58 protein-coding genes and 1 pseudogene (2 of these 59 running past the window's edge) are annotated in these 57671 nt (G+C 49.2%); 46 read left to right on the forward strand and 13 right to left on the reverse strand.

Annotation, left to right across the window (positions count from 1 at the left end):
- On the forward strand, window positions 1–120 hold the final stretch of the coding sequence (locus KJS69_RS22795) for a hypothetical protein (protein ID WP_213586096.1). Its footprint begins 561 nt before the window's first position; 120 of the gene's 681 nt are visible here — the last part of the coding sequence; the start codon falls outside the window, past its left edge; the stop codon is at window positions 118–120.
- A 355-nt stretch (window positions 121–475) separates the two neighbouring features.
- Here KJS69_RS22795 and KJS69_RS22800 read toward each other — a convergent pair whose 3' ends face one another.
- Window positions 476–1327 carry a GNAT family N-acetyltransferase gene (locus KJS69_RS22800; protein WP_213586097.1) on the reverse strand — a complete coding sequence of 284 codons (852 nt, stop codon included), beginning with the start codon at window positions 1325–1327 and terminating at the stop codon, window positions 476–478.
- A 330-nt stretch (window positions 1328–1657) separates the two neighbouring features.
- Between KJS69_RS22800 and fni the strand changes: the two genes are divergently transcribed.
- Window positions 1658–2698 carry a type 2 isopentenyl-diphosphate Delta-isomerase gene (gene fni, locus KJS69_RS22805; RefSeq protein ID WP_249730678.1) on the forward strand — a complete coding sequence of 347 codons (1041 nt, stop codon included), beginning with the start codon at window positions 1658–1660 and terminating at the stop codon, window positions 2696–2698.
- Window positions 2699–2921: 223 nt separating this feature from the next.
- Here fni and KJS69_RS22810 read toward each other — a convergent pair whose 3' ends face one another.
- The 3 genes from KJS69_RS22810 to trhA form a co-directional block, all read right to left on the reverse strand.
- The gene (locus tag KJS69_RS22810; RefSeq protein ID WP_213586176.1) at window positions 2922–3989 is read right to left on the reverse strand and encodes an undecaprenyldiphospho-muramoylpentapeptide beta-N-acetylglucosaminyltransferase; all 1068 of its coding nucleotides are present in this window, start codon (window positions 3987–3989) and stop codon (window positions 2922–2924) included.
- 81 nt (window positions 3990–4070) lie between these two features.
- Window positions 4071–4790 (reverse strand): PIG-L deacetylase family protein, encoded by a 720-nt coding sequence (locus KJS69_RS22815; RefSeq protein ID WP_213586099.1) that lies wholly within the window; start codon window positions 4788–4790, stop codon window positions 4071–4073.
- 172 nt (window positions 4791–4962) lie between these two features.
- Window positions 4963–5586, reverse strand: coding sequence for a PAQR family membrane homeostasis protein TrhA (gene trhA / locus KJS69_RS22820; protein ID WP_213586100.1), 624 nt, complete (start codon window positions 5584–5586; stop codon window positions 4963–4965).
- A 134-nt stretch (window positions 5587–5720) separates the two neighbouring features.
- Between trhA and KJS69_RS22825 the strand changes: the two genes are divergently transcribed.
- Window positions 5721–6788: an acyltransferase gene (locus KJS69_RS22825; protein WP_213586101.1), complete on the forward strand. Its 1068-nt coding sequence runs from the start codon at window positions 5721–5723 to the stop codon at window positions 6786–6788.
- A 222-nt stretch (window positions 6789–7010) separates the two neighbouring features.
- A complete protein-coding gene (gene yyaC, locus KJS69_RS22830; protein WP_249730673.1) occupies window positions 7011–7670 on the forward strand; it encodes a spore protease YyaC in 660 nt (219 codons plus the stop codon).
- On the opposite strand, the gene KJS69_RS22835 is transcribed toward yyaC, so the two are convergent.
- Entirely contained in the window at window positions 7633–8301 is a 669-nt protein-coding gene (locus tag KJS69_RS22835; protein ID WP_213586103.1) for an SOS response-associated peptidase, read from the reverse strand. The genes yyaC and KJS69_RS22835 overlap by 38 nt on opposite strands.
- Before the next feature lie 723 nt (window positions 8302–9024).
- Here KJS69_RS22835 and KJS69_RS22840 point away from each other — a divergent pair.
- Window positions 9025–9315 (forward strand): hypothetical protein, encoded by a 291-nt coding sequence (locus KJS69_RS22840; protein ID WP_213586104.1) that lies wholly within the window; start codon window positions 9025–9027, stop codon window positions 9313–9315.
- An 849-nt stretch (window positions 9316–10164) separates the two neighbouring features.
- Here KJS69_RS22840 and KJS69_RS22845 read toward each other — a convergent pair.
- Complete coding sequence (locus KJS69_RS22845; RefSeq protein WP_213586177.1) at window positions 10165–11703, reverse strand: NAD(P)H-hydrate dehydratase; 1539 nt, start codon at window positions 11701–11703, stop codon at window positions 10165–10167.
- A 631-nt stretch (window positions 11704–12334) separates the two neighbouring features.
- On the opposite strand from KJS69_RS22845, the gene fabV reads away from it, so the two are divergent.
- Window positions 12335–13531 (forward strand): enoyl-ACP reductase FabV, encoded by a 1197-nt coding sequence (fabV, locus tag KJS69_RS22850; RefSeq protein ID WP_213586178.1) that lies wholly within the window; start codon window positions 12335–12337, stop codon window positions 13529–13531.
- Window positions 13532–13798: 267 nt separating this feature from the next.
- Here fabV and KJS69_RS22855 read toward each other — a convergent pair whose 3' ends face one another.
- Window positions 13799–14476, reverse strand: coding sequence for a response regulator (locus KJS69_RS22855; protein WP_213586105.1), 678 nt, complete (start codon window positions 14474–14476; stop codon window positions 13799–13801).
- A 42-nt stretch (window positions 14477–14518) separates the two neighbouring features.
- Window positions 14519–15667, reverse strand: a complete 1149-nt coding sequence (locus tag KJS69_RS22860) for a sensor histidine kinase (RefSeq protein WP_213586106.1) — start codon at window positions 15665–15667, stop codon at window positions 14519–14521.
- A 218-nt stretch (window positions 15668–15885) separates the two neighbouring features.
- Here KJS69_RS22860 and KJS69_RS22865 point away from each other — a divergent pair, with 218 nt between their 5' ends.
- From KJS69_RS22865 to map, 5 genes are all read left to right on the forward strand, one after another.
- Window positions 15886–16824 (forward strand): ABC transporter ATP-binding protein, encoded by a 939-nt coding sequence (locus KJS69_RS22865; RefSeq protein WP_213586107.1) that lies wholly within the window; start codon window positions 15886–15888, stop codon window positions 16822–16824.
- A gap of 27 nt (window positions 16825–16851) precedes the next feature.
- The gene (locus KJS69_RS22870; RefSeq protein WP_213586108.1) at window positions 16852–18024 is read left to right on the forward strand and encodes an ABC transporter permease; all 1173 of its coding nucleotides are present in this window, start codon (window positions 16852–16854) and stop codon (window positions 18022–18024) included.
- Window positions 18017–19168 (forward strand): ABC transporter permease, encoded by a 1152-nt coding sequence (locus KJS69_RS22875; protein ID WP_213586109.1) that lies wholly within the window; start codon window positions 18017–18019, stop codon window positions 19166–19168. The genes KJS69_RS22870 and KJS69_RS22875 overlap by 8 nt, the downstream gene beginning before the upstream one ends.
- A 275-nt stretch (window positions 19169–19443) precedes the next feature.
- Window positions 19444–19761, forward strand: coding sequence for a hypothetical protein (locus KJS69_RS22880; protein ID WP_213586110.1), 318 nt, complete (start codon window positions 19444–19446; stop codon window positions 19759–19761).
- Window positions 19762–20023: 262 nt separating this feature from the next.
- Window positions 20024–20782 carry a type I methionyl aminopeptidase gene (gene map, locus KJS69_RS22885; RefSeq protein ID WP_213586111.1) on the forward strand — a complete coding sequence of 253 codons (759 nt, stop codon included), beginning with the start codon at window positions 20024–20026 and terminating at the stop codon, window positions 20780–20782.
- Between the two features lie 124 nt (window positions 20783–20906).
- Here map and KJS69_RS22890 read toward each other — a convergent pair whose 3' ends face one another.
- Together KJS69_RS22890 and KJS69_RS22895 are read right to left on the reverse strand one after the other, a co-directional pair.
- Complete coding sequence (locus KJS69_RS22890; protein WP_213586112.1) at window positions 20907–21218, reverse strand: dehydrogenase; 312 nt, start codon at window positions 21216–21218, stop codon at window positions 20907–20909.
- 78 nt (window positions 21219–21296) lie between these two features.
- On the reverse strand, window positions 21297–21746 hold the full coding sequence (locus tag KJS69_RS22895; RefSeq protein ID WP_213586113.1) for a cupredoxin domain-containing protein: 450 nt from the start codon (window positions 21744–21746) through the stop codon (window positions 21297–21299).
- Between the two features lie 253 nt (window positions 21747–21999).
- Here KJS69_RS22895 and KJS69_RS22900 point away from each other — a divergent pair, with 253 nt between their 5' ends.
- From KJS69_RS22900 to KJS69_RS22970, 15 genes and pseudogenes are all read left to right on the forward strand, one after another.
- The gene (locus KJS69_RS22900; protein WP_213586114.1) at window positions 22000–22953 is read left to right on the forward strand and encodes an aldolase catalytic domain-containing protein; all 954 of its coding nucleotides are present in this window, start codon (window positions 22000–22002) and stop codon (window positions 22951–22953) included.
- A 322-nt stretch (window positions 22954–23275) separates the two neighbouring features.
- Window positions 23276–23872 (forward strand): annotated as a pseudogene (uptA, locus tag KJS69_RS29815) (undecaprenyl phosphate transporter UptA); the annotation flags it as partial.
- A gap of 714 nt (window positions 23873–24586) precedes the next feature.
- Window positions 24587–25153 carry a thioredoxin family protein gene (locus KJS69_RS22910; RefSeq protein WP_213586116.1) on the forward strand — a complete coding sequence of 189 codons (567 nt, stop codon included), beginning with the start codon at window positions 24587–24589 and terminating at the stop codon, window positions 25151–25153.
- A gap of 32 nt (window positions 25154–25185) precedes the next feature.
- Window positions 25186–25806: an MBL fold metallo-hydrolase gene (locus tag KJS69_RS22915; protein WP_213586117.1), complete on the forward strand. Its 621-nt coding sequence runs from the start codon at window positions 25186–25188 to the stop codon at window positions 25804–25806.
- A gap of 842 nt (window positions 25807–26648) precedes the next feature.
- The gene (locus KJS69_RS22920; RefSeq protein ID WP_213586118.1) at window positions 26649–27806 is read left to right on the forward strand and encodes a YhgE/Pip domain-containing protein; all 1158 of its coding nucleotides are present in this window, start codon (window positions 26649–26651) and stop codon (window positions 27804–27806) included.
- Between the two features lie 80 nt (window positions 27807–27886).
- Window positions 27887–28504 carry a TetR/AcrR family transcriptional regulator gene (locus KJS69_RS22925; RefSeq protein ID WP_213586119.1) on the forward strand — a complete coding sequence of 206 codons (618 nt, stop codon included), beginning with the start codon at window positions 27887–27889 and terminating at the stop codon, window positions 28502–28504.
- Between the two features lie 223 nt (window positions 28505–28727).
- Window positions 28728–29429 carry an SAF domain-containing protein gene (locus KJS69_RS22930; RefSeq protein ID WP_213586120.1) on the forward strand — a complete coding sequence of 234 codons (702 nt, stop codon included), beginning with the start codon at window positions 28728–28730 and terminating at the stop codon, window positions 29427–29429.
- 32 nt (window positions 29430–29461) lie between these two features.
- Window positions 29462–30376 (forward strand): CpaE/TadZ family protein, encoded by a 915-nt coding sequence (locus tag KJS69_RS22935; protein WP_213586121.1) that lies wholly within the window; start codon window positions 29462–29464, stop codon window positions 30374–30376.
- 12 nt (window positions 30377–30388) lie between these two features.
- The gene (locus tag KJS69_RS22940) at window positions 30389–31780 is read left to right on the forward strand and encodes an ATPase, T2SS/T4P/T4SS family (protein ID WP_249730674.1); all 1392 of its coding nucleotides are present in this window, start codon (window positions 30389–30391) and stop codon (window positions 31778–31780) included.
- Window positions 31774–32709: a type II secretion system F family protein gene (locus tag KJS69_RS22945; RefSeq protein WP_213586122.1), complete on the forward strand. Its 936-nt coding sequence runs from the start codon at window positions 31774–31776 to the stop codon at window positions 32707–32709. Before KJS69_RS22940 ends, KJS69_RS22945 begins: the two co-directional genes overlap by 7 nt.
- Before the next feature lie 8 nt (window positions 32710–32717).
- Window positions 32718–33620 (forward strand): hypothetical protein, encoded by a 903-nt coding sequence (locus KJS69_RS22950; RefSeq protein WP_213586123.1) that lies wholly within the window; start codon window positions 32718–32720, stop codon window positions 33618–33620.
- Between the two features lie 85 nt (window positions 33621–33705).
- The gene (locus tag KJS69_RS22955) at window positions 33706–33858 is read left to right on the forward strand and encodes a hypothetical protein (RefSeq protein WP_213586124.1); all 153 of its coding nucleotides are present in this window, start codon (window positions 33706–33708) and stop codon (window positions 33856–33858) included.
- A gap of 38 nt (window positions 33859–33896) precedes the next feature.
- A complete protein-coding gene (locus KJS69_RS22960; protein ID WP_213586125.1) occupies window positions 33897–34043 on the forward strand; it encodes a hypothetical protein in 147 nt (48 codons plus the stop codon).
- A 40-nt stretch (window positions 34044–34083) separates the two neighbouring features.
- Window positions 34084–34509 (forward strand): hypothetical protein, encoded by a 426-nt coding sequence (locus KJS69_RS22965; RefSeq protein ID WP_213586126.1) that lies wholly within the window; start codon window positions 34084–34086, stop codon window positions 34507–34509.
- A gap of 74 nt (window positions 34510–34583) precedes the next feature.
- Window positions 34584–35066: a hypothetical protein gene (locus KJS69_RS22970; protein ID WP_213586127.1), complete on the forward strand. Its 483-nt coding sequence runs from the start codon at window positions 34584–34586 to the stop codon at window positions 35064–35066.
- Window positions 35067–35296: 230 nt separating this feature from the next.
- Here KJS69_RS22970 and KJS69_RS22975 read toward each other — a convergent pair whose 3' ends face one another.
- Both KJS69_RS22975 and KJS69_RS22980 read right to left on the reverse strand, forming a co-directional pair.
- Entirely contained in the window at window positions 35297–36598 is a 1302-nt protein-coding gene (locus KJS69_RS22975; RefSeq protein WP_213586128.1) for an FtsW/RodA/SpoVE family cell cycle protein, read from the reverse strand.
- On the reverse strand, window positions 36595–36927 hold the full coding sequence (locus KJS69_RS22980; RefSeq protein ID WP_213586129.1) for a PadR family transcriptional regulator: 333 nt from the start codon (window positions 36925–36927) through the stop codon (window positions 36595–36597). The genes KJS69_RS22975 and KJS69_RS22980 overlap by 4 nt, the downstream gene beginning before the upstream one ends.
- Window positions 36928–37201: 274 nt before the next feature.
- On the opposite strand from KJS69_RS22980, the gene KJS69_RS22985 reads away from it, so the two are divergent.
- From KJS69_RS22985 to KJS69_RS23055, 15 genes are all read left to right on the forward strand, one after another.
- Window positions 37202–38392: a M24 family metallopeptidase gene (locus KJS69_RS22985; protein WP_213586130.1), complete on the forward strand. Its 1191-nt coding sequence runs from the start codon at window positions 37202–37204 to the stop codon at window positions 38390–38392.
- A 344-nt stretch (window positions 38393–38736) separates the two neighbouring features.
- Window positions 38737–39267, forward strand: a complete 531-nt coding sequence (sigY, locus tag KJS69_RS22990; protein WP_213586131.1) for an RNA polymerase sigma factor SigY — start codon at window positions 38737–38739, stop codon at window positions 39265–39267.
- Window positions 39257–39628 (forward strand): DUF5345 family protein, encoded by a 372-nt coding sequence (locus KJS69_RS22995; protein ID WP_213586132.1) that lies wholly within the window; start codon window positions 39257–39259, stop codon window positions 39626–39628. Before sigY ends, KJS69_RS22995 begins: the two co-directional genes overlap by 11 nt.
- Complete coding sequence (locus tag KJS69_RS23000) at window positions 39625–39858, forward strand: sigmaY antisigma factor component (protein ID WP_213586133.1); 234 nt, start codon at window positions 39625–39627, stop codon at window positions 39856–39858. Before KJS69_RS22995 ends, KJS69_RS23000 begins: the two co-directional genes overlap by 4 nt.
- The gene (locus KJS69_RS23005; RefSeq protein ID WP_249730675.1) at window positions 39848–40051 is read left to right on the forward strand and encodes a PLD nuclease N-terminal domain-containing protein; all 204 of its coding nucleotides are present in this window, start codon (window positions 39848–39850) and stop codon (window positions 40049–40051) included. Before KJS69_RS23000 ends, KJS69_RS23005 begins: the two co-directional genes overlap by 11 nt.
- Window positions 40051–40956, forward strand: a complete 906-nt coding sequence (locus KJS69_RS23010) for an ABC transporter ATP-binding protein (RefSeq protein ID WP_213586134.1) — start codon at window positions 40051–40053, stop codon at window positions 40954–40956. The genes KJS69_RS23005 and KJS69_RS23010 overlap by 1 nt, the downstream gene beginning before the upstream one ends.
- Window positions 40953–41732 carry an ABC transporter permease gene (locus KJS69_RS23015; RefSeq protein ID WP_213586135.1) on the forward strand — a complete coding sequence of 260 codons (780 nt, stop codon included), beginning with the start codon at window positions 40953–40955 and terminating at the stop codon, window positions 41730–41732. Before KJS69_RS23010 ends, KJS69_RS23015 begins: the two co-directional genes overlap by 4 nt.
- A gap of 212 nt (window positions 41733–41944) precedes the next feature.
- Window positions 41945–42322 carry an ATPase gene (locus KJS69_RS23020; protein WP_213586136.1) on the forward strand — a complete coding sequence of 126 codons (378 nt, stop codon included), beginning with the start codon at window positions 41945–41947 and terminating at the stop codon, window positions 42320–42322.
- Between the two features lie 398 nt (window positions 42323–42720).
- Window positions 42721–43008 (forward strand): Asp-tRNA(Asn)/Glu-tRNA(Gln) amidotransferase subunit GatC, encoded by a 288-nt coding sequence (gene gatC / locus KJS69_RS23025; protein ID WP_213586137.1) that lies wholly within the window; start codon window positions 42721–42723, stop codon window positions 43006–43008.
- 43 nt (window positions 43009–43051) lie between these two features.
- Window positions 43052–44509: an Asp-tRNA(Asn)/Glu-tRNA(Gln) amidotransferase subunit GatA gene (gene gatA, locus KJS69_RS23030; RefSeq protein ID WP_213586138.1), complete on the forward strand. Its 1458-nt coding sequence runs from the start codon at window positions 43052–43054 to the stop codon at window positions 44507–44509.
- Window positions 44510–44524: 15 nt separating this feature from the next.
- Complete coding sequence (gene gatB / locus KJS69_RS23035) at window positions 44525–45970, forward strand: Asp-tRNA(Asn)/Glu-tRNA(Gln) amidotransferase subunit GatB (RefSeq protein ID WP_213586139.1); 1446 nt, start codon at window positions 44525–44527, stop codon at window positions 45968–45970.
- Window positions 45971–45977: 7 nt separating this feature from the next.
- The gene (locus tag KJS69_RS23040) at window positions 45978–46466 is read left to right on the forward strand and encodes a GNAT family N-acetyltransferase (RefSeq protein WP_213586140.1); all 489 of its coding nucleotides are present in this window, start codon (window positions 45978–45980) and stop codon (window positions 46464–46466) included.
- 131 nt (window positions 46467–46597) lie between these two features.
- Entirely contained in the window at window positions 46598–47311 is a 714-nt protein-coding gene (locus tag KJS69_RS23045) for an MgtC/SapB family protein (RefSeq protein WP_213586141.1), read from the forward strand.
- A 74-nt stretch (window positions 47312–47385) separates the two neighbouring features.
- A complete protein-coding gene (locus KJS69_RS23050) occupies window positions 47386–47808 on the forward strand; it encodes an NUDIX domain-containing protein (protein WP_213586142.1) in 423 nt (140 codons plus the stop codon).
- A 36-nt stretch (window positions 47809–47844) separates the two neighbouring features.
- Window positions 47845–48582, forward strand: a complete 738-nt coding sequence (locus KJS69_RS23055; protein ID WP_213586143.1) for a Cof-type HAD-IIB family hydrolase — start codon at window positions 47845–47847, stop codon at window positions 48580–48582.
- Window positions 48583–48973: 391 nt separating this feature from the next.
- Here the strand turns inward: KJS69_RS23055 and KJS69_RS23060 are convergent, their stop codons facing one another.
- Window positions 48974–50608, reverse strand: coding sequence for a ribulokinase (locus KJS69_RS23060; RefSeq protein ID WP_213586144.1), 1635 nt, complete (start codon window positions 50606–50608; stop codon window positions 48974–48976).
- A gap of 919 nt (window positions 50609–51527) precedes the next feature.
- Between KJS69_RS23060 and cas3 the strand changes: the two genes are divergently transcribed.
- The 5 genes in view from cas3 to cas4 are tightly spaced (at most 30 nt apart) and all read left to right on the forward strand, a layout consistent with a single transcriptional unit that may run on beyond the window.
- Entirely contained in the window at window positions 51528–53951 is a 2424-nt protein-coding gene (gene cas3, locus KJS69_RS23065; protein ID WP_213586145.1) for a CRISPR-associated helicase Cas3', read from the forward strand.
- A 29-nt stretch (window positions 53952–53980) separates the two neighbouring features.
- On the forward strand, window positions 53981–54676 hold the full coding sequence (gene cas5c, locus KJS69_RS23070) for a type I-C CRISPR-associated protein Cas5c (protein WP_213586146.1): 696 nt from the start codon (window positions 53981–53983) through the stop codon (window positions 54674–54676).
- Between the two features lie 30 nt (window positions 54677–54706).
- Window positions 54707–56638: a type I-C CRISPR-associated protein Cas8c/Csd1 gene (cas8c, locus tag KJS69_RS23075; protein WP_249730679.1), complete on the forward strand. Its 1932-nt coding sequence runs from the start codon at window positions 54707–54709 to the stop codon at window positions 56636–56638.
- Window positions 56613–57476, forward strand: a complete 864-nt coding sequence (cas7c, locus tag KJS69_RS23080; RefSeq protein WP_213586148.1) for a type I-C CRISPR-associated protein Cas7/Csd2 — start codon at window positions 56613–56615, stop codon at window positions 57474–57476. The genes cas8c and cas7c overlap by 26 nt, the downstream gene beginning before the upstream one ends.
- Window positions 57466–57671 carry the 5' portion of a CRISPR-associated protein Cas4 gene (cas4, locus tag KJS69_RS23085; RefSeq protein WP_213586149.1) on the forward strand. Its footprint extends 454 nt past the window's final position, so the window shows 206 of its 660 coding nt (coding positions 1–206); its start codon is at window positions 57466–57468; its stop codon lies off the right edge, out of view. The genes cas7c and cas4 overlap by 11 nt, the downstream gene beginning before the upstream one ends.

The following is a 57671-nucleotide window of genomic DNA, read 5'->3' on the forward strand; positions in this document are numbered from 1 at the left end:
GGAGATATTTTCCGCTGGCTGTCCAGTCATACCGCCTCGGAGCTGGCGTTCTGGGCCCTTCCCTTTACAGTCTGCTATATACTCCTGTCCTATCTGAATCTTCGCAGAGCTACGATTTGACTATTCGCTGTATTATTATCAGAGGAAGTATGGAGAAGCGCCGGAAGGCGCTTTTTTCCGTTTAGTCGTCAAACACAAAATGACTGAAGTGGTGGAAAAGCCGAGTAATAAGTGCTTCGCGAATGAATCAAATTCTATATATGTTGAACTAAAGAATAGCTCTCATTCCGTTCCGAAGGAAAGTGCCTCCGAAGCTTCAAACATCTTGTTTTGTATTCCTTCTATTGGGATGGGCCTTCGGATGGTAGGAATACAAAGCCAAAACTCGCCCTGGAAGCATCTTTCTTTCTCCACTTCATGAGCTATTTAATCATTAGTTCAATTTATATAGTTGGCGATTAAAATTTTTCGTTCGTTAAACAAAACGATAAACGATAGAGTCCTGGATCGGTCTGTATCCGATATTTTGATAAATTTTATTGGAGGTATTATTGGCCAAATCAGTATATAGAGTGCAGAAGCTGTATCCTTGCTCGAGCAACAGGCTGCTTAGGGAGGCGACACAGGACGTTGCATAGCCCCGTCCTCTAAATTCGGGAGGCGTGTAGACCATGCTGACGACTGAACCGTTTGCAGTCGGCCTCGTTTTCATAGCCATGGAAACCGGCCTTCCGCCGTCCTCCCAGAAAAAGAGGGTGCCCTCCTCAACGATGCTCCGGGCTTTGGTTAGAGCTTTGTCGTAGGGCAATTGCTCGCCAATTTCCTTGGCAAACAGGTGGAGCCAGCCGGCGGCCAGATCTGTATCAGCAGCGGCTATTCGTCTCATCCGTCCGGGACTTATGGAAAATTCGGTTACCCGATCCAGACGATAAATCCGTTGGCTCATGACAACCTCCGCTGTGCACCCTGTATTATGCTCCCAAGCTTTAATAAATTCGGACAGGATCGCGGGATCACCGATCACTCCAGGGACATCCACATTCATCTCCAGCAGGCTTTTAACAGCAAAAGGGCAGCAATCCTCATGCAACCTGGATGTTTCACCGACCAGAATCAGGTTGTTAGGAGGAGTCATGAGCAGGACTAAAGCGGGCTCGTCCCCTTCCTGGATGGCGGCCATGAGCGGCTCGCTTTCCGTTCTTCTCTTCCCCGCCGCAAGAGAGGTCAGAATTCCCAGGGCTAGATTGTTTTCCGCCTCGCGCTGTTTAAGAAAAGGCCCGATTTGCTCCATAAAATGCTCCGGATCCGTATAGATGTGCCACTTCATTGTTATCACATCCCGCTTCTATATTTTTACTCATCATAACGCCTCCATTGAAAAAGTCAACAAAGGATTTAATCCTTATTGGGGTCATTTTGTCCAGCTATCTATTGCCGCAGCCATTAACTTGAATTACTATTCGATATTTTCATCCGTCGGACAGGCTCCCGGAATCCTCATACGAAAAGGCTATAAATGTAGCGCAAAGAGCCTATAAGTTGGGACAATCATGAGCTTTCTTACGATAAATAGGGTAAACTAGAACTATAGACGCAAGCTGGTAGACCGATGAAGGAGAGACGGTTAAACGGCAAGGATGAGGCGGGGGGATATCAAATGAAGGATAACGGAGGCAGACAAACAGAGCAGCGGAAGGCAGAGCATATCGATATTTGTTTGAATCGGGATGTGGCAGGACAAGGGGTAAGTACAGGGCTGGACGCTTACCGGTTTCGCCACAATGCTCTTCCGGAAATAGATTTTTCCGATATTCGGCTGGACTCTTCTTTTATAGATAAAGAATTGAGGGTGCCGCTAATGATCAGCTCCATGACCGGAGGCACGAAGGAAGCGGCAGATATTAACCGGCGGATCGCGCAGGCGGCGGAACGAAGAGGCTGGGCGATGGGGCTTGGCTCCGTTCGCGCGGCGATAGAACAGCCCGGGCTGGTGGGCACCTTTCAGGTCCGTGACGTGGCGCCGACCATTCCCGTGCTGGCCAATTTAGGAGCTGTCCAGCTTAACTATGGCTATGGAGTCGATCAATGCCGTCAGGCGGTGGAGCTGAGCGGGGCCGATGGGCTGGTGCTGCATCTCAACAGCCTGCAGGAACTGTTTCAGCCGGAAGGAAACACGAACTTCAAAGGGCTGTTGAATAAAATCGAACGGATCTGCCACGCTTTGGCTGTACCCGTTGGCGTTAAAGAAGTCGGTTGGGGCATCCGCGGCGATCTTGCTCATGCTTTGCACGAGGCGGGTGCAGCCTTCATTGACGTGGCCGGAGCGGGAGGAACGTCCTGGAGCCAGGTGGAGAAGTACCGCTCCCACGATCCGATCCGCTCGATAGCGGCGGAAGCATTCGCCGGCTGGGGGCTGCCAACGGCGGAATGCATCCGGGAGGTGCGCTCCAGCCTTCCGGATGCGTTCGTTATTGGCAGCGGCGGATTGGCCAATGGGGTGGACGCTGCCAAAGCTTTGGCTCTGGGAGCCGATCTGGCCGCTTTCGGCCGCTCCGTGCTGGCCTCGGCTGTCCAGTCCGTTGAGCAATTGGAACGGTTGTTCGAGCGAATCGAATTCGAGCTGAAGGCGGTTTTATTCGCTACCGGGATGACTACGATTCAGCAATTGAAAGCCGGGGACGTATTGGGACGCTGTTGAGCTAGCGTTGCATGAGATCATGCAATCTGGGGAGATACGCAGTTATAGAGGGAATGCAATGGAATAAAGCCGACGCTCCCAGGAGGAGGCCGGCTTTATTCTTTGCAGTACAATACAGTCATCAGATAACTTAAGGAAATCCAAGGATAAGCAATTCGACTGTCCAAACTTAGCTTTAGCTTGCTGGGTAACCAAGCCCCGAGCTTTGAAAGGGGCCACCGGATTAACGTTTGGCATGCTTTTCAATTAGCTCAGTGATCCGCTCTACGCTGTTCTGTACGGCGCTTTCCTGCATAGCGGCGATGTATCGGCTGCGTCCATCGAATAGCTCGTTAACCGTCTGGACCAGAGCCTCCGGGGATAAACTTTCCTCGTACAGCACCCGGCTGAAGCCGCTTTTCTCGAACGATTGAGCGTTAATAATTTGATCTCCCCGGCTGGCTTGCCTGGACAGCGGGATAAGCAGCATCGGTTTCTTAAGTGCGAGAAACTCGAAGATCGAATTGGAGCCGGAGCGGGAGACGACGAGATCGGCCATAGCCAGAACATGAGGAAGCTCGTCTTGAATATATTCGAACTGCTTGTAGCCTTTAACCGATTTGGCCGTGTCAATCATTCCTTTACCGCATATATGTACAATTTGATAGCGGACGAGCAGGCGATCGAGCGCTGTTCGGACGTTCTCGTTAATGATTTGCGAGCCGAGGCTGCCCCCCATCACCATTAGCACCGGCTTGTCGGACGTAAATCCGCATAGCCGTCTTCCCTTGCCAGGATCTCCGTGAAGCAGTTCTTCGCGGATCGGGGGTCCGGTATGGACCGCTTTGTCGCCAGTGAAGTGCTTCAGGCTCTCCGGAAAGGTCACACACACTTTTGCGGCGAAAGGGGTGGACAGCTTATTGGCCAGGCCCGGGGTCATATCCGATTCATGAATAATGACGGGGATTCGGTTCAGCCAGCTTCCCAGTACAACAGGAACGGACACAAAGCCTCCTTTGGAAAAAACAATCCGCGGCTTCAGCTTCCTTAGCAGCCAATAAGCCTTCACGACTCCCTGCATAACATGAAAGGGGTCTTTTAAATTTTTTAAATCCACATATCTTCTCAGCTTGCCTGAAGGAATGGGGTGATAGGGAACATCGCCTAAAGCTTCAATGATTTCTTTTTCAATTCCGGTCTTGGAGCCGATATATTCAATGCTCCATCCTTTTTCTTTCAGTTGTTGAATAATGGCCAGGTTCGGGGTGACATGACCCGCTGATCCCCCGCCTGTGAACACTATTTTATTCAGCGCTATCGCCTCCGTCGGTATCCGTCCATCAGTCGGTTCTGTTGCTTTATGCTATCTATATGAGATAACGGCAGGCTATTATTAATTAGGTTCGGGAAGCAAGCCATCGGTGAAATAAGCCTCCCTTTGAGCAGGCCACTCGACTCCCCTTTCCCAGGCAAGCACAAAACCTTCATATCGCGCTTCTCTGGGAACGGAAGCAAAATCAGTCAGGTTTCCAAACACGCGGTGAATCGAGGCCAATTGGGTCTCGTGAGCTTGAAGCGCCTGCGCCTTCGTTGGCCAATCGGAGGAAGTATCCAGCACAATCGCAGGCTTTCGTCCGGCTTGCTGCAGAGCTTCGCTGGCATAGTAATAAAGCTTCTGAACTCCGGGGCATAGTCCCCCGAATACCGCTTCTTTAACCGCATAATGGACGGCTACATGATCCGGATGTCCATAGATGCCGTCTTCAGGAAAAGTCAATACAATCGAGGCCCGTTCCTTGTTCAAAAAATCAGCCGTATCCCGGATAAGCTGCGCAAGGGGAATCTCCTTCAACTTACCATCCCCGTAATCCAGTTGGCAAATCGAGGCGATCCCAAGGATATCCGCGGCATCTTTAAGCTCACGCTTGCGTCTTTCCGCGAGCTCTGGCTTCGTTAGCGGAGCGAATCGTCCCGCTTTGCCGGCATCACCGGGCGTGAAAGTTTGGAGCACGAATCGGTCTCCTCGTCTTCCCATTTCGAGAATGGCTGAGGATGCGCCGAATGTTTCGTCATCAGGATGGGCAAAGACTCCCGCTATCGTCGTTCCTGTCATGGCATAAACCTCCTGTTAATGAGCCACTCCGCCAGATTTGACGGGATGGAATCGTGTCGATATCCATTATACCTCTTCCAGACAGGATCGCACCATCCTATTTCCAGGGACAGCGAAGGATTATATATCCTTAAGGATTGCTTAATATCGTTGCTGCTTGCGGCCAAACATGCTATACATAGTAATAAATTGAAATAAAATGGGACAGGCTTCCCGCCAGGACAAACAGATGCCAGATGGCATGCTGATAGGGGACGGTCCTCAGTACATAGAAGATAGAGCCAAGCGTGTAAAAAATTCCTCCGGCGACAAGCCACAGCATTCCGTTAGCAGGCAGCCGTTCGGACAAAGGGCCGATGACGACCAGGATCGTCCAACCCATAAATAAGTAAAACTGGGTCGATATTTTAGCAAATTTAGCGGGATGGAACAATTTCAGACCAATTCCGATTAAAGCAAGAGCCCAGACGAAAATTAGCATGGCCCAGCCTATCCAGCCGTTTAAAGTGACCAGCATATACGGGGTGTTGGTGCCCGCAATAAGCAAGAAGATGGCGGCATGATCCAGCGTGAGCAATTTTTTCTTCCAGTCTTCTCTCTGGATGCCGTGCATTAAAGTGGAGGACAGATACAGCAGCACAAGGGTTCCGCCATAAATACTGAAGCTCACTAGACGTACGAATTGTTCGTTGTTGGCAGGATGTTCGATAAGCAGTAGAAAGGCGGCAATACTTAGTAACACCCCGATTCCGTGAGTGATCGTGTTCGCCGCTTCTTCTCTCCAGGCAGTATCCATAAGACAAGCCTCCTTAACCATTGCAAATACTATAGAATTACAATATGGGCATGAGCGGAAATCGGTCACTGCTAAGGAAGGAATAATACAAATGGAGAAAACAGAAAAAAGGATTAAAGAGGGGGGACGACCAAGTGGCAGCGGGCAAACCGAGAATTAAAGAATTGGAAATCGTGCGGGCATTTGCCATAATGGCCGTTCTCATGATTCACAGCACTTCTGAGGCTACGGTGGACATCCCGCTTGGAAGCCGATCCCAGGTCATTTATTTGGTCATCAACAAGTTAAGCAACTTTGCCGTCCCCGTATTCGTTATATTGAGTGCGGTCGTTTTGTTTTATCGCTATTCGGACTCATGGAACCTTCGCGAAATGTTAGCTTTTTACCGTAAAAGAATCCAATATATTGTCATTCCTTATCTGCTATGGTCTTTCTTCTATTACGTCTACAATCAGTGGCTGCCCAATAAGGATTGGTCTCAAGTAACGATCGATTGGTTGAAGTTTGCGGACGCCTTGCGATGGGCGGAAACCAGCTACCATCTGTACTTCATCATTCTAATTTTGCAGTTTTATCTGCTGTTTCCCCTATTGATGACGGTCGTCAAGTATTGGAAGTGGTTTCGAAGGAACTGGGTCTGGATTGCTTTTGTGTTCCAAACGGCTTTCTATATTTATCATTATTGGATTCATTCGTTCGATCATCCGGCCACTTTATTCGGCACTTATATGGGGCTGTTCGCCGCCGGTGGAGTCATCGGCATGAATTATGAGCGGTTCCGCAATGCCTCCAAACATATTTGGTGGGTGCTGGGAAGCGGGATTCTGTCCGGGTATACGTTCGCTTTGCTTTTCGTATTGCGCCAGAATGATATCGACTTCGGGCCTCCGGCAATGGAGTTTTTCTTCAATGTCTATGCGATGGCTATGGCGGCTAGCTTGCTATGGATCGGAGTTCGTCTGCTGGAGGATCTGCCCAGGCTGGCTTCGCTGCTGATGTCTATGGGAGCCGCTTCGTTCGGCATTTACTTCATCCATCCGGCCTTGCTGTCTTACTGGAGGTATCAATTTGTATTTCCGGGCGAATCGGCAGCCTATCAATGGTCGACACTTGGAGCAGCAGCGATGACTTTTACCGTTCCGTGGCTTATCGTAGTCATTCTTAAGAAATGGAAAGGATCGTCTATTTTATTTGGCAAATAGGGCCGGAACATCTCAATACTAATCTGGGCATGCAACTGGCAATGAAACTGACCGTGAAACTGACCATTAGAACTTGTGTGAAACTGGCGTGAAACTGACCGTGAGACTATGCGCGAACCAGCCCATGAGGGGATCTCCGGAACTCCATTGAAGCAAGCGGGCTCAAGTAGATGGAAAGGAAGTAAAGTTGGAAGAAATTTAAGGCAAGGGAGGGGAAGCGGGATGAATCATCCGTTTGAACGTAAAAATATTCGCGGAGAGCGGCTGGCGGAATTTCTGCAAGCTATCGGAGCTCAAGGCTTGGGGGAGAAAGAGCTTTTCTTTCTATGCATAGGGACGGATCGCTCCTCTGGCGACGCCTTCGGACCGCTGGTCGGAACGCTGCTGCGGGAAGCCGGATATCGGCAGGTGGCCGGAACGCTCGAGCAACCGTGTGATGCCGATACGCTGGAGCATTATCTGCAACAGATTCCCGACGACAAAATCGTGATTGCTCTTGATGCCTGTCTTGGACGGCAGTCCTCCTCCGTCGGCCTGTTTCAAGTGGCCACTGGGCCGCTCGAGCCCGGAAAATCGATGGGCTGCTCCTTGCCGAGCGTCGGTCATTTTAGTATTGCGGCCATCGTCAACCGCAATGAAGGGCAGCCTTATCGCGTCCTGCAGACGACTTCGCTGCACCTCGTACTGAGAATGGCCCATCAGCTAGTCGAGGCGGTAAAGGAAGCTTTTCCACTTGCCTCCTCTGTCGTTTCCCCTGCGAAACCAGCCCGAACCTTTCGGGAAGCGGACGAAACCTGCGGGGCTGCCGGCACCGAGAACCTCGGTGACATCGCAAGCATCGATGTCATTTCCATTCCCCGATACATTCCGGGTCGTCGTTAGCGACTTGTCCGACACGGGGATGAACGGGATAGGCCGTCATTTCCTCTGCTGGATACGGAACAAGCAGATTCGAGAGAAGGTTTGGATCACTAATGTTCCGATCCAGCCATATCGCTTCGCTCGCGGGAGTGAGAATGGCTGGCATCCGGTTATGAATCGGCTGAACCAGCTCGTTAGGAGGGGTGGTGATGATGGTGACGGTACTGATTTTGCCTCCCTCTGGAGAAATCCAGGTATCGTACAGACCCGCCATCGCGAATAAGCCTCCGTCTTTGCGAGTGATGCGCATCGGCTGTTTGCCTCTCTCGAGTTTCTTCCACTCATAGAAGCCGTCCGCGGGAATGAGGCAGCGCTTCCGCTGGAAGGAATTGCGGAAGGACGGCTTGTCCTGCAAGGTTTCCGCCTTGGCGTTGATCGTTTTGAAGCCGATTTTATCATCTTTCGCCCAGGAGGGGATCAGCCCCCAGCGAAGCGTTCCGATTCTTCGTTCGCCCCGATGCTCGATAATAGCATGAATAGCCTGCCCCGGGGCCGCATTATATTTCGGCATATATTCATAAGGCAGCGGTACTACTCCAAGCCGCCCGAAGATTTCCTCCAACAGAACTGTAAGTGTAAATCTTCCGCACATATCTATCCCTCCAATCTATCTAAATTCTATCTATTTTATAAAACCGATGAACTTCGATGAGAAATATAAATAAATGGATAGTTATTTCCCTTTCGTGATCAAGGGAGCCCCTTGCAAAGCTTAAAGACCTGCAAGAGTCAGGCTGTTGAAATAGCCTTAATGTTGCTCAGATCGTTCCCAGTACAATGAAGTAGATGTAAAAATCAGACTGTTGAAAAGGTGCTTTTTGGACAAAAAACTATCCATGAAAAAGCGCGTAGATACTGGGTTTTTGTACCGCTATTTTTGCAGAAAACGGGGTTTCTCAACAATCTGATATCTGCATCTATTTTGTCGTGAACGCCTTAGGTGTTCAGCTCCGAAGCCGAAAATAAAACACTTTCATTTTTATAGCAAGTATTTATGTCGGGGTTGTCCATTCATGTAGAATGACTGCCAGCTTGTCGTCAAGCTCAATTATCCTTAAACAAAATTAAACTATTAACGGTTATCGATGTCAATGTGCGGAGCAGGGGAACATGGAATGATGTCCAAGTGGCTCACAGGATCGAGCTATCATCTACTAGTGAGAGATTAATGGGTCTTTTTAGCGGTTGGTGGCGAATGGAGCGGGATAAAATTAAATAGAGGTTTACAAAATTCGCGTTCTTTTTTAACGATAACCGATTAAACTGGATACCAACGGTTTAAATTACAACGACAGCTAGAAAGGGAGTTGAAGTTATGCCACAAATTAACCATATTCATTATGCGACGGATAAAGGGGAAGTTTATTGTTGTTTGCGCAACCGCGTGGTCCGGTTGGACGAAGATCATCGCTCCCGGTTTTGCAGCAGCTGCAAGATGTACAACGGGGATGCCGGGGGGCGCGGGGTAGAATGTCTCTGGGACGATTTGCGAGACGTGAGCGATCCCCACTTGGTGACGGACCCCCACAAGGAGTGGGCTGCAAATCAAAAGCGTAAAGATTCCTCTTATCCTGACACGAGGATGTCTTCTTTGGCGATAACTTAATTACGAATAAAGGCAGGAAGACAGCAGGAAAGTGAACAAGGGAAGCTGAAAGAAATTTGGAAGGATTATAAATAATCGATAATAGTTAAAATATCCAAAAAACCAAAAAAACCAAAAAAAGGGTGAAGAATCAACCCTCGAATAATTTTTTCCGCATACCATATGTACACTTTAACCTGAACCTATGCACTCGATTGAAATCCATCTAGACCAGGCATAAAAAACGACGAATCCAATCGTGAGAACAAGCATAAGAACAAGCATAAGAAAAAAGGGCTTCATCTTGAAATCAGTGCTTGACGCCCAATCTCCTCCTACCTAATGGACTTTATCGGATTTTATGCAGGGACTCCAGCCATACCAGTTGGACGATAGCGCCGCTAAACCCAGTTGGGAAGTGGGAGGTAGTGCCCCTAATCCAGTCGTTGCCCAATGGGAGGTAGTCTCCCTAAATTTTGCAGCTGCCACATAGGCAGAATTGAGGTGCAAAAGTGCCTCTTAAATCCAACCATTTCCCGAAAACGGGAATTGAAGTGCAAAAGTACCCTTTAATTTAATGAAATCGCCCAATTTTAACAAAACTTAGAAAATATGGAGCATTTTTACACCTTAATCTCAAAAATGGTTAAAAAGGTAGAATTAGGGTGCATAATTGCACCTTAATTTTGCTTTCCTACCCGACTACGGCACTAGATTAAAAGCATGGCACCTTTCGCATCGTATCCTTCTTATGGAGCTAGTTGGCATCGTTTTTTCCTCACACCGCCATGTGCCGTCATAGCTGGCACACGCTGCTATGCGGCATGACGGCGGGGATCCCTCATGCCGCATAGCATACGGCGATACGCCCTATAAGAACTGCAGCAGATCCCCGGCAAGCATCGACGCCGGGGATCGCCGCTCTGCCGCTGCGCGGTCGCCCGCCGCGCCATGCAGCCACACGCCGTAGGCCGCCGCCTGCTCGGCGGTCAGGCGCTGCGCGAGCAGGCCGGCAATGACGCCGGCGAGCACGTCGCCCGTCCCGCCGGTGGCCATCCCGGGATTGCCGGTCGTGTTCACGTACACGACCCCATCCGGGGTGGCGACGACGGTGCGGGCGCCTTTGAGCACGAGCGTCACGCCGTGCTCCTCCGCGTAGCGGCGCGCGAGGCCGACGCGGTCGCGCTGCGCCTCGGCGATGCTGATTCCCGCCAGCCGGGCCATTTCGCCCGGATGGGGGGTCAGCACCGTCGCCGCTTCGCGCTTGCGCCACGAGGCGAAGTCCGGCGCGTCGGCGAGCATGTTGAGCGCGTCGGCGTCCAGCAGGAGCGGGCACTTGGCGCCCTCCCAGATGGCGCGCAGCCACTGCACGTCGTCGCCGTAGCGGCCCATGCCGGGGCCGATGGCCAGCGCGTCGCGGCTCTCCGCCAGCGACAGCACCTGCTCGGCCGACACCTCGGCCCAGTCGCCGTGGCCGGCGTCAGGCAGGCCGGCGAGCATCGCCTCGGGCAGGCGCCCCAGCAAGTGCCGGACGAGGCTGGCCGGCAGCGCCCATGTGGCCAGCCCGCATCCGGCGCGCAGCGCGGCGCTGACGCACAGGAGGCCGGCTCCGCTCATGCGCAGATTGCCCGCGGCGATGAGCACATGGCCGTACGTCCCCTTGTGCGAATCCTCCGCGCGGCCGCGGCTTGGACCGGGCGCCAACCGTTCCGCCAGCGTCCGCTCGGTCAGGAGCAGCGTTCGGACGCCGCGCTCCTCCGCCAGGCGGACGGGGATGCCGATGGAGCGTACGACGACCTTGCCGGCCATGCCGCTGCCGGGGAACTGGACGAGCCCCCGCTTCAGGAAGGCCAGTGCGACGGTCTTCGCTGCAGCGATGCACGGGTCGTGAGTCTGGCCCGTATCGGCGTCCAGCCCGCTCGGAATGTCGATAGCGACGATCGGCAGACCGCTGGCATTAGCTTCCCGGATGAGGGTGGCATAAGGCTCCCGAGGAGTCCCGCGGGTTCCTGTTCCGAGCAGGGCGTCGACGATGCCGTCATAGGCTTCCCAGCGAATCTCGCCAGGCCGGTACTCGAACATGGCAAGGCCGAGTTTGCCGGCAACCTCGTGCTGAACGGCCATATCTGCCGAGAATAACCCGGCGGGCTCGGTCAGCGCGATCTCCACATGGACACCCATATCGGTGAGATGTCTGGCGGCGACCAGCCCGTCGCCTCCGTTATTGCCTTTGCCGGCCAGAATAAGCCAGCGTTGCGCGCGTCTGGCCGGCTGCGCCTGGATCGTGGCGAACACCTCCTCGGCTATTGCCCGGCCGGCATTTTCCATGAGCGCAAGCGCTGGCAAACCGATATGTTGAATGGTATGCTCGTCTAACTGGCGCATTTCTTCAGATGTTACAATATACATCATGGAATCTCCCTTGATTGATTATGTTAATGAAATCGATAACGGTTGAACAAAAACAGTATACCGGAAAATAGCGGTCAGCACTATGCTCAATCCAATATGCTTATTTTATGGAGAGCAGGAGGAAGACAAAAAAAAGATGCAGCCTGGCAGGCTGCACCCCATCTTGCTAGCAGCGGTGGTTACGAATGAGAACGATGGTGTTGGACGTCCTGAGCCTAATGCGAAATCCGTTTCTTAGGAGACACCGGATAGCGACGATGACGGAACGTCCCTCTCTCAAGAAACGTTGGCAAGGCCGTGCCGAACCGATGACACAAACGCCGGTAATGATCGCCACACCCCTTACGACTCTAAAAGTAAGGGTAACAACATCGGGTCTAGTCATAATTTGTCACCTCACTTGCTATGAAGTTACTAATAGTAAATGCGCAAATGAAAAAGAAGGTAACGGACAAACATCCGTGTAGCGGGAAAATCCGCAGGAAATGGGTTGGACAATAGGAGAGAAGGATATGGTAGAATAGAAATCGGCTGTTTTCCTTTACTTTCAGTAGAGGGGCGATACATGATAGAATGGAAACAATATAGCTTATCGATTTCGAATTATGTGGAAGAAGGAGAATCCTATATGGTCATTAAACCGAAATTCAGAGGATTTATATGTACGACTGCTCATCCGGCGGGCTGCGCTCATCATGTTCGGCAGCAGATTGATTATGTGAAGGGGCAGAAGCCGGTACAAGGCCCTAAGAACGTTCTCGTCGTTGGAGCTTCTACAGGATACGGACTGGCTTCCCGGATTACGGCTACTTTCGGCTCGGGCGCGCGGACAATCGGCGTCTTCTTCGAAAGACCGGCCGCCAATAACCGGACCGCTACCGCAGGCTGGTACAACACGGCCGCTTTCGAGAAAGAAGCCTCCGAGGCCGGTTATTACGCCAAAAGCATTAACGGAGATGCGTTCTCCAATGAGATCAAACAGCAGACGATTGACTTGATCAAGCAGGATTTGGGGCAGGTTGATCTGGTTGTCTATAGTCTGGCTTCTCCCAAACGGGTAGATCCGGAGACGGGCGAGGTGTATTCTTCGGTTATTAAGCCGGTAGGCGCTTCCTACTCGAATAAGACGGTCGATTTCCACAGTGCGGCAGTGTCCGATATTACTATTGAGCCGGCAGCCGAGCAGGAGATCGAGCATACGATCAAGGTCATGGGCGGCGAGGACTGGGAGCTGTGGATGGACGCATTGAAGCAAGCGGGAGTGTTGGCTGAAGGAGCGGTGACCGTAGCCTATTCTTATATCGGTCCGGAGATCACTCATTCCATTTATAAGGAAGGGACGATTGGACTGGCCAAGGACCATCTGGAGGCTTCCGCTGGCCGAATCCGCGAGCAGCTTCATGATTTGGCAGGACGCGCATTCATTTCGGTGAATAAGGCGCTGGTCACCCAATCCAGCTCGGCGATTCCGGTCGTACCTCTGTACATATCCCTGCTATACAAGGTGATGAAGGAGAAGAATTTGCATGAAGGTTGCATCGAGCAGATGTACCGTTTGTTTGCCGAGAGGCTCTACGCTGATTCTACCCCGGTGGACGATCGGGGTAGAATCCGAATTGACGATTGGGAAATGAGAGAAGACGTGCAGCAAGAGGTGCTTGCCCTATGGGAGCGGGTGGACTCGGAGAACATCAAATCCATTTCGGATATCGAAGGCTTCCGCAGCGAATTTTTCAACCTGTTCGGCTTTGAATTTCCAGAAATTCCGTATGAAGCGGAAGCAGAGCCGGATGTAGTTATTCCAAGTATTCCTGCTGCAGAATAGTATAAGAGCGGGATCGTACAACACCGATAGCCAGAGTTAGCGAAGTTGTGGACTCGTTACTCGCATTATAGCAAGCCCGTTCCTTGAGTGCAGGAGCGGGCTTTTCGAATGGACTGATTTTTATTAATCTACTGTATTTTAGCAGTCAATCCACAATCACCTCCACCAGACCGGGCCAATAGCCGAAAATAGTTGGGTGAAAGGCCGCCCCCATGTTCTAGCAGCCGAAAATAACTGGGCCAAGGGTTTGGCCGAAGCCTGCGCACATTATTGATCGGACTTGAGCTGCGCTTCGTTTTTTAAATAAAAAATGGCGATTTGCGTCCGGTCTCGCAGCTCCAGCTTATGCAAAATTTCCGTAATGTAGTTTTTGACTGTCCCTTCGCTGAGAAACAGGGCGCCGGCTATCTCTTTATTGGACAGACCTTCAGCTATTTTTTGCACGACTCTCCATTCCGCCGCCGTCAGTCCCCAGTCTTGAGGGGCCTTCTTCTGTATGCGGGCATTCCCGTCCGGGGAGCGCAAAAAGCTGCTCAGCTTTTTGGCAATATCGGGATGAATGAGCATATTGCCCTGGGCCACCGCCTTGATTCCTTCCAAAATGCGGTCCGGGGACACATTTTTCAGCATATAGCCGTTAGCCCCGTTCTTTAAAGCCTCGATAATATAATCATCGTCGTCGAAGGTCGTCAGAACGAGAATGCGAATGTCGGGCTCCCGTTCTTTAATCAGCCTCGTCCCTTCGACACCGTCACAATGCGGCATCCGAATATCCATCAATACGACGTCGATTTGCCCCGCATGGCCACAAACATATTCATAGGCCTGTCTGCCGTCAGCGAGTGCCTCGGCCACCTGGACCGATTCATTCATTTCAAGAATAAATTTTAAGCTTTCCCGAATAAACGGGTCATCATCGACCAGCAACACACGGATTGATTCCATTCCTCCATCCCTCCTTATCTGTTCTGTTATATCACCAGGATCTTATGAATTGGCGATAGGATGCGGCAGAATAGTCGTGACGGTAAAAGGAGGCCCGGATTCCACAAGAAGCTCGCCTCCCAGCAGCTTGACTCTTTCCTCCATTCCGCTTATGCCCAGTCCCCGCTGTTTTTGCGGGTTCTCCTCCGGGAGCTTGCCGTCATTGCTTACGCTTAACATGATTTGTTGCGGCTCATAGTGCATCCGGATATCGATCGACCGGGCGTCCCCATGCCGGATCGCATTCGTGATCGCTTCTTGCGTATTGCGGTACAGCGCGAATTCCACACTTGGATAAAGCGAATAGGGGATTCCGGATGTTTCCAGCCGGACAGGCAGTCCAAAATAAGCCGAAGCCTCGTCCAGAAACTTATGAAGGGAATACTGACTGCGGATTTGCTCATTCGGCTGCAGCTTGCGGACCGTGCGGCGAAGGGCTTCCATGCTCTCACCCAATTGGTCCCTAACCTGATTCATGAGTTCAGCCGATTTGTCCGGTTGAGGCCCGGACAGACGGATGGCGGCTTCCATCATCATTTTTAAACGAGTTATGGAATGCCCCAGATCATCATGGAGATCATGGGAGATTCGGTTTCGTTCTTCCATCTGAGAGAACAACTGGACTTTGCGGGCATAGTCTACTAATCGCGAGCGAGCTTCTTCCAATTCGTAATGCTTGCGGCGCAGCTCGTCGTACAGCTGCTCCACTTCCTGTTTCTTACCCGAGGTCGAGGCCAGCCCGTGCAGCAGGATGGCGAATGCGCCAAACAGGATATGTGTTCCAGCTATTAAGGTAATGGAACGCTCCTCTAACGAAATAGCCAGGGCTGTCCAACACAGCCCGACCGCCAGCAGACGGGGCCAGGTGGAGGGACGCCCGGCTTGGACAAGTAAAATCAATGTAGCGAAAAAGGTGAGGAAGTACAGCCCGCCATATCGTTCGTTCAGCCAAACCGATACTGCCAGCTCAAGGAGGAGTAACAGGTGGAAGCCCTGCTTCCACTTGCCCGCTAACTGAGCGATCCAAAGCAGCAGCAAGGCCCAGAAGGTGAACACCGCGTAAGTGTCGGGCCTGATCTGTCCAATAAACAAGGTGCCCAGAGCAGCCGTCGCGATGAATGAGTATCTGAGCCAAGTTAACGGATAGCTCAACCGGCTTCCTCCTTCCAAAGTATCCATACGCAAAATGTTTAAGCAAAATTATAGCACAGGACGGTTTCGCTGACGTACCTATTTATCCAGGCTTATTTCACTTCATGACTTAAGTCACCTCGGCAGGTGACTTCGGCTACCTTATTTCCGCCGGCAACCGAGCTACAATAGAAGTATGAGCAGAACAGACTGTGGTCAGGGCCGGGAGGAGATAGACGATGAGTTTTATTCATATCAAAAATGCCGTTAAACGATACGATACGAAGCTGTCGGTAGATCATTTGAATTTATCTATCGAGGAAGGGGAGATTTTCGGATTGCTGGGGCCTAACGGAGCCGGCAAAAGCACGACGATTAAAATGCTGTGCGGACTGACCCTTATCGATCACGGAGAAATTACGGTAGATGGAGTTTCCGTGGCGAAGGCTGCATTCAAGGTGAAGAGCAAGCTTGGGCTTGTTCCGCAGGAACTGGCTATATACGAAACATTAAGCGCCCGGGAAAATGTTACTTTCTTTGCCAAGCTGTATGGTTTAAGAGGACAGGAATTACAACGGCAGGTGGATGAGGCGCTCGCCTTCGTCGGTTTGATTGACAAAGAGAACGACAAACCGGCTACTTTTTCCGGCGGAATGAAGCGGCGGTTGAATATCGCTTGTGCCATCATGCATCGTCCGAAGCTCATTATTATGGATGAGCCGACCGTAGGAATCGATCCTCAATCGCGGAATCATATATTAGAGTCGGTTCGTGAGCTGAATCGGCTGGGGAGCACCATTATTTATACCAGCCACTATATGGAAGAAGTGGAAGCGATCAGTACCCGGGTAGGCATTATGGATTACGGCCGGCTCATCGCCTGCGGGACCCGGCAAGAGCTGATCGAGCAGGCCGCCCAGGAGGAGAAGGTGGTGATTCTGACCGATAGCAGCGTGAGCGAGGCTGCGATTCAAGAGCTGGAGCTTCATCCGATGATTGAAAGAATTGTTCGTGACGGGCGGACTATTGAGGCGTATTCCAAATCTACACAGGCTTGCCTGCAGGATATTTTGTTCGTGCTTTCCAATCATCAAGTCAAGATTCAATCGCTCAACCGGGTCGAACCCGACCTGGAATCGTTATTCCTGCTGTTGACTGGCCGGACGCTTAGAGACTAATAGGAATGGAAACCGGAGGTGATGGCGATGCGGTTCTTTGTTGTGGCGCAGTATGAGATGAAACGGATTTTACGGAATGGATCCACCTACTTCATCCAGTTATTGCTTCCGTTGCTGCTGATTTTTATATTAGGCTCAGCCCTGTCTTCTTTTATTAATCCGGATAAGCCGACAGAGGAAGTAAAGGTGGTTGTCGTCAGTCAGGATCAAGGGCATTTACAGCAAGGGCTGGACCAATTTCTGACCTCTGAGGGCATAAGCGAACGACTGAAGGCAGAATATGCGGAAACAGAAGAGGAAGCTTTAAGCCAGCTTAAGGAAGGGGAGGCGGATCTGACCGTCTTCATTCCGGCCGGATTCAGTTCCTCCGTCCTGGCTGGACAACCCGCGGAGTGGAGGATGCTAACCGGACAGGATTCAGTAAGAAGCTTAACTGCCCAGATCATGATGCAAATCTATCTGGAAGAGACGAACCGGATGCAGGCCGCGGCAATCGTGTTGGGGCAGCCGGAAGCCCAAGCTGTCTTCGCGGCGGCGGCAGAGAAGGTGGAGATGAAATACGCAGACTATGTTTCTTCCTCAGCTCTGGGCAACGGATCGACAGAGTATACCGCTTTCCAATATTACGCTGCCGCTATGCTCATCATGTTTGTATTGTATGCCGGCCTGTCGGCGGCCACCAGCCTTGTGAATGAAAGGGAAGCCAATACTTTGCTCAGATTATCTTCGATGCCTGTTCCTGTTCGTTCCATTATCTTCGGGAAAATCGCTGCCAACGGGCTGGTCACTTTCATACAAGTGGTCCTTATTATTGTGCTGACCGGGTGGCTGTACGGGGTTCACTGGGGCACCCGCCCCGGGTGGCTGATGCTCATCTCCTTATTGATCGTGATAGCATCGATGAGTCTCGCCTTATTGATCAGCAACTTGGCCAAAGATTCCAAGCGGACAGCGACTATATTTAATGTGATTATAATAGTGATGACTTTTTTAAGCGGGGGCTTTACTACAGCCGGAGCTGTGGTGGAATCACTGGGCAAATTAACGGTGAGCCACTGGGCGTTTCAAGGCATTCTCCGCATCATGCTGGATGAAAGCACGCAAAGCATTATTTATTATATAGCCGTATTGGCAGCTATATGTGCAGGCTTGCTTGCGGTTGCTCTATTAACGTACCGGAAGGCGGGGTCATATGAATAGCTTGTACATAGCGGCGAACATCATAAAGCGCACAGTCGGGCGCGGTAAAAGCCTCCTTATCTTTCTTATGCTGCCTGCCCTTGTTGTTTCGCTGGTCGTGGCTCTGCTGGGAAACAACGGGATGGATGCCCGGGTGGCCTACATCAATTTGGATGAGGGAGCGTTCGGCGAGCAGCTTATAGACGGACTTAAGGCTTCCACAGGCTATTCATTCCATAAGCTGGAGAAGGCGGACGCCCTTCGCAATGAAGTGATGGATAAGAAGAGCAAGGCGGGTTTCGTTATTCCCCCCGATTACACCGACAGGCTGTTAAGCGGAGAGTCGCCTAAGATCGAGTGGCTGGAGCTGGAAGTATCGGGAACCGGCGTGTTGGTAAAGTTGAAGCTAAACGAGCAAATAGGAGGGATGATCAGAACATACCGGTTGGTCGACAGTCAGGTCGCCGCCCCCGAAGAAGCGGAATCACTTCTGCAGCAGGTGCTGGCTGAACAGCGGAAGAACAAGATTCGGGCCGTTGTTGAAGACTCCGGACTGCATGTCAACCAGGCGGTGTCCACCTCGATAGGGATGCTTATTATGTTTATAATGACGCTGGTTAACAGCTCTGTCTTGACCATTCTGGATGATCGCACAAACCGGACAATGCAGAGAATGTATACGGCTCCGGTCCGTTCCTATCAGATTACGCTGGGGAATTTTCTAGGCAGTCTCTGTCTCGGGACCGTCCAGATTGGGTTGATTCTTCTTTTTGCCCGGTACGTTCTGCGCTTCTCGTTCGGAGTCCCGCTGCTTTGGCAATGGCTTATTCTGGAATGCTTTTTGTTAGCTGCTCTCGGAATTTCCCTGGCGGTGGCTGGAATCATTCGCAACCGAAATAATGTAGCCACGATTCAATCTTTGATCGTCACTCCGACTTGCATGCTCGGGGGATGCTTTTGGCCGATCGAAATTATGCCGGATTATATGCAAAAAGTGGCTAACGCGGTCCCGCAAAAATGGGCTATTGAAGCCATAAAACGGTTAGCCCAGGGCGAAGGTCTGCCGCAAATCGCTTACCACCTCGGAATCCTTGGTCTGTTTGCCATCCTACTGCTAGGCTTCGGCTCAGCGGTGCTCAGGCCGAGCGAAACGGAAACCTCTTAGTTTCACGAATAGCTTGTTCATTAGCACCTTGCCGCTGCTCGGTAAGGTGTTTTATTTCGCAATACTGCTTTATTATAGTCCTGACATGTTCGCAGGAGTACGGTAATACCAGAGGCGAGATCGGTTTGTGCATTAGGCTCAGGGATCGGAAGAGCTGGTGAGTATTTCGTTAAAGTTGGACATAGCACGGACATTCGAGGGTGAAGGTTGCATAATGAGAGGCATAGCGTTATCATTTGGATAATAAAGGAAGTCGGTTCATGGAGGGATTTCCAATGGCCAGGCCTTTGTTATTTATAGCTGAGTTGTTGAGAATAATTGTCATTCTGGTGTTAGGAGCCGCTTTGCTGTGGCAAGTGGAACTAGCCTTGTATGATTGGGTAAATATTGAACTGGTTTCCTATGCATGGGTAGTTGGCTTGGCGAATGTTATATTAATTTTTATCCTTTATCGAAACCGGCTTCAGTTTAACGGTTGGTATACCAGTGCCCGTGCCGCCAAATTACCACTGCCTGTCACGATATCTGCATTAGCGCTTTGTGCTGTTCTTTTGATGATTCCCTTGGCCGGAGCCGTCATTGGTTTAGGGTGATCATTCGTAACTCTGGAGCCGACGACTCATTCTGACTATCGGGCCCGGATATTGCAGTACGTTGCATGTTGCTTGAATTTTCTATACATTAGTAGGGTAGAACTGCAGGGAAGAGGGTTGCTGGAATCAGGTTAGAGCGTGGAAAGGTGCATTTTTTTGAATTGACAAGGATGCATCTATATTATTGGAATTATAGTCATAATGGATGGTATAGAGGCTGAATGTAAAGAGGAGTATAGAGAAAAGGTCTGGAGGAACTGACATGATCCAATTGAAGACACCGGAAGAAATCTCCAAGATGAAAAAAGCGGGGGAACTGGTGGCTGCCTGTCATCGCGAAATCGCCAAGCGGATTCGTCCGGGAACGACAACATGGGAGATTGAAGAATTCGTAGAGCAATTTACAAAAGAGAATGGGGCGATCCCTGAGCAAAAAGGCTATCATGGTTACCCGTACGCTACATGTGCATCGGTTAATGACGTGATTTGTCATGGATTTCCAAAGAAGGAGCCTTTGAAGGAAGGGGACATTGTTACGATTGATATGGTATTCAGTGTGGATGGGTGGATGGCGGATTCCGCCTGGTCCTATCCAGTTGGAAGAGTAAGCGAGGAGGCGCGCGCGCTGCTGGAGACAACGAAAGAGGCGCTGTACATCGGAATAGAGAAAGCAGTCATAGGCAACCGGATCGGAGATGTTTCGAACGCTATCCAGACGTTCTCGGAATCACAGGGCTATTCGGTTGTCCGTCAGTTTATCGGGCATGGCATCGGGCAAGTCATGCATGAAGACCTGCAGGTTCCTCATTACGGTCCCGCAGGCAGAGGTCCCCGCTTGAAGGAAGGCATGGTCTTCACCATAGAACCGATGCTCAATATCGGCAGCTACGCGGCCTGGATAGAGGAAGACGGCTGGACCGCCAGAACGATAGACGGAAGCTTGTCCGCACAATATGAGCACACGATCGCGATCACGAAGGAGGGGCCTCTCATTCTTACAGATCAGGCGGTGCGTCCATAAGTATCTATTCTGAACCCGAAGGGGCCCGCTGCTTGCTGGCTCTACCTGGAGTTAACAAAGAGGCTGCCCGATAGAAGGCGCCTCTTTGTTCGTCCAGGCCCGCAATGTAATGCATAAGTCCCTATCAGCCTCCGAATGATTCGCGAAACGCTCTGGATAGAGTGCCCGCATCCACATTCCATAGGGAAGCAATTTCCGGACACACATTTTGTTCCCACCAGTCGGCCAGCACTTTTCTTTTGCTGCTGTTTTCATGAATCCAGAGCAAATGGGCCATCACTTTATGATAATAAATTTCTTCCGCTCTGGATACTTGCTCGGGGGGAATCCAGACCTTGAGTTTTTTAATGGTCCGATAGAGCTCCCGGCTGCAGGCTCTGCGAATCGTCCTTGCGGTGGCCGGTGTTTTCTGATGCGGTTCCTTATTCGGCTTCATCGTATGGATTTCACCTGCCCTTTTTCCAGCCTACACAAGCAGAATATGCAGCAGAAGGGAAGGCGGCCACTTAAGCGTCTAGTCTACAACGATATAGGCGATCATCGGACCATGATGGGCGATATCCGGATGAGTCAAACAAAGAAGCCGGTAGATGCCCTCCTTGTCAGCTTTGAAGGGAACGATCGTTTCCTTGCCCTTTTTCACTTCGCCTTTAATGTTTGTCCCCTCGATAATAAACGGGTGGCTGGCGCCGTTCACACCAAAAATACTCAGGTTGACCGTTTCCCCTTTTTTGATATAGATGTTTCCCGGATCCCAACGGTAAGCCTCAATTTCTTTGCCGTCCTCGGTTGTAGATTTGAACTCTCCGGTCACCATATGGATAGTCCGGGGTTGTCCGGGACTGCCGGATACCGCCTGCGAATCTTTGCTGTAATTGTAAATCAATCCGCCCATAGCAGCGGACGCGAGAAGAGCCGTCACGATAACGATTTTCTTTTTGCTCAGAACAAAAGCTTTAAACATCCGCGGGGCCACATCCTTTGAATAGTTTTGTATCATGGTATGCGGGATGGATCAGGGACATGCCTAAACTGTCTTAAATCGATGGACAAAATGATAGACAAATCGATTGACAAAGCCATGGAAGGCGTGATATAACTGATTCATTAATCTTTATCGCTAAAAAGCACAAAAGCCAGAAAGCATAAAAGCTAAAAAGCTTAAACGTGCGAAAATATGCAAAAAGTAAAATCAGTTGGTTTGGGGGAAGAAATTGATGAAGAATCCGTGCAAAATTTTGGATTGTACTATTCGGGATGGCGGTTTGGTCAACAATTGGGAATTTAGCGTGGAATTTGTCCGCGATTTATATAAGGGCTTGAACGAGGCCGGAGTCGATTATATGGAGATTGGTTATAAAAATTCGCCCAAGCTGCTTAAAGGAGCGGATTCCGGACCTTGGCGTTTTCTGGACGAGAGCTTTCTGCGCGAAGTAATTCCGGAGAAAGGGAGGACGAAGCTGTCCGCGCTCGTTGATATCGGACGTGTTGACGAGAACGATATATTGCCGAGAGAGCAGAGCATGCTCGATCTGATTCGGGTCGCTTGTTACATTAAAGATGTAGACAAAGCGTTGGAGCTGGTAAATAAGTTTAATGGAATGGGCTACGAGACCAGCCTGAATATTATGGCTTTATCCCATGTTCTGGAGCATGAGCTGGTCGAGGCATTTGCCGAGATTGCTCAGAGTCCGGTAGATATCGTATACATTGTCGACTCCTATGGAAGCATGGATTACAAGGATGTCGAGCATCTGGTTGATAAATTTCAGAAGCTGCTTCCTGGCAAACAGCTCGGGGTGCATACGCATAACAATATGCAGCTCGCTTTTTCCAACACTCTGGCCGCTGCGAAGAACGGGGTCGTCTTTCTGGATTCCTCCGTATACGGAATGGGCAGGGCAGCCGGAAATTGTCCGACCGAGCTGTTGGTCAGCCATTTGAAGAATCCTAACTATAATCTGCGCCCGGTGCTGGATATTATCGAGAGACATATGATTCCGATGAGGCAGAGATGGGAATGGGGATACATCATTCCCTACATGATTTCGGGGGTTCTTAACGAGCATCCGCGGGTAGCGATGGCCCTTCGCGGCAGCGAACAGAAGGATAACTACGTTGAATTTTACGATACGCTGACCTCTCCTGAGACGGTTGCCGCCGCTAAATAAGATCCTTTTCAAGGAGCCTCCTGTTTACGACAGGGGGTTTTTGCTGTTTTTGCAAGTCGAATCGGTTCTGGTCTTATCTAGGTGTTTCTGCATGTGGAAGCCGCAGCCTCGGATACGAGACTGTTCTTTTTTTGGCGTAAAAGAGTATGTATACTATAAAAGTGGACAACACTCTATAGGCTAAGGTGTTCAAGAGGCTATAAAGAAATAGGGAACAAGAGGTTTGAAGCTTCGGATGTACTTTCTTTCCGAATGGTATGGATGCTTATCTTTATTTGACGTATGTATATTACAAATTTTCGCCAGGGAAAGTGGGTTGCAAATGTCAGAGCTCATTAATGAACTTCTGCAAATTATGACCTCGATGGGATATTGGGGAATCATGATTGGCTTGATGATTGAAGTCATTCCGAGTGAAATTGTGCTGGCCTATGGAGGTCTGCTCGTCTATCGGGGGGACGTTACTTTTGCGGAAGCGGTCATTTTCGGGACCATTGGCGGGACAATCGCGCAAATCTTTGTTTATTGGATCGGCCGGTACGGGGGCCGGCCCTTTCTGGAGAAGTACGGCAAGTTTTTGCTTATTAATAAGAAGCATATAGATGTGGCGGAAGCATGGTTTAACCGCTACGGAACGGGAGTTATCTTTACAGCGCGCTTCATTCCGGTTGTACGGCATGCCATCTCCATACCGGCGGGCATCGCCAAAATGCCCTTAAGCCGCTTTGCATTGTATACGACTCTGGCGGTCATTCCTTGGAGCATTCTCTTTGTCTTTCTCGGGGTAAAGCTGGGAGAGCTGGGCAAAAGCTTCGAGCAAATCGGCGATATTGCCGGACCTTATGTACAGCCGTTCATTTGGATTTCTGTTATTCTTACGCTGCTGTACATCATTTATAAAATAGTGCGCAAACGTCAGTCCGGGGCTAATTCTGAACTATCCGGCAACGTGGGCGCAGCTTTTTCTCCTAAACCAGGGACCACCGAGGATAAGGCTCCAGGCACCGCTCAAGGCAAGGCACAAGATAAGACCCGGGACACGGCTCAAGGCACCACTCAAAAAATGGTCCGCGACATCCCCCAAGGAACCGTACTAATTAATGGCTTGGGAGAGGAGTATCTAGTTTTTAATTCCCAAAGTATAACCGGGGGCAGCAGCACGCAGGTGGTGGATCAACTGGTCATCGGGCCTAATGGCATCTTTCACCTGTTAACGAAGGATTGGTCCGAAGAAATTCGCCTTACCCCCAAAGGAGCAAGGCTGGGCACGGTTGATCGGTATGAAGACGTTACGGGTCCGCTCTATCGCAATGAATATGTGTTGAAGAAGCAGCTTCGCTCTAATAGGCTGGAGGCTGACGTTGTTGGTCTGCTATGGTGTGTTAATCCCGATTGCCGGCTGGAAGGAAAGCTTCCTGCTTTTGCGGCTGTGAAGGCGGAGCAAATACTTGATTTTATTAGAGGCTATAAACCAAAAAAACGATTGTCCTCCGATCAAATAGGACAAATTGTCCGGGTGATCGAAGAAGGGCATGGTGCAAGTTAATGATCGTTGGCTGGACTCTGCTGAACATTTTGATACAATTAAGATAATGCACTTTTATTTGAATAACATTTGACGGAGGTAGGACGAATGGCTAAAAATGTAGCGGATAAATTTGGCAAAGGGATTACACCTCAACAGTTTATAGACGGAATGGAGAAAAACAAGGATAAATTTACAGACTGGTCCGAACAATTCGCGTGGAGAAATGAAGAGGATAAGCAATTTTTCCAATCGTTACGCAGCCGGGAGGATGTTCGCTGCTTGATTCTGATGGCTGAATGGTGCGGTGATGTTGTCCGTAATGTGCCGGTAGTCTTTCGCGCCATGGAAGAGAGCGGGATTCCGGTTGAAGTATTGATCATGGAGCAGCATATGGAAACGATGGATGAATTTCTGACAATGGGCGGACGGGCCGTTCCGATTGTCATCTTTGCGGACAATAACGGAGCGGTGCTTGGACAGTGGGGACCGCGTCCTAAGCATGTTCAAGCCATCATGATAGAATTTAAAAAACATAACCCGGATCGGGAAGCTCCCGATTACAACGATAATATCCAGGTGGCCCGTCAGGAAATGCTTAAGCAGTATGGAGAAGGGACCGGCTACCAAGATGTTATTGTAAAGGAATTGCGCGAGCTGCTGTCGACATTCTGAGCGGTTCATCCAAGAACAGGAGCGGGATAATCATGAACATAGAAGTAATGGCACTCGGGCCGCTGCAGACGAATGCCTATCTGCTGACGGATCCGGATCGGACCAAAGCGGTCGTCATCGATCCGGGGATGAATCCCGAGCAGTTGATTCGCAAGCTGGGCGATCTGGAGGTGGAGGCTATCTTGCTGACCCATGCCCATTTCGACCATATCGGCGGAGTGGATGAAATTCGGAAGCTGAAGCAATGTCCCGTCTATTTGCACGATGCAGAAGCGGATTGGCTGACGAATCCGATGAAGAATGGCTCAGCCAGGTGGCCGGAAATCGGAGGACCGATAGTAACCGATCCGGCTGAAATTGCGCTGGATGACGGACAGAAGCTGGAGTTTCTGGGGCACACCTTTCAGGTGCTGCATACACCGGGACATTCTCCGGGCAGCGTAAGTTTTTTGGTCGGTGGGCATTTATTTGGGGGAGACGTTCTTTTTCGGTTATCCGTCGGAAGGACCGATCTTCCGGGAGGAAGCTGGAACGACTTGATGGATTCGATTCACAGCAAGCTGTTCGAGCTGGACGATGCGATACAGGTCTACCCCGGGCATGGCCCGAAGACGACGATCGGTTATGAGAAGGAAAACAACCCTTATTTGTAGCATTAAATTAGAGTGTAACAGCGATAAATCACATCATCGTAACTGTCGCGCCATGTGAAGAAGTCGGTGCCAAGCGCGAAGCATGGAGTATGAAGCATGGAGCATGGAACATGGAGTATTGCATCATGTGGAATAACTCTGAGCTAAGCGTAAATCGTCGCATGAAGTGACGGTGTGCAAGGATGTCTTGAAAGCAGACAACTGCTTTTGAGGCATCCTTTTTTTATCCTTGCAGAGACGGCGATGCCCAGCCCGAGCCTTTCCAATCACCTTCTAACCTAATGGAGGAGGATTGAAGTGCAATAATGCCTCTTAAATCCAACCTTTTTCACGAAAAGGGCATTGAAGTGCAAAAGTACCCTCTAAATGGGCTAAATCCTCGTTTTTATTAAAATCGTGGAAAATAGAGCGCATTTTCACACCTTAATCTCAAAAATGGCTAGAACTATAGATTTGGGGTGTACAATCGCACCTTATTTTGTTCTCCTCCCTAACTCCAGGCCACTTGCCAAGATCTTCAAAGCAAGCACCTTTCGCATCGTATCTTTCTTGCGAAGCCTGTGACACCGCCACTTAAAAATGAAGCCCAGTCTATGACCTGGTAGAACAAAACATGAATTACCCTGAGGCATTGATTGAATTATAAGGATTTATAAGATTTACGCTTATAATCATGCTTATAATTCACCGCGAAACGTCTGTCCTCCGTTAAAGGACGGAGACAGCCGTTTACGCTTGTACATAAGATTGACATGGATCATAGATTAAAGTATGATTTAATCAAACATTTGATTAAATTAAACGTTTGATTAATTTAATCTGTCGGTACAGGAGGGAAAGACATGATTCAATTGCTGAAACAATTTTTTAAACAGAGAACGACGATCACTGGGATTGCGGTAGCTATCTTGTTCCAGCTTGTTTTCAGTGTGGTGTGGATGACAGGATACAAGGAAGTGAATGACCGGTTCGATCAATTGCGCCTGGTCATCGTTAATGAAGATCAAGAGGCCGGCGCCATCCTTGCCGATACTCTTGCTCAGTCCCTGCCTTTTCACACGGAGATTGCTGCTGCGGCGGCAGATGCCGAGAGCATGCTCATTGAACGGGCGGCTCAGATGGTCATTACGATCCCGTCCGGCTTCCACGAACGGTTGGGCCAGCCCGGAGGAGGGTCGATCCCCCTTTCGTTTACTATTAACGAATCCAATCCTTCGATGATCAAAAGCATTATGCAAAATGTGGCCTCAGAATTAACGGCGACTGTTGATCTTCAGGCAACAACGGCAGGGGTTCAGGCTGTGCTGAAGCAAGCCGGAATGCCGGAGGAGCAAGCTCGGGCGGTTAGCAGCGGAGTGACGGGACGAGTAGCCAAAGAAATCCATAGTCTGTATCCTGTCGAGAGAATGTCAGATTCTATGGTGCCGCTAATGATGGTGCTCGCTTCATTCGTCGGTTCCATGCTGTTCTCTATGAATTTGATGCAGTCCATGCAAGGGATCGGAACAGGCTACAGTAAATGGAGCAAATATTTCGTGCTGCTTCTTCTCAGTGTAGGAACGGCTGTGACCGTGTCGGCTGTCGGCACTACGATGGTTATGCTGTTGGGAGATACCTACAGCAGTGGATTTGGATCGGTGTGGGCTTTCCAAATGCTGTTTCTACTAGCCTTCATCGTTTTCACACAAATGTTCGTTCTGCTGTTTGGAATGGCCGGAATGCTGTTCAATATTATAGGTCTATCGGTTCAACTGGTGACGTCCGGCGCTCTCGTTCCCACCGTGCTGCTATCCGATACGTACCGTCAAATCAGTGAATACCTGCCGGCAACTTATGCGGTCGAGGGAGTGATGAATCTGTTATTCGGAGGGGATGGAATCGGGTCTGCAGTCCGCATGCTCATCGTTATCATGCTCGTGAGTATCGTGGTAGGAGCGGCCGCTGTAGCTCTGCGCGGATTTAGCAGAGAGGCCGCATCGGCAGAACGGGCCCCGGTATGAGGGAGGAAATTTGGCGGGCTATTGCAACGAGCCTTGAATACAGGCCATAATAGAAAGAAAACTGTGTAAAAGGAGAACTTATGACAACTCCTGAGCCTGACGCGAAGAAACGGATCTTGCTGGCCGCCAAAAAATTATTTGCCCGCCAAGGATATGACGGAACAAGCATAAGGCAAATATGTGAAGAAGCCGGCGCCAACGTCGCCCTCGTATCCTATCACTTCGGCGGTAAAGAAAATATGTTGAACGCATTGTTTGATGAGTTTGTTCCTCAGCAGCGTATGGAAGAAGTGGAACCGTACAAGGATCTGCCCGTGGAAGGGATCTATATGTTCATTCAAGAAGTGATTCGTTTTCGGATGAATAACATGGATATCATAAACATCCTGCAGCAAGAGATTGCAACGGATTCGCCGAGAATCGAAATGATCCGGAATCATTTTTTGCCGATATGGGGCATTCTTCGGGATTTACTGGAGAAGGGACGCAATCAGGGCCTGCTTCATTTTCGCTCGCTGGACCAAACCTTTTTATTCATTCTTGGTGTGCTGCTCCTTCATAAGCAGATAAACTATTTTTCGCCTCTTCTTGAAGAGGGGCCGCCACGCTTCGATGATTTGGTCAAGGATACGGCTGAATTCATCTTTGGAGGTTTGGGGGTAGGCGAGCTGCTGAGGGAAAAAGGTTTAATTTTGTAAAATAAAGATAAATAATGTAAATGAGCGGTTGATATTCCTGCAATGCTCTGGTATATTTGTGTAACAAGTTAATACTAATGGTTTTGCGAAGAACGCAAGCTTACGGACAAGTCCGTGGGTTTGCGTTTTTTTTTATTTCCTGCATACCGCGCACGCTCTGTACCCAGCCTTAATGGCGAGGGTTGGAAAGCGGGAGGGATGCAAGAAGGAGGTGATGAATGGATTGAGCAGACAACGAAACTTGTGGATAAGCCTGTGTGCAGCTTTACTGTCTTGCCTGCTGGTGTATGGAGTTTATCTGCTGCAGGTTCGTCAGGTTGAATTGCAGCAGACGACGAATGTCGTCGTTCCCAAAAGCTTCATTCAGGCGGGGACACTCATATCTTCCGACATGATTGAGCTGAAGCCGGTTTATGTCGGCTCTTATAACGAGCAGATGATGACGAGGGCGGAAGATGTAATAGGAAGAGAGGCGGTCGTTCCGTTAGGAGGATACGAGCCGATCCTGAGCTGGAAGCTGGATCGCTTTCATCTGCTTCCCCGGGAGGGACAATATACGTTCCAGATTCCCAAGGACTATATTTTATCCGTGTCCAATGGAATTAGGGCAGGAGACCGGGTCCGGATCTATTTATCCGGTCAAGATGGATCGCGGATTATGTTTCCGTACGAGGTCGTTGTCGCATCCGTCAAATCAGCGGCCAATGTGGAGGTCGATGATCTGAACCAATCTCATTTTTTATCAAAAATGGCAGGGGATGCGGAGCGAATGTATGCTTCTCGCCGGGAAGCGAACGGCAACATTGAACAAATCAATTTAAATTTAACCGAGGAGGAATGGCTGCGGATCGATGAGGCTTGCCGTAATCAGGAAGGCAAGCTGGTTATCGCTTTTAGTAATTTAACGAATGTCGAAGCACGGTAATACGGCTTGACAGACCTAAGGAGGATAAACTTGTGAGCACGAATTTTTTGCTGCGTAAAGAGCCGGAGGTCAGGATTGACGGTATGAACCCAATCCCGTCGGGGGTGGCTTCCGGAGATAATAAAATGGTGGTCTATATGGGAACAACGCCTAATATTGGGACGACAGTGGTCTCATTTGGCTCAGCCGTCTGTGCCGCGCGGGCTTCCCGTCTTAATGTCGGTTATCTTTGTCTGAATCTTAAAAGCTCTAAATTGCACCGTTACATGGGGATGAATGAAGTATTGTCCTCGCTGGACCAATTGAGGGCGGATCTGAAGTCGCAGAGCCTGACCCGCCAAAGGCTGCTCCGTCACTGTATCCAGGCACCTGGCTTGCCGGGTTTATCGGTGCTCTTCGGCAGCTCGTTACGGGAGCAGGCCGAATTCTATCAGCCGGAAGATATCGAGCACTTGCTGACGGCGGCCAGATCGGCATTCGATCTGTGCATTGTCGAAGTGAACGCTTATTGGGATAACGCGGCAACGGTTGCTGCGCTGCTGGAGGCTGATGCCAGAGTGGTCGTAACGACTCCGGACTTGACTCATTTTCAAGAGGATTTCCAACGCTGGCTGCAGACAATGGCTCCTATGTTCGGGCTCCATTCGGCCTCCTTTCATTTGGTAGTTAATCAGGTGGAGAAGATGGCTTCCGCGGGAGGGATCCGGGTGAAAGATATTGAGAAGGAAACAGGTTTGAAAATCGTCTCCCAGGTGCCGAGAAAAAGCAATCTGGTGGAGTTGTTAAATCAAGGGAAGCTGATGGAGCTGTTTGAGGGCGATCATCCCTTTTATTTGGCGGTAGCTGACATTACTCGAATGTTCATGGATCAATGGAATATGGAAGCGATGGATATTTCCCGCAAAAAGCGCTGGCTTGGCCGTTGGATTCCCCGAGCCATATCCTAGGAGGGAGGAGCTGTGGAGAAGAAATTTTCCGTCCTGGCCTATGCCAACAAGTTACGGGAAGAGGGATCATCCTCTGCGGAGGAATTCAGGGCAAGAGGGGACAGACAGCTGCGGGAGTTCCAGAGATGGACGGAAGAAATCCGCAACGAATTAGTCACAGCCAAGGGAAGAAGCGAGGAGGAGCAGCTCCAGTATGGAGAAATGCTTAACCGGGCTGTGTTGGGCTATGAAGAAGAGCGGCTGAAAATTTTTGCTATTATTCGGGATCAGCTGGCCAAACGAAGAATCCACGATGTTCCACCGCCTAACCGGAAGCACAGTACAATTGCTGAAGCGATTTTTGCCGAAGTGATCGGGTTGGGAGAACTGGAGCTTATCCTGAAAGAGAAGGAAGGACTGGAGGAAATACAGGTTGTCGGCACTAACATTTTTGAAATCCGCAACGGCAGGGTGAGGCCTTCTCCATACCGTTTGAATTCAGTGGAAGAATTGGAGCGTATCCAGCAGAACCTCGTGTTATTTAATAACGATACGTTGAATCCGCGCAAAAGATGGGCGGAAGTCATGCTGAGAGACGGATCCCGGGTTACGATGACAGGCTATGGATATACTTCAGTGCCCACGTTGACGATTCGCTTCTATACGGTTCGTCAGTTTCGGCTTCCGGAGCTTTGCCGCAGCGAATATAGCACGATGAGCGAAGAAATAATGGGATTGCTGCGCTGCGTTTTTCGGTCCTATTTTAATCTGGTCGTTATCGGTCCGACCAATTCCGGCAAGACCCATTTAATGAAAGCGCTGATTGCAGAGCTGCCTGAGAATGAAAGAATCATTACGATCGAATCCAGATATGAGCTCATGCTGAAACGGGATTTTCCAACTAAAAATATTGTCGAATACGAAGTTCATGAAGAGGATGTCCAGCATAACGGTCAACAAGCCTTCAAGCTGGCACTCCGCCAGTCGCCCAAAAGAATTATTCACGCTGAAATCCGCGATGAGGATGCGAACGTATATGTACGGGCTTGTACGAGAGGGCATGAGGGCAGTATGACTTCGGTCCACGTCAATGAATTGGAGGATGTGCCGGAAGCGATAACGGAGATGTGCATGATGGATTCTCGGGGGATGAACCCTGCGCGGTTATCCAAACGGATTACTACTTATGTTACCCAAATCGGGATTGAGATGGCCATAGTGGACGGCAAGCGTAAAGTGGTTCGCATAGGTGAATATGAGTTTGTAGATGGCGAGGTACAAGTTCGCGATCTCGTTGTCTATGATTATGAACGGCATAACTGGCATTATCCCGCACGATTCTCTGAGCGTGCCATTCGCAGGATGCAGAAATATGATCGTGAAGGGTACGATTCGATGGCTGAGGGGTGGATGAATCGATGCTGATTGCGGCCAAGATTGCTTTTTTATTGCTATTATTCCTTTTGGTATTCACTGGAATTCGGGGAATTTTGCTGGTAACGGCAAATCGTAAACTCGCCCGAATCCGGCTGCATCATATTCGTGAAGCTGCCTTTGGCCACCGATTGTCCGATATTTTGCAGCGCAGCGGCTTTCTTTATCGGCACTTATCGGATTTGTTGGAATCGACCGGTTCACGGGTTACTCTTCCCGTGCTGTTCACAACTTCATTTGCGCTGTTGCTTTCCGGATTTATTGGAGCGGTGCTTTTTTTTCCATCGGTTAAAGGGATCGTAGCGCTCAGCCTTATAGCGGCCTTGCTTCCCTATTTGATTCTGCGCATGCAATTAATTACTAATCAATTGAGGACAAGAATGGACTTTTTGCCGGCCGTGGAAATCGTCTATCAGACGTATTTGCTTGCTCCTCATCCGAACGTTCGCAATGTCATTCACCAGGCGCTTCAAGAGAATCGGATTCGCTATCCGCTTAAGCCGGTCTTCGAGCAGCTTCACCGCAACCTGTCGATGAACCGGGAGGTGGATGATGCTCTGCGTATTTTTAGGTTATCTCTTGGGCATCTGTGGGCTGATTATTTTGCCAGTATTATAAGAATCGCATTGATGGAAGGGAACGACATCTCTCTTAATCTTAAAGAGCTGATCAACGATATGCGGAAGGCGAAATTGGCGGACCAAATCGCACGTAACCGGCTGCTTGAAATCCGAATCGCCAGCTTTTCCCCGTTATTCTTCCTGGCGGTATTCCTGATCGTTAATTTCAAAATCAATTATGATAACGCTTATCATTACTATTTTGTCGATGCGGCGGGCCGCAACATGCTGTTGGATGCTTTGCTGCTTATCTTTGGCGGATTTATGATGGGGGTTTATCTTTCAATGAAACGAATGTGAAAGGAGGGATGGAATTGAAACCGCTCCCCAGTCTGGAATGGATTTACTGGCTTTTGCATGGGCTGCTGCTGGTCCTTGGCTTTTTGGCCGCTTATTTCTTCATGGCATCTGTTTTTGTCGGTGGTCGGCGCAGGCTTCGGATGAATCCGGGCAGTGAACCGCGTCAACCGCCCGTTCTGCTGCTGAGGCTGCTACGAGTGGCTGTTCATGGGCCTAAGGCCGAGGAGCGAAGACAGCTGCTACTCGGTTGCGGAATTCCGATGAACGCTTACTCGTACGAGCTTTGGAAGAGAATAGCGATTCTTCTGCTGCTTCTGGCAGGCTTCGTCGGATGGCTCTCGCTCCAAAGACCCTATCTTACTTTATATATACCGGGTGTTTATATAATGGCTGCCGCTTTTCTTCTGCTGCTTCTTATTTATTTTGACCGTTTGCTGCTGGAAGCAATCCAACGGCAAAGATCCCATCGGATCGTCAATGAAATTTACGCAATCAGCACCCAATTGCTATATTACACCGGTTCCCAAATGAATTTGCACAGCAAGCTTAGCCGGTGTTTGCCCTATACCCGGACGATCCGCAAGGAATTTCATTTGCTTCTGAATGAATGGTATCACGACGCGGACCGGGCGGTCACCTTGTTCAAGAACCGGTTGGGAACGGATGAAGCCCATAGCTTTGCCGAAACGATACGCTCATTAAGACACAACGAAAGCAGCGCATACTATGAGCTGCTTCGCCAGCGCATTGCCGATTACAAGGAGAGAATTGATCTATACAAGGAAAGCAAAAAGGAAACCACCTCGTATGTGCTGTTTGTGCTGGCCGGTATACCCATCCTGAACACGTTCAGGCTCTTTATCTACCCCTGGGTGCAGGAAGGGCAGAAGCTCTTTCAAACGCTGCAATAAAACCGAGATAGTCAGGGTGAAGCTTTGCTCTATTGCCGCAACAATAATGATTTATAACGAATTTATTGGAAAGGTATGGGATGATATGCGAAATATTTTAATGACAGTAATGCTTCTCATTGTAGTAGTCGTTATTTTTACGAATGTAATTACGAATGATACGACGGGAACGAAGAAGATGATTGAGGAGAAAGGGACCTCTATTAACAGTCAAATCGGCTCATTAATCAGACCTTAGTCCCTTTGGGACAAAGCAAACAGGGGGAAAGGATAATCATGAAATCGATTATAACTACGGTGCTGCTTATTCTGGTCGTAGTGCTGATCTTCCATGCTACTGTCGGGGGAGAGGATGGAACCGAAGAAATGGTTCGGTCCGGCGGCTTAAGGATCAATACAACGATTGAAAGTATTAATCCTTAATCGGTTTTGTCTGTCATCGCTGTTAAAGGTGGTTGGTGTCATGAAGCAAATCCTGGTGTTTATAATGTTCGTTACGTTGTTATGCTGGTTTATGTTTGCCCCTGTGTACAAGCATGTGATCATCACAAGACAGGCTGTTCTGCAAAAGGAAGTGGATTACTTGCTCGAGGTCGGCGCGAGTGGCGCCCGCGGCTACATCGATCCGGGAATGATCGGGCAATCCAGACAAAGGCTGGAGGAGAGGGGGTTTATCGGCGCTGATCTGGATTATTTGGTGACGACCACTACGGGAGTGGGCGGAAGGAATTCAGGCGAACCAGTTCCGCGCGGCAATGGAATCCGATTGATGATTACCTACCCATACGGGGGACTATTTATTATAGATCGGCTTGTCGGCATTGCTCCCCCTTCTGAAGGAGCTGTAATGGCAGCCGTGGGGATGAAAATGAGCGAATATGTTCCATAGGGAGCGGCAAGCCGATCCAACCGCATTTATGTGCAAAAACGGCACAATACCGACGAAGCGGGGGAGGGGAATCTATGAATAAGCTTCTATTGTTTCTGCTGCTTATCGGCTTCTACATGACGATGCAGGCTCTGCAGACGGACGAGGAGTTGGCGATGCATACCGTATTTAACGCCAAGCACGCTCTGAATTATTCCACCCATGCCGCGGCCCAGCAAGTGGATGCGGATAAATTGGCCCAAGGTGTGGTGGCTATCGATCCGGCCCGGGCCAAAGAAACCGCCGACCGTTATTTGCAGACGAATCTGAGGCTGGATTCTGCCAATATTCCGCTTCCGGGGACGTTTTTGCGCAGCCCGGTTAATGTTCTCGTTTTTGATGTCATTAATGAGGATAAGACGTTTCCGTACGTCTATTCCAATCCAACTTACGATTATTCCGTCCGCTTCGATCGCCCTGGGGTCGTCATGATTATTCAGTTGGAATTTCCCCGCTCGTTTCAGGTATTGGGGCCGGTGACATGGCAAATTAAAAGCTCCTCGGAACTGGTGTTTTGATCGCAGGAGCCATATAGCTCATCCAATAAGCCATATAGCTTGATATGGTGTGAACAGCACGTGATGGTGACATAAAGCCGCTGGTAAGAGGTGGTGGATGGTGACCGAGCAATAGCCAGGCATCAATGCTTAGTGGACCCAAATTCGTTGTGCCGCGCTTGATACGGCACAACGATTTCCATCACAAGCTTTGAATCGATAAAATCCCCGAAAGGGGGCCGGAGAGCTTTTTATCCACCAGTGATTTCCCGAGCTCTCAGCAAGTCTTTGCGCCTGTATACACTGAGCACAACTCCTATCGCGAGCATTTGTAAGAGCATATGGCTTCCTCCATGGCCTACAAACGGAAGCGGGATGCGGAATAGCGGCAGCACCCCGATAGACATGCCTATATGCCATATAAACTGGAACGTAAGGATGGCGGTAACACCTGAAATTAGCAATTTTCCGTAGAGGTCCTTAATCTTATTCGATGCTCTGATCAGCAGCACGAGGAACGAGGCGCTCACTATCACGAATGAAATCCCCGCGAGCCAACCCAGACTATGGACGAAATAGGTATAAACCATATCCGCGTGAATTTCAGGCAAATAAGGGTTGGTGATTCCCATTCCTTGTCCGAACCAGCCAGCCGAATGAAGGGCGTTTTGGGCTTGAACGTAGATGTAACCTCCATGATCCGAATTTTCCTGTGGGTTAATGAACGCAAGCAGCCTCATTCTTGCTGAATGGTTGGCAAACAACGCTATGAACAAAGCGGTTAGACCGATTCCAATTTGCCCAATGAGAGCTTTCTTATTTACACGGGAAATGATCATCATAACGATATATGCACATAGATAAACGGTCAAGGCCGATTTGTTCGAGGCTTGGAAGTATAACAGACAGGGGAGGATAACAAACAGCAGAAGCCTGATTAATTCCGGGCGAAGTCCGATATCTGTATGCTGCTCTTTCGGTAGAAGGCCAGCTAAAGCGAGAATGAGCATATAAGGACTAATTTCGATCCAATTCAATCGGAATATGCCCAAATCCAATAGGTAAGTAACCATTAGAACTATCGTTGCTATATAAAGCGGCCATGAATACTTCTTTAATTTGCGATAATCGTAGAAATATAAAATCACGACTAGAAGAAGTCCAAGCGCCGAATAAACAACCTTTTCGTAAAATAACCTTCCCTCGTAAATTTGCTTGAACGGCATTCCGCTGTAGCTAAGCTCCACCATATACATCGATATTGCTCCAACGACGATGAAAAGGACTAGTTGAAGGAGCAACCCCCAGTGCAGCCGAGGCTTATGGATGCGGATCATTTGCTTTCCGACCAGGTCGGGATCCCCCATCTGACGGATAACCCATTCTATGGCTTCCTCTTGCTCCATTCCGCTATTTAGCTTATCTTCGATGGCATCCTGCAAATGAGACTGAATTTCAAGTTTTACTTCCTCGCGCAGTTCCTTTGATTTCATATTCCGGCAGACGGCGCCCAAATAAGCTTCAATAGCTGGTTGGTCCCCCCTTTCTTTCATATGCTTCCCTCCCCTAACAGCCGATCTACCGCCGTACGGAAGGTTGTCCATTCCTGCTTCTTGTCCGCAAGCTGCTTTTTTCCTTCGTTTGTAATTCGATAATACTTGCGATTCCTCCCTCCCTGTTCGCTCCAATAAGCTTCCACCAGTCCACTGGACTCCATGGCGTGCATAATGGGGTAAAGTGTCCCTTCCTTCAATTTGAAAATTCCATCGGACTGCCTGTCCAGCTCTTTGATCATTTCATAGCCGTACCTTTCTTTACGTTCCAATAAATGGAGCAGAAGGGTCGCTGTGCTTCCTTTCATTAGTTCTTTGTTGATTTTCAAAGTAGAGGCTCCTTTCTTATTCATATACATAGATGTAATATGCATCGTAAATCTATGTATATAGTAATAGATTTACCTACGACATGCAAGTTGATGCTTTTTCTGTTATTGTGCTTTGCTGCTATCTTCGGTTATTCGCTTTTTCATGGCATTCAAATGCTCAATTCATATACGCTCAGGAAGGATGTCAGTCTTTTTCGTTCGGTGTATAATGAGAACATCGGAATCCAACTAATGAACGTTTCAAGTTGAAGTCAGACAGGGGGAACTGCAAATGGATGTATATTTGAACCGTCGCGAGAAGCTGCAGGAGAAGATGAGATTGAATCGGATGGACGGTTTTATAATGACTCAGAATGTCGATATCTACTATTTTACCGGAACGATGCAGACCGGCTTTCTGTTTATTCCGTCTGAAGGTGAGGCCGTGTTCTATGTTCGCCGAAGCGTGATTCGGGCGCAGATGGAATCCCGAGTTGACATAGAGGAACTGGGCTCCATGCGAAGCCTGGGAGAGCGATTACGGAATCGTCATCCTCGCTTGTTTGCGAATGGAGAGCAGCCGGTCATCGCCACCGAATTCGATGTGCTGCCGGTGCAAACCTACCACAAGCTGCAGTCCGCTGTTCCTGCCGCGCAATGGAAAGACGGCTCAATGATCGTCAGAGAAACCCGCATGATCAAAGGCCCGGAGGAACTCGATATCATTCGTCGAGCGGCTGCCGTCACGGATTTGGCTTTGGAGAGAGCGGCGGCGGAAGCCAGAATCGGCATGAAAGACGTCGAGTTAATGAGCTTAATCGAAACGACGATACGCGAGAACGGGCACATGGGCCTTATGAGAATGAGAAGCTACAATCAGGAAGTCATTACCGGAATGGTTGGTTCCGGCGGCGCTATGGCGGTTCCGACCTATTTTGACGGACCGGCGGGAGGACAGGGGCTGAGTCCAGCCAGTCCGCAAAGCGCGGGGAGCAAGACGATCGGACCGAATGAGCCGATTCTGATCGATATCGGCTGCTGTATCGACGGTTACGTATTTGATCAGACGAGAACGATGGTCATTGGTGAATTAGACGAGCCTCTGGATAAAGCATACCAGGTTGCAGAGCATATCCTGCGTCGAACAGAGGACAAGCTGGTACCGGGTACCGCGTGCGAACAACTATATATTCAGTCGCTTGAAATAGCCGGAGAGGCGGGATTAGGCGATCATTTCATGGGATATGGGAAAGATCAGGTCAAATTTCTCGGCCATGGGATCGGATTGGAAATCGACGAGCTGCCGATTCTGGCCAGAGGGTTTTCGCTTCCGCTGGAGCCGGGGATGGTCATTGCCATCGAGCCGAAATTTACTTTCCCCGGGCGCGGAGTCGTCGGAATAGAAAATAGCTATCTTATTACGGAGGACGGATTTGAGAAGCTATCCATTTCCCGGGAAGGGCTAATCCGTCTGGAGCGTTAGTGACAGAATGAATATTGGTATAGAAGGGAGCGGATCAGGTTTGGCTTGATCGGCTTTTTTCTTTTTTGCCACAATAGAATTTTTATAATATCCACTAAACGCGGTTGCTCATCCACAAAAGACTTCAATAGGAGTTTTTTTCAATCCAATGAACTTTTGGCGGGAGCTGATCGTACTATTCACGAAAAGATTAAAAATATATACAACTGCGGGGAATTTGCGGGAGAAGGTTATATCTCAACGATTCAAGGAGACGTTATAGTTTAATAAAGACTTTTAGCTGCTATATGGCAGCAATCAAGGTATACTGTTGCATCTGTAGTCTCTAGAAAGGAGGGGAAGGATTGTCCAATGAGCAAGAATGGATCCGGCAAGCCCAGGCGGGAGACAGCCAGGCACTCGCTAAGCTGCTGCAGACTCATTATTCTACAGTCGTGCACTATCTGATCAAAGTTACACTTCAACCTCATGTAGCCGAGGACATCGCCCAGGATACAATGCTCAAAGCGATAGAGAAAATTAAGCTGTACAATGGGCAATCCAAGTTTTCTTCCTGGCTTCTGACCATTGCTACCCGATTATACATTGATAATTTTCGTAGAAAAAAGCGGGAGAAGCTTTGGTTGAAGCAAGAAACGGCAATGCGAAAAATAAATTGGCACCTGAGTCAACAAGGAGAGGATTGGCCGGAAGTGTTGGACACGTTAAACAAGCTGTCTTATGACTTTCGAATTCCAATCATTCTAAAGCATTATTACGGGTATGCGTACGATGAGATTGCGGAAATGATGGACATTCCGGCAGGAACGGCTAAATCCAGAGTGTTCAATGGCTTAAAAATGCTAAGGAAGGAGTTGAGACCAGATGAAGGATAGACGAACAGGCAGGCTAACGCCTCACGGAGCGGAAGATCAGGATAAGGAGAGCGAATATGAGGATGAGACTCTGTTGGCAGAGCTGCGGGAAGGATTGGAGAAGCTGGATCGGTCCATTCCGGTATTCCCCCCGGAAATTCACTGGTTTCAGGAGCAGGTTTTACAGCATCGGAAGGAACTGAAGAGAAAGCTGCTGTTGGATTTGCTGCTCTTTTTTACAATTGCGGTCATCGTTCTAGCGGGAACCGCAGCCGTTATGCTGAATACGCCTTCCGTCTATATTTACTTTCAAATATTTGTCAGTGCGCTCGCTCCCGTCATTTTGTGGGTAACAAGACGGAAAAGGAAGGTGGGGGCATGAAGCTGACCTTTACTTATACGGAACCGCCCCTTCCGGTCCTCATACTTATGATTGTGCTGCTGCTGGTGCAGAGCACCTGGCTGTTTCTCGATGCCAGAAAAAGAGACAGCTATCCATGGTTATGGGGAATTTGGGGATTGATCAGCCTGCCTTTGCCCAGTATAATGTATCTCATTTTTGTAAGAAAGATTTTCCGCAGAACGAGGGGGAGAAATGATAATGATGAATGACTTTAATGACGTTCCTTGGGGACTTATCGCTCCCCTATTGGTGTTGTATGCGATATTGCTGCTCGCCGCTATTATCCACTGGGCCAGAACCGAGGAGACCAACGGGCCTAAATGGATGTGGCTTATTATTATCGTTTGTGGGAATATTCTCGGAATTGTTCTTTATTTTGTCATTGGGAGGAGGAATGATTAGTGGCTCTACTGGAAGTTCACAACGTGTCCAAACAATATGGAAAATTAACAGCGGTCCAAAGGATTTCTTTCTTCATCGAGGAGGGACGCTGCGTTTCATTGTTAGGACCTAACGGCGCCGGCAAAACAACTACGCTCAAAATGCTGACAGGGCTGGCGGCTCCTAGCGAAGGAACGGTCCGTTTTCCGGAGTATGAGGGAAAAGATATTCGGGAATGGATCGGATTCTTGCCTCAGTACCCGGCCTTCTATAAATGGATGAGCGCGAGGGAGTTTCTGGAGTATGCCGGGAAGCTGACGCATATGACGGGAAAAAAGCTGCGGCAGCGGGTAGAGGAAGTGCTGACGATCGTAGGATTGACGGAGGCAGCCAAGCGGCGGATCGGCGGTTTTTCGGGCGGGATGAAGCAGAGGCTTGGGATTGCGCAAGCGATGATCCACCGTCCGAAGCTGCTTATTCTGGACGAGCCTGTCTCCGCGCTGGACCCACTCGGAAGAAGGGAAGTACTGGAGCTGATACGAGAGATCAAACGCGAAACGACCGTTTTATTTTCCACTCATGTCCTTCATGATGCGGAAGAAATAAGTGACGACATCATGATTATGAGACGAGGGGAAATCAGCCTGTCAGGCAGTCTTGAGCAAATTCGCCAGGACTATCAACAGCCGCTTCTGATCGTGGAGGCTGATGTTTTCTTGGAGGATTGGGCGGCATCCCTTACGCGCTATCCATTCATAGATTCCGTTGATTGTCATCACGATACAGCCAAGGTGACGGTGACTGATTTGGCGCAAGCCAAAATGGCGGTTCTCGCTGATCTCGTCGAACGCCGGATTCCGGTACGCCGCTTCGAGGTGGCGCGGACGACACTGGAGGATTTATTCGTGAAGGCGGTGAATTCATGACTCAGTGGTTAGTTTTGTTTAACAAAGAGATGGTCGAAATGTGGCGTAACGGCAGATGGCTGTGGGTGCCGATCGTGTTTATCGTCCTGGGAGCGATGCAGCCTCTGGTCACCTATTATACCCCTCAGCTTCTAGAAAACTACGGCGGCTTGCCTGCCGGGACACAGATCGACATTCCTCTTCTGTCCGGGGGAGAAATAATGGTTCAGACACTCTCCCAATTCGGCATTCTCGGGCTGCTCATTCTCATTCTTGTCTCGATGGGGGCGATTTCCAGCGAAAGGCAGAGCGGGGTTGCGGCCATCATCATGGTGCGTCCGGTGCCGGCGGCTTCATGGATTACAGCCAAATGGGCATCCCTTATTGTTCTGATGCTGGTTTCGCTATTTTTAGGCTTGGCTGCGGCAGGGTACTATACGGAAGTGCTTATTGGCGGTATAGATCCGCTCCGCTTATTTTCAAGCTTTTTAGCCTATGGGCTATGGCTTGCCTTCGTCATTACCGTTACCTTATTTTTTAGTGTGATCATGAAAGGAAACGGCGGAATAGCTTTTCTTGCCGTCGTCGTATCGGCCGGACTTATGATGGCGACGGGATTGTTGGAAAAATATATGAGATGGAGTCCTTCCAGAATGGGGGACTACGCGGGCGAGCTGCTAGTCTCAGATGCGCTGCCGAGCGGGTTGTGGCTGCCCTTGCTCTCCACGTTCGTCATCATCGTCGCTTTGCTCGTCAGCTCAACGCTAATATTCCGCAATCAGGAGCTGTTGGACTAATTGAAATCCTCCCCTGTTACACGAACATGGCAAACCGGGTCTAATTAAGCAAATAATAGATTATAATTAAAGTAAGACTGCAGTTTAAGCAGGAGATGTACAATTTCCATTGGACACGGTATTCTTTTTTTAGTAGGATAGAGTCCATAATCTATTATCATTTCTGCCATTCGCTTTCAGATCGGCTAGCTTGGGAGCAAGGGGGGAGAACAATGCTTCGATTGGGTCAAAGAATATGTATAATAGACGATAGCTTCGAGCAGAATCTGCCGATAGGGGAATATGGATATATCATCGCTTATGACCGCAACGCAGATAACGTCTTTGATTATGTCATCCGGGTTCCTAAGATGAATAAACATTACTTTGTGCCGGCTGCGGATATTGAACTGGAGGAAGTGCTGATCCAGCAGGAAGCGGACCGGATAGAGAAGGAAGCCTTAATCGATTTTGCCTTGGCTACGAAGAATGAAGAGCTGTTCCGCCGCGTCCTGAATGGCGAGGAACTGGTGCTGGAGACGGAAAGCGACAAGGAAGTCATGTCTCAGGAAGATTTTATCAAGCAAATTAATCTGAAGGCCTGGATATAATCAGCAACCTTCACAATCTGGTGACCAGCCAGCTATTGGATAGCGGGGCCCATCCAGATGGATAGTCAGCCTTCGCTAAGAAAGCTCTTTCCGTAATCCATGGCGTGTTTCTAAAGAATACTTTAACGCATTCTTTGGAAGCATGCCTTTTTTGCCGTGCTAATCTGGTCCAACGCTTCCTTTGCCTGCGCTGCACCTTCGATATATTGTGCAGATGCTTTTCCGCGCTGACGCTTTACGGTCTCCTTATCGTTACAAGTCTTATCCCGACAAGTTATTCCCGACGCATGTTCTCATCGCCCAGTCCCTGGGGGTGGAAGGAAAGCTGTGATTGAGTTAGAAAAACAAGTAAGATATAATAATAAGAATGATTGCACATAGAAAGGATGTCGCACAAGATGAGTATATCCATTCAGGATGTGGAGCATGTCGCCCAACTGTCCCGACTCGATTTGACCGAGGAGGAAAAACAAACTTTTACCGGGCAGCTTAATGCCATATTGAAGTATGCAGAACAGTTGAACGAGCTCAATACCGATGGCGTCGAGCCGACCAGCCGTGTCGTTCCGATGTCCAACGTTATGCGGGAGGATGAAGTTCGTCCGTCCCTTCCTCTGGAGAAAGTATTTCTTAATGCACCGGATGAGGAAGATGGGCAATTCAAAGTCCCGGCTATATTGGAATAAACCAGCTTATCATTCGGCTGAAATTTGAAAGGAGGACATGGAGTTGTCTTTATTGGATCGCTCTTTAAAAGAAATACATAAAGGACTGGCCGGCAAGGAGTTTAGCGTAACCGAGCTGGTGGATCAGTCGCTTCGCAGAATCGGTGAAGTGGACGGTACCATCCAAGCCTTTTTACATGTCGATGAGGAAAATGCGAAGCGGAACGCCCGCGAATTGGACGAGCAGCTTGGCTCAGACGGAGAACGGGGACTTCTGTTCGGACTCCCGGCCGGGATTAAAGATAACATGCTGACGGAAGGAACGCTTACGACTTGCGCCAGCAAGTTTCTTTCCAATTATACAGCAATATATGACGCGACTGCGGTCCAAAAGCTGAGAAAAGAACAAGCCGTTCTGATGGGTAAATTGAATCTGGATGAATTCGCTATGGGAGGCTCGAATGAAAACTCCGGCTTTCATCCGACCTATAATCCCTGGAATACGGAATACGTCCCCGGCGGCTCAAGCGGTGGCTCGGCGGCGGCTGTGGCGGCCAGAGAGGTTTATTTCTCCCTTGGCTCGGATACCGGCGGTTCGATTCGGCAGCCCGCCTCCTTCTGCGGAATTGTCGGCTTAAAGCCAACCTATGGGCTTGTCTCCCGGTATGGTCTGGTTGCCTTCGCATCATCTCTTGACCAAATTGGTCCGATGACGAAGAACGTGGAAGATGCAGCCTATGTGCTGCAGGCGATCGCCGGACATGACCCGCTTGATTCTACATCCGCCAAAGTGGATATCCCCGACTATGCCAGCGCTTTGACCGGCGACGTTCGAGGGCTTAAAATTGCTGTGCCCAAGGAGTATATGGGAGAAGGAGTAGCTCCCGAAGTTAGAGAATCCGTACTTTCCGCACTGAAGGTACTGGAAGCTCAAGGCGCTGTCTGGGAGGAAGTCTCCCTTCCTCATACGGAATATGCGGTAGCTGCTTACTATCTTATCTCTTCATCGGAGGCTTCCTCCAATCTTGCCCGCTTTGACGGGGTTCGTTACGGCAAAAGATCGGATAATGCGGACAACCTGATGGAACTGTACCATCTTTCCCGCAGTGAAGGCTTTGGTCCGGAGGTTAAACGGAGAATCGTGATCGGAACTTACGCTCTAAGCTCCGGGTATTACGATGCCTATTATGTTAAGGCCCAGAAGGTTCGGACGTTGATTAAACAGGACTTTGACAATGTATTCGCCAAATACGACGTGATCGTTGGACCTACCGTTCCGACACCGGCCTTCAAGATTGGCAGCCAAGTGGATGATCCGCTCACGATGTATTTGAACGATATTTTGACCGTTCCGGTGAACCTGGCTGGAATTCCCGCCATTAGCGTGCCTTGCGGTCTGGTGAACGGGATGCCCATAGGGCTGCAAGTGATCGGCAAAGCGTTGGACGAGTCTACGGTGCTGCGTGTCGCTCACGCTTTTGAGCAAAACACCGAATTCCATAAGCTGCGTCCGCAATTGTAGGAAGGAGCGAAACTGATGACCACCACAGCTAAAAAATATGAAACCGTGATCGGGCTGGAAGTTCACGTTGAGCTTCATACGAAATCGAAAATTTTTTGCGGCTGCTCGACTGCGTTCGGAGCGCCGCCCAATACCCAGACTTGTCCGATCTGCCTCGGGCATCCCGGCGTGCTGCCGGTTCTGAATAAACAAGCGGTAGAGTTCGCTATGAAAGCTGCGATGGCGCTTAATTGCCAAGTGGCGACGGATACGAAATTCGACCGTAAAAACTATTTCTATCCCGATTCTCCTAAAGCATATCAAATCTCCCAGTTTGATAAGCCAATCGGGGAACACGGCTGGATCGAAATTGAAGTGAACGGCGAGACGAAGCGCATCGGAATTACCCGTCTCCATCTGGAAGAGGATGCGGGCAAGCTGGTGCACGTGGATGGCGGATATGCTTCATTAGTAGACTTTAACCGTGTCGGAACTCCTCTCATCGAGATTGTATCCGAGCCGGATATCCGGACTCCTGAAGAAGCCCGGGCTTACTTGGAGAAGCTGAAGGCGATCATGCAATATTGCGAAGTGTCCGATGTGAAGATGGAGGAAGGATCGCTTCGCTGCGATGCTAACGTCAGCCTTCGTCCATACGGCCAAGAGAAGTTCGGAACCAAGGCCGAGCTGAAGAATATGAACTCGTTCCGCGGAGTCCAGAAAGGACTGGAGTACGAAGAAATTCGTCAGGCGGAGGTACTCGACCAAGGAGAGAAGGTCGTACAGGAAACCCGCCGGTGGGACGAAGCCCAGGGCAAAACAATCTCGATGCGAAGCAAGGAAGAAGCTCACGATTATCGTTATTTTCCAGATCCGGACCTTGTTATGCTCCATATCGACGAGGATTGGAAAACGAAGGTCCGCGATTCGATTCCGGAGCTTCCCGATGCGCGTAAAGCAAGGTACTCCAGCGAATACGGACTTCCCAGCTATGACGCCGGAGTTCTTACCTCATCCAAGGAATTGGCAGACTTCTTCGAAGAGAGTCTTGGCTATACGAAGGATGCCAAGGCTGTCTCCAACTGGATGATGGGCGAATTGCTCGGCTATTTGAACGCCAACGGTCTGGAATTGTCCGATGTGAAGATTACCGGCAAAGGCTTGGGCGAAATGATCGGCTTGATTGAGAAAGGAACGATCAGCAGTAAGATCGCCAAGACGGTCTTCAAGGAAATGGTCGAGACTGGCAAAGCACCCGGGCAGATTGTCGAGGAAAAAGGCCTGGTCCAAATCAGCGATGAAGGAGCCATCAAAGCGATTGTCGACAAGGTGGTCGACAGCAATCCGCAATCCGTAGCTGACTTCAAGGCCGGTAAGGACCGCGCCGTCGGCTTCCTGGTAGGCCAAGTGATGAAAGAGACCAAAGGCAAAGCCAATCCGGGTCTGGTCAACAAGCTGATCATGGAGCGTCTTCAGCAGTAAGCGCAGGATGATCGAACAGATTCGGTTCAACCATAATGAAGAAGCTCTCCGGGTGCTGCAACTGCAAATGCAAGCTTATATGGTGGAAGCCGACAGGATCGGATTCTTCGATATTCCGCCGTTGAAGGAAACGATAGCGTCCTTGCAGGAATCGCGGGAGAGCTTCTACGGCTTCTTCCCGGAAGGCCCGGACGGAGAATTAGCGGGAGCGATTGCTTATGACAGGGCGGGCGATACCGTCACGATTTGCCGTTTGATGGTTCGCCCCAGCCATTTCCGCCAAGGGATCGCTTCGGAGTTGCTGCGCTTTGTCGAACGTATGGAGAGCGATTGTGCGTGCTTCTGCCTCACGGCTGCTGTCGGGAATGAGCCGGCTATCCGGCTTTACAAAAAGCATGGCTACGCAGAGGCAGGCTCACAGGAGGTTGCCCCCGGAGTAGTGCTGCTCCGGTTAATGAAGCGGACAACCGAAGAAATAGACAGCCAGAATTGCTAATTAAACAGCCGGGATACCGGCTGTTTTGTTGTAAGCTTGTGTGCAGGCATGTCCCAAGAGGTGCCGCATAGGCATCGGCGACTATATCATATACTAGATAACATTACAGCGAGAAAGGAGAGGTTTTCCCGTTGGATCCGTGGCATATCGAGCCTTTTGATTTAACGCTTCGTCTTATTCTGGCCCTCTTTCTCGGCGGATTGATTGGACTCGAAAGGGAAAAGAATAATCATCCGGCCGGACTGAGGACTCATATTCTCGTTTGTGTCGGCTCGGCCTTGCTCATGCTTCTCTCCATGTACGGATTTTCCGCGTTCGTGGATGAGGGGAATGTTCGCTTGGACCCTGCGCGATTGGCGGCTCAAGTTATTCCGGGAATCGGATTCTTGGGTGCGGGAACGATTATCCGCAACGGTTTTTCTGTTATGGGATTAACTACGGCGGCCTCGCTTTGGGTAGCCGCAGCTATCGGTTTATCCGTTGGAGCCGGATTTTATTATGCTTCCTTCCTGTCGACGGCTCTTGTTCTTATTAGTTTATGGACCCTTAATATTGTAGAAAAGAAATATTTTGAGAATAAACAGACTTACTGGTTGAAACTGGTGACTAAACAGAAGCAAGGGACTTTGGCACATATTTCCGCTAACTTGGAAAGAAGGGGAATTGCGATCCGACAGATCTCTATGGAGGAAAGCGATTGGGAGCAATCAGAATCGGCGGATCGTCCGGATCGATTGACTCTTTCCATTCTGATCCGGGTATCCAAGCCCGAATTGTTAATTGAGGTTACGGAGGAAATGAAACTGCTTCCGGGGATGGAAAGAGTGGGTATAGAAACAGCTTAATCTGGACGGGAGATAGAGGATAGAGTATTTTATGGGTGGCCTGATGCCGGACAACGTGATTTGGGGGAAAAGAGATGATTAGAAGACAGCGGGCCCAAGCGGTCATTATAGACCAAGGCCATATTTTAATGGCGCGTCATTATGATCATTATATCTCAGAACATTACTGGTGCTTTCCAGGGGGCGGTGTTGAAGCCGGAGAGAGTCCGGAACAAGCTGTCGAGCGTGAGCTGATGGAAGAGACAGGCCTGTCGATCCGAATCCAGCAGCGTCTGGGCATGGAGTGCTTTCATAACGTATGGCAAGGCTACGCATCGACTGTGTCCTTTTTGGCTGAGGCCAAGCATGGCAAGCTCACGCTAGGCCATGATCCCGAATATGAGGGCTGGGAAGTTCCTTTTTTACAGGAGGTTCGTTGGCGGCCATTGGAGGGTGATCTTCTGGAACAGGTCGATCGCCTCCTGAGGTCATTTCGCCTCCAACAGAAGCATGAATAAATTTGCAATGCCGGATAAGGAGGAGAAGAAGTTAGCATGATAAATTACAGGCTGCTGGCTCTTGATCTAGATGAAACCGTATTGGATCCCGAGGGAGAAATATCAGAAGAAAATAAAGAATGGATAGGCCGAGCTGATAAAGCGGGAGTAGTGGTTGTCATCACTACCGGACGAGGTCGGGAAAGAGTGGAACATATCCGCAAGGAGCTTGGTCTAGATACTCCCATGGTATTAGCCAATGGGGCTGAGCTATGGGAAAAACCAGAACAGCTTTTGCAGCGGTATTATATTAGCCAAGAAGATATTCGCATGTTGCATGCAGAAGCAACCAAAGCGGGGGTAAACTTTTGGGGCTATAATGATGAGAAACTGATAAGGTCTGCAGAATGGACAGACGATATGTTTGAGATGAACTTTCTCAAATTTGGAATGAGTCATCCAGACCAGCAGGTTGTGAACTCATTAAGAGAAAAGCTGCAAACCTGCCCAACCTTAAAAATAACATGGTCTGCAGCCCATAACATTGAAATATCCCAAAATGGGGTTTCCAAGGAAACGGGAATTAGAACCATTTGTGATCATTTAGGAATACAAATGTCCGAAGTGATGGCTATTGGCGATAATATCAATGACTTGGAGTTAATCCAAACCGCTGGATTAGGTGTTGCCATGGGAAATGGTGAGGAAAGATTAAAACGTGTCGCCGACCGGATAACAGACACCAATGAACAAGATGGCGTTGCCAAAGCTATTCAAGATTTTCTTTTAAACTAACATGGATAATGTTTACGAGAGCAGGAAAGCTGCGATCCGATGAACGAGGACGGGCTTTGGAGAAGGGGATCGGTGACAAGCAAAAATGCAGGTCTTTGAACAGATTTTAGTTGAAATCAGCTAAAGACAAGCAAATGTGCATGTAAATTTAACGATTTGGCCAATTTTTCGCTCTTTTCGGGGAATGACGTGTATTTTTGCACGTCTTCCTCTTTATTTAGCGGAAGTTCGCAATTGACATGCTATTCTGCATGTCAATTGCGTTAAGCCCCGTAATCGTCAGGGGCCAATAAGCGGTGTGAACCGATGGTGGATCGGATTAGCGTGGGCCAATAAGCGGTGTGAACCGATGGGATCTCGGATTAGCATGGACCAGGGCGATTAAGCTAGTTCAGCGCTCCGCAATCTCCTGCAAGCTGCCCAGGATCCTTCGGTTATCGATTCCGAAATAGTTATGTAAGTCCTTATAAATTTGAAATAATCCGTTATACTTTTCTACATTTTCACGGATAGGCAGAACGGTTTTTAACAAAGGTTGCTTCATGTTAGCCACGGCATCTCTTACCTGTTCATATTGTCCCCCGGCTACGGCTCCTAAGATGGCTGCACCGATAGCTGGGGCATAATCGCTATTTGAAATGTGAATAGGTTTATTCAATATATCGGCATATATTTGAATGAGTAAGCTATTTTTTTGTGGCAATCCTCCGCAGGCAAATACTTCATTGACTTGTAATCCGTATTCTTCATATGAACTCATAATCATTCTGGTGCCAAATGCCGTGGCTTCCATATAAGCCCGGTAAATATCCTCTGGTTTGGTATGCAGGGTTTGACCAATAATGACCCCTGTCAGATCGCTGTCACTTAACGGCGACCGGTTTCCATTATGCCAATCCAGGGCGATTACCCCTATTTCCCCGACCTTTTTCCGGGAGGCTTTCATCTCCAGCAAATCATAGATGGATAGGTTCCTTTGCTGCGCTTCATCCGCATATTCTTTGGGAACCTGATTAACGACCGATTCAAATAAATCCCCTACAGCAGACTGGCCCGCTTCATAAGCATATAAGCCGGGAATAATCGCATCCCGGACACTTCCCGAAATCCCAGGAATTTGTTTTTGCTCCTGATGTAACATCAAATGGCAGGTAGAGGTGCCCATCACCATAGTGAACTGACCGTGTTCCGTGGAGCCGACCCCGAGCACTGCCGAGTGTGCATCAATAATTGCAGGCGCTACCGGAATATTCGCCGGGAGCCCCAGCCATTGACTCATTTCCCGTGTTAATAAGCCGGCCTGCTGTCCGATTTTAACTAAGGCTCCATCACATTTCGCCCGGATAATATCTGGCAAATCAGGATCTGTTTTTTCATAAAACTCAAAGTCAAACCCGTCGGATTCATTCCAAAATGATTTATACCCTCTAGCGCAGTTGCTTCTTACATTCCCCCCTGTTAACTTGGAGACAATCCAATCCCCCGCCTCTATGATATAAGCCGATTCTTTTAAAATATCGGGAGCTTTATTTTTCAGTTCCAATATTTTTGGAATCATCCATTCACTGTTAACCTTCAAGCCATAATTTCCGAGATAGCGATGTAAATCAGGGGCTGCGGCTTCCATCATTCGATTCGCCTCGTCACTCGCTCCATGATGTTTCCAAAGCTTGACATAAGCATGGGGGTTATGCCGATGCTCCTCCTTCCAGCTTAAAGGCACGAAATGTTCATCCGTCACCATCATCGTAGATGATGTAAAGTCTATCCCAATTCCTACGATATCTTTAGGGTCTATCTTCGCGTTGGATAAAACTTCAGAGATTCCATTCTTCAATACATCCATATAATCTTTCGAATTTTGTAAGGAAAAGCCTGCTGGAATGGGTTGTTCGTACAACCTTTCTTCAATAACCTTGTGTTGATATGGGCATACACTGATCCCTGCGATGCTGCCTGTATAGGCATTCACGATCAGGACCCGGCCGGAAGAGGTACCGAAATCAATCCCGATGGCGTATTTCAACCGAATCTCCCCTTTGAAAGCACTTTAACCCATATAGTAAGTCTAAACGAGCATAAAATCAATTGATTTAAACCAAAATAAGCAATTATATTCATTGATACAAGCAAAAACGCGCGTTAGTGTGAATGTATAAACATATCCTTACTTGTGTTTATTAAAACTGGAATGGAAAATCCGTCTACCATGACATTGTAAGCGGTTTTTCGAGCGAGAAGGGAGGGAAGTCCTATGTAGTGGATGGTTAGTCGTTCAGGGCGATCAAGAGATTAACTTAAAGGATTATGCGATCCGTTACCGATATCCTGAAAATGTGGATGATTTGATTTGGCCGGTCACCGAAGATTTGATTATTGAATGTTACTGCTAAAGCATAATATCCAGAGGTTGACGGTGTAAGTTGTCCTGCTGGCGACGGACAAGCTGTCCATCCTTCATTGAGGAAAAGGGAGAATCAAGACAATTCTCCCTGGATAACGCGCTTGACCATATGATCATCAATGATGCGATGTCCGTTCTGTGATCCGTACATCAAACAGTGTGTACAGACCTTGTTAATCAATCTCGCTGAGCCGCTGGAAAAAAGGTAAATGTCATCGATCGCTCCATCTGAAAAAATCTCCTGCTCCCGCATACGTCAAATGGCGTTTCACATAGGCCCCTGCTTGAGCACGATCATAATGAGACAGCTTGTACTGCAAATCGATGCGTTGGCGAATGGCTGCGTAGGATTGCAGACCAGCAGCCAAGGTTTAGAAACAAATATTGTTTGAATATACTATTTTTTGTCGTATTTTACTATTAGATTACGTATAATAGGATCTAATTGGCTAGTTCTAAAGACTTATTAACATAACGCTCTATTTGTCCCTATGCAAGTCTATCAGCGCTTCTATTGATCAATATATCTATCAAGGATGTGATGGGACTGACGTTTGCTGCTCATATTAGAGAGACTGATTTTGCGGTTCAAATGGTTGGCGAACATTCAGACGAAACAGCAGTGTTGGCAAAGGAATTTGGCAGGAAGCTGCAAGTGGAGAACATGGCGGAGTTAAGTGGTTTTCTTCACGATATGGGTAAATGGATGTGCGAATTCAGTAGTTATCTTCACAAAGTAGTGATTAACAAGGATAAACTATCGCCTTATATCGACCATTCCACCGCTGGAGCCAGATATTTGTATGAAAACTATTATATTCATGATACCGGTAAACAGCTTAGCATCGCACAGTGGGCGCAAAATCTGGTAGTAGAGGTTGTAGGAATGGGGATTCTCTCCCACCATTCCGGTCTTCAAGATTTTATCGGGGAGGATGGCAGTTCAGACTTTATCAGAAGAGTGCGTGAGAAGGAACTGCCCTATTATGAGGAAGTGGTCCATAACTTTGAGCAAGTCCATGAAAATGTGGTTAGGGTAAAACGATTGGTGCGTAAGTCCACCCAAGAAATGGAACTCATCTTGGGTAAATTGCTAGAGTTGCATCGAAAGTTCCAACACTATCCCCTGCTGCTCAGTCTGAGCTTCGTTATGAAGACGGTGTTCAGTTGTTTGATCGATGCCGACCGGACCAATACCAGAAGGTTTGAAGAAAATGATCGCAGCCCGCTGCAGGCAGATGCTCAGCCGTTCTTTCAACAATCGTATCGGCATCTGATGGAGCAGGTGGTAAAGTGGGAGACGGGCGGAAGCGAGAGCGACATCGATCAATTGCGCAGCCGGATGTCCGCTCAATGCGATGATTGGGCGGCTCGGCCGGCGGGCATATACACCTTGTCGATTCCGACTGGGGGCGGGAAGACGTTCGCCAGCTTGCGGTACGCATTAAAGCATGCGCTGCAGGAACAAAAGGATCGCATCATCTATGTGGTTCCTTACACGACTATACTGGAACAAAATGCGGATGCTGTTCGGAAAATCATCCGAAACCAGACCCGTGTATTGGAGCACCATGGCAATGTCATTGATGACAAACTGCTGGATCATGATTTTGATTACTATGGTCAATCACTCCACAAACAACTGCAATTGGCCAGAGACAACTGGGACTACCCCATTGTATTTACCACGATGGTACAGTTTCTGGATGCGTTCTATGCGAAAGGAACGAGAAAAGCCAGAAGATTACATAATTTGATGAACAGCGTCATTATTTTTGACGAGGTGCAGGCGGTGCCCTTCCAGCATTACCATTTGTTCAATGAAGCGGTGAACTTTCTGCACTATATTGGCGGCAGCAGCATCTTGCTGTGTACAGCGACACAGCCTGCCGTTGCTGATATGCGTTATCCACTTTATCTCTCGACGGACCAAGAAATGGTTGCAGAGCTTAATCAGGTGATCGATGCCTTTGAACGGGTGAAGTTTCGATTGGAGGATCACGCTCTGGCCGGTCTGGATCAAGGGCCGTTGGCCGACTATGTGCAGCAACTGTACGAGCAGCATCTTTCTCTGCTGGTAATTCTGAATACCAAGAAGAGCGTGCAGCAGTTGTTCGAAGCGATGACCGAAAAGGGCGCGACTCATGTTTACCACCTTAGCACACTGATGTGTCCGGCGCATCGAACGATTATTCTGGATAAGGTGAAAAAGAGGTTGGAATCCGGAGAACCCGTTTTGTGCATCAGCACGCAATTGATCGAGGCGGGGGTGGATATCAGCTTTCAAGCCGTGCTGAGAGCGGTAGCCGGACTGGACTCGATTGCCCAGGCAGCCGGACGATGCAATCGCCATGGCGAGAAGGAACTCGGCTACGTCTATCTGGTCCATGTGTCCGACGAGCATTTGACTCGTTTGCCGGAGATCAAGCATGGAAAAGCCGTGACCATGGACTATATTTTGAATGACCCTATTTATAGGGACCGATTGCTGCATCCGGATTCGATCCGGCGCTACTACCAATATTATTACCATCAGCTGCATCAACTGAACCGGATGACACATCCCAAATTGCAGCGAGAGTTGATCGAATTGATTGACGAAAACAAGTTGTTCAAGGAGTATCAGAAGACGATCCTGCCTTCCATGTATAAAACATTAGAAGCGCATTTCCAAGCGATCGATTCTCCGACAACTACCGTTCTTGTTCCTTATGGTCGGGGCAAAGAAATCATCGTGCAGTTGAATGAAGAGATCCGGGATTTGCCCCTATTCAATTCACTGATCAAAGAGGCTCAACAATACAGCATTAACGTCTTTTCGCAAACGTTGCGCGAGCTCAGTCAGGCCGGTCTGATCCACGCTTTATACGGAAAGAGCATCTATTATCTCGATGAACAGGCGTATGACAATGAGTATGGATTGGCCATCGATGGCGGCGGTTCGGCTGCGTTGTATTCCTTTTGAAAACGAGCACATATGAGGAGGTGATTCCCATGCGCAATCAGATCGAGTATGTCGTCCATGGCAAATATGCGTTGTTTACCGACCCGATCACCAAGATTGGCGGTGAAAAATTTACCTATCAGGTGCCGACTTACGAAGCGCTCAAAGGGATAACGGAATCGATTTACTGGAAACCCAGCATTACCTGGATTGTGGATGAAGTAAGAGTCCTGCATCCGATTCAAACCGAGGTCAAAGGGGCGCGTCCAATCAAATATCAGGATAGCAGTAATGATCTGGCTTACTACACCTATTTGCGCAATCCTAGCTATCAAGTGCGGGCTCATTTTGAATTCAACCGTCATCGGCCGGATTTGCAAGCGGATTGGATCGAGGAGAAGCATCATCATATTGCCAAACGAGCTGTGTTAAAGGGAGGGAGAAGAGATATCTTCCTTGGAACCCGGGAATGCCAGGGCTACGTCGAGTACGCCGTCTTCGGTTCCGGTACAAGCTACTATGACGACTATGGGGAGATTGCCTTTGGACCGATGTTTCATGGATTCAACTACCCGGATGAAACGGGCGAAGCGAAGCTGGAAACACGTCTGTGGCCAGCTAAAATGGTCAACGGGGTCATTGCCTTCCCGCGGCCGGAGCAATGTGAATGGGTGCGGCCGGTGAAGGAAATGGACAGAAAGTCGTTTGTATTGGGGCAAAATATGCGACTGATCACCGAAGAATAGGGTGGGAAAGGAGGAAAGGCCGTGGCCTGGATGCAACAGCTTCGAGCTGTATATGATGAGAACAGTGGCGAGGTAGGGGAGTTTGCCGTTCGTAACAAGCAGCGCTTCACCTTACTGCCGATTGCGCATATGACGCAAGGAGTGCAAGTGACGATTACCGTGACGGCCGATGGCGAGTTTTATAAAGCGGAAGTTGTGCCTAAGGAGGATGGGCGAACGATCACGCCGATGTCGCTGGATTCGGCCAATCGCGCCGGGAGCAAGGTAGCGCCTCACTATATTCACGACAAGCTGTTCTATGTGGCGGGCGATTACATAAAATTCGGCACCAATGCCAAGCGAAACGAGAACTTTGCCAAATACCTGGAGCAAATGGAACATTGGGCGAGCTCGGCTTACGCCCACCACAAAGTCATTACGGTCACAAAATATGTAGCCAAGGGGCAAGTCATTCAGGATCTCATCGCAGCGGGATGGATCTGGCAGTATCCGGATGGGAAACTCGTTGAGAAGTGGGACAATCGTGCGTCTCAGATATTGAACACGGAGAAACCGCCGCTATATCAGTTGCTGCAGCAAACCATCTTCGATATCGGCGTCCGTTTTACAGTCGTCAAGTCTCACCCGGCAGACAAGGATATATGGGAGGACAAAGAGCTCTTCCAGCGCTTTACGCAGTACACGAATGAGGTGCTGATCCGGGACAAGCACAAATCGCTGTGTTATGCCACAGGCGAGTATGAGGTGCCGACGACCCAGCATGGCGCGCGAATTCGCAATGCAGGCGACAACGCCAAGCTGATATCGGCCAACGACGATCAGGGCTATACCTTCCGCGGTAAATGGAAAGAGGCTGAGGAAGCGGTTCAGATTGGTTATCTCGCCTCCCAGAAGGCGCACCATGCCTTGCGCTGGCTCATTCAACGTCAAGGAAGTTATGTCGATTCCCGATATTTTGTCGTATTCAGGAAGCTCGGCGATACCGCAACGGATGTGTTCGCGTCATCGCTCGATTTGCTGACGGCGTTGCAAGGTCCCGGCGACCGGAAGGAAGACGATGAACGCAGACGAGGCACAGGAATCGTTGAAGCCAATCAGGTGGCCAAGGCGCTGCAGGGATTGGCCCACAGCTTCGAGAGCCGTTTCTTTGATCAGACGATCGTCATGGCGCTGGATGCGGCCACGACAGGACGCTTGTCGATTGTTTATTACCAGGAAGTCGACAGCAAGCTTTATTTGAACAATCTGACGCATTGGCATGAAACCTGCCGCTGGCTGCAGATCACCAAAGACGAACATAATCGGGTGATTGCGTACACAGGTACGCCTTCGACTTACCGAATTTCCCAGGCCGTATATGGGGAGAAAGCCGATGCAAGGGTGAAGAAGGAACTGTATACCAGGCTGCTGCCTTGCATTGTCGAGAAACAGGCGATCCCCAAAGATATCGTTTACGCCATTTTCGAACGTGTGAAGAATCCGGAAAGCTTTAAAAATACGATGGAATCCTGGGAAGCCACCTTAAACATCGCATGCGCGCTCATCAATAAAATGTATGAAAAGGAGGGATTGAACGTGGCTTTGGACGTGGAAAACAAATCCCGTGATTATTTGTTCGGGCGCTTACTGGGGATTGCGGAAGTAATGGAAAGCCGGATTTTGAGCGAACAGAAAGAAAATCGCGCCACCAATGCAACGCGTTATTTCAATGCTTTTGCCAATCGTCCGGCCCGAACATGGCTGGTGATCCGCAAACAATTGCAGCCTTATTTCAATCGGATGGGGAAGAAGGCAACGAATTATCAGATTTTGATACAAAAAGTTGAATCGTCGATCCGCGAGTCGGATATGAACAATACGGCATTATCACCGTTGTTTTTAATAGGCTACAGCAGTCAGGTTCAGGAACTATATAAAAAGAAAGAGGTAGAGAAGGATGACAGTGCTGCAGAACAAAATTGATTTCTCGGTTGTTTTTACAGTAAGCAAAGCCAATCCCAATGGAGATCCGCTGAACGGCAATCGACCTCGTCAGGATTATATCGGCCATGGCGAAGTGTCGGATGTGGCGCTCAAACGTAAAATACGCAACCGGCTGCAGGACGAGGGAGAATCCATCTTTGTCCAGCCGGATGAACGAAGAAATGATGGCTATCGCAGTTTGAAGGATCGGGCCGAATCGGTGGAAGAACTGAGAAAGCTGCTCAACGACGCAAAAGCCGATGAAGATCTCGCGGCAGATCTCGCATGTCAGCAGTGGTTTGATGTGCGGGCCTTTGGACAAGTATTTGCGTTCAAGGGAAATAAATTATCGATCGGTGTGCGGGGCCCGGTATCGATTCATACCGCAACCAGTCTGGACCCCGTAGATGTCACCAGTATGCAGATTACCAAGAGTGTCAATTCTATCACCAATGAAAAAAATCCTGGCGAGAAAACCTCGGATACGATGGGGATGAAGCATCGCGTCGATTTTGGCGTCTATGTTTTTCATGGCAGCATCAACCCGCAGTTGGCAGAAAAGACGGGATTCACCGAAGCGGATGCCGAGAAGATCAGGCAGGCTTTGATCACACTCTTTGTCAATGACGCTTCTTCCGCGAGACCCGATGGAAGCATGGAGGTCCACAAGGTGCTGTGGTGGAGGCATTCCTCCAAAATTGGCCAGTATTCATCGGCCAAGGTTCATCGCGCATTGAAGATTAATAAACAAGCCGAACAGGTTCATTCGATTGACGACTATGACATTTCGATAGAAACATTGGATGGCCTGCCATGTGTAGTATACGATGGTCTATAACGAAGACGACTTTCTTATGTTGTCCGGCATTCAGCATTTTGTTTTCTGTCGCAGACAATGGGCGTTAATCCATGTCGAGCAGGAATGGCAGGACAATGTGCTGACCTTGGAGGGTCAACTGATCCATGAGCGTGCAGACAACGCCATGATCCGGGAAAAAAGGGGAGAGCTGCTCATTGTGCGAGCCCTCCCTCT

The sequence above is a fragment of the Paenibacillus sp. J2TS4 genome (assembly GCF_018403245.1).
In the GTDB taxonomy this organism is placed as follows: Bacteria; Bacillota; Bacilli; order Paenibacillales; family NBRC-103111; genus Paenibacillus_L.

What these genes read in the sequence shown, in the direction of transcription:
- KJS69_RS23000 (WP_213586133.1), top strand. Translation starts at nt 39,625, where the DNA reads ATGAAGCTGACCTTTACTTATACGGAACCGCCCCTTCCGGTCCTCATA.
- KJS69_RS22910 (WP_213586116.1), top strand. Translation starts at nt 24,587, where the DNA reads ATGGCTAAAAATGTAGCGGATAAATTTGGCAAAGGGATTACACCTCAA.
- trhA (WP_213586100.1), bottom strand. Translation starts at nt 5,586, where the DNA reads ATGGATACTGCCTGGAGAGAAGAAGCGGCGAACACGATCACTCACGGA.
- KJS69_RS23020 (WP_213586136.1), top strand. Translation starts at nt 41,945, where the DNA reads ATGCTTCGATTGGGTCAAAGAATATGTATAATAGACGATAGCTTCGAG.
- gatB (WP_213586139.1), top strand. Translation starts at nt 44,525, where the DNA reads ATGACCACCACAGCTAAAAAATATGAAACCGTGATCGGGCTGGAAGTT.
- KJS69_RS22845 (WP_213586177.1), bottom strand. Translation starts at nt 11,703, where the DNA reads ATGTATATTGTAACATCTGAAGAAATGCGCCAGTTAGACGAGCATACC.
- KJS69_RS22970 (WP_213586127.1), top strand. Translation starts at nt 34,584, where the DNA reads ATGAATAAGCTTCTATTGTTTCTGCTGCTTATCGGCTTCTACATGACG.
- KJS69_RS22995 (WP_213586132.1), top strand. Translation starts at nt 39,257, where the DNA reads ATGAAGGATAGACGAACAGGCAGGCTAACGCCTCACGGAGCGGAAGAT.
- KJS69_RS22840 (WP_213586104.1), top strand. Translation starts at nt 9,025, where the DNA reads ATGCCACAAATTAACCATATTCATTATGCGACGGATAAAGGGGAAGTT.
- KJS69_RS22965 (WP_213586126.1), top strand. Translation starts at nt 34,084, where the DNA reads ATGAAGCAAATCCTGGTGTTTATAATGTTCGTTACGTTGTTATGCTGG.
- KJS69_RS22870 (WP_213586108.1), top strand. Translation starts at nt 16,852, where the DNA reads ATGCGGTTCTTTGTTGTGGCGCAGTATGAGATGAAACGGATTTTACGG.
- map (WP_213586111.1), top strand. Translation starts at nt 20,024, where the DNA reads ATGATCCAATTGAAGACACCGGAAGAAATCTCCAAGATGAAAAAAGCG.
- gatC (WP_213586137.1), top strand. Translation starts at nt 42,721, where the DNA reads ATGAGTATATCCATTCAGGATGTGGAGCATGTCGCCCAACTGTCCCGA.
- KJS69_RS23055 (WP_213586143.1), top strand. Translation starts at nt 47,845, where the DNA reads ATGATAAATTACAGGCTGCTGGCTCTTGATCTAGATGAAACCGTATTG.
- KJS69_RS22875 (WP_213586109.1), top strand. Translation starts at nt 18,017, where the DNA reads ATGAATAGCTTGTACATAGCGGCGAACATCATAAAGCGCACAGTCGGG.
- cas7c (WP_213586148.1), top strand. Translation starts at nt 56,613, where the DNA reads ATGACAGTGCTGCAGAACAAAATTGATTTCTCGGTTGTTTTTACAGTA.
- KJS69_RS23050 (WP_213586142.1), top strand. Translation starts at nt 47,386, where the DNA reads ATGATTAGAAGACAGCGGGCCCAAGCGGTCATTATAGACCAAGGCCAT.
- KJS69_RS22865 (WP_213586107.1), top strand. Translation starts at nt 15,886, where the DNA reads ATGAGTTTTATTCATATCAAAAATGCCGTTAAACGATACGATACGAAG.
- KJS69_RS22955 (WP_213586124.1), top strand. Translation starts at nt 33,706, where the DNA reads ATGCGAAATATTTTAATGACAGTAATGCTTCTCATTGTAGTAGTCGTT.
- KJS69_RS22895 (WP_213586113.1), bottom strand. Translation starts at nt 21,746, where the DNA reads ATGTTTAAAGCTTTTGTTCTGAGCAAAAAGAAAATCGTTATCGTGACG.
- KJS69_RS22800 (WP_213586097.1), bottom strand. Translation starts at nt 1,327, where the DNA reads ATGAAGTGGCACATCTATACGGATCCGGAGCATTTTATGGAGCAAATC.
- KJS69_RS22925 (WP_213586119.1), top strand. Translation starts at nt 27,887, where the DNA reads ATGACAACTCCTGAGCCTGACGCGAAGAAACGGATCTTGCTGGCCGCC.
- KJS69_RS22900 (WP_213586114.1), top strand. Translation starts at nt 22,000, where the DNA reads ATGAAGAATCCGTGCAAAATTTTGGATTGTACTATTCGGGATGGCGGT.
- KJS69_RS22880 (WP_213586110.1), top strand. Translation starts at nt 19,444, where the DNA reads ATGGCCAGGCCTTTGTTATTTATAGCTGAGTTGTTGAGAATAATTGTC.
- KJS69_RS22890 (WP_213586112.1), bottom strand. Translation starts at nt 21,218, where the DNA reads ATGAAGCCGAATAAGGAACCGCATCAGAAAACACCGGCCACCGCAAGG.
- KJS69_RS22960 (WP_213586125.1), top strand. Translation starts at nt 33,897, where the DNA reads ATGAAATCGATTATAACTACGGTGCTGCTTATTCTGGTCGTAGTGCTG.
- KJS69_RS23040 (WP_213586140.1), top strand. Translation starts at nt 45,978, where the DNA reads ATGATCGAACAGATTCGGTTCAACCATAATGAAGAAGCTCTCCGGGTG.
- cas3 (WP_213586145.1), top strand. Translation starts at nt 51,528, where the DNA reads ATGGGACTGACGTTTGCTGCTCATATTAGAGAGACTGATTTTGCGGTT.
- fni (WP_249730678.1), top strand. Translation starts at nt 1,658, where the DNA reads ATGAAGGATAACGGAGGCAGACAAACAGAGCAGCGGAAGGCAGAGCAT.
- KJS69_RS23015 (WP_213586135.1), top strand. Translation starts at nt 40,953, where the DNA reads ATGACTCAGTGGTTAGTTTTGTTTAACAAAGAGATGGTCGAAATGTGG.
- fabV (WP_213586178.1), top strand. Translation starts at nt 12,335, where the DNA reads ATGGTCATTAAACCGAAATTCAGAGGATTTATATGTACGACTGCTCAT.
- KJS69_RS22950 (WP_213586123.1), top strand. Translation starts at nt 32,718, where the DNA reads ATGGAATTGAAACCGCTCCCCAGTCTGGAATGGATTTACTGGCTTTTG.
- KJS69_RS22855 (WP_213586105.1), bottom strand. Translation starts at nt 14,476, where the DNA reads ATGGAATCAATCCGTGTGTTGCTGGTCGATGATGACCCGTTTATTCGG.
- KJS69_RS22915 (WP_213586117.1), top strand. Translation starts at nt 25,186, where the DNA reads ATGAACATAGAAGTAATGGCACTCGGGCCGCTGCAGACGAATGCCTAT.
- KJS69_RS22920 (WP_213586118.1), top strand. Translation starts at nt 26,649, where the DNA reads ATGATTCAATTGCTGAAACAATTTTTTAAACAGAGAACGACGATCACT.
- cas8c (WP_249730679.1), top strand. Translation starts at nt 54,707, where the DNA reads ATGCAACAGCTTCGAGCTGTATATGATGAGAACAGTGGCGAGGTAGGG.
- KJS69_RS23005 (WP_249730675.1), top strand. Translation starts at nt 39,848, where the DNA reads ATGATGAATGACTTTAATGACGTTCCTTGGGGACTTATCGCTCCCCTA.
- KJS69_RS22985 (WP_213586130.1), top strand. Translation starts at nt 37,202, where the DNA reads ATGGATGTATATTTGAACCGTCGCGAGAAGCTGCAGGAGAAGATGAGA.
- KJS69_RS22975 (WP_213586128.1), bottom strand. Translation starts at nt 36,598, where the DNA reads ATGAAAGAAAGGGGGGACCAACCAGCTATTGAAGCTTATTTGGGCGCC.
- KJS69_RS22815 (WP_213586099.1), bottom strand. Translation starts at nt 4,790, where the DNA reads ATGACAGGAACGACGATAGCGGGAGTCTTTGCCCATCCTGATGACGAA.
- KJS69_RS22835 (WP_213586103.1), bottom strand. Translation starts at nt 8,301, where the DNA reads ATGTGCGGAAGATTTACACTTACAGTTCTGTTGGAGGAAATCTTCGGG.
- cas5c (WP_213586146.1), top strand. Translation starts at nt 53,981, where the DNA reads ATGCGCAATCAGATCGAGTATGTCGTCCATGGCAAATATGCGTTGTTT.
- yyaC (WP_249730673.1), top strand. Translation starts at nt 7,011, where the DNA reads ATGAATCATCCGTTTGAACGTAAAAATATTCGCGGAGAGCGGCTGGCG.
- KJS69_RS22945 (WP_213586122.1), top strand. Translation starts at nt 31,774, where the DNA reads ATGCTGATTGCGGCCAAGATTGCTTTTTTATTGCTATTATTCCTTTTG.